This window comes from Dactylosporangium sp. NPDC049525 (assembly GCF_040676755.1).
GTDB lineage: Bacteria > Actinomycetota > Actinomycetes > Mycobacteriales > Micromonosporaceae > Dactylosporangium.
On sequence record NZ_JBFAPO010000005.1, the window covers coordinates 114188 to 171858 of the forward strand.

The 57671-nt window shown below is 72.6% G+C and carries 45 protein-coding genes and 1 pseudogene (1 of these 46 cut by a window edge); 27 read left to right on the plus strand and 19 right to left on the minus strand.

The window, feature by feature from the left end; translation table 11 throughout:
* Nucleotides 1–4035, plus strand: the 3' portion of a protein-coding gene (locus tag AB0K00_RS10925; RefSeq protein ID WP_363518536.1) for a hypothetical protein. It extends 1239 nt beyond the left edge of the window; the window shows 4035 of its 5274 coding nt (coding positions 1240–5274); its start codon lies beyond the left edge, outside the window; the stop codon is at nucleotides 4033–4035.
* Between the two features lie 35 nt (nucleotides 4036–4070).
* Entirely contained in the window at nucleotides 4071–4454 is a 384-nt protein-coding gene (locus tag AB0K00_RS10930) for a hypothetical protein (protein WP_363518538.1), read from the plus strand.
* A gap of 6 nt (nucleotides 4455–4460) precedes the next feature.
* Here the strand turns inward: AB0K00_RS10930 and AB0K00_RS10935 are convergent, their stop codons facing one another.
* Nucleotides 4461–6152, minus strand: a complete 1692-nt coding sequence (locus tag AB0K00_RS10935; protein WP_363518540.1) for a GDSL-type esterase/lipase family protein — start codon at nucleotides 6150–6152, stop codon at nucleotides 4461–4463.
* Between the two features lie 126 nt (nucleotides 6153–6278).
* Between AB0K00_RS10935 and AB0K00_RS10940 the strand changes: the two genes are divergently transcribed.
* The 6 genes from AB0K00_RS10940 to AB0K00_RS10965 all read left to right on the plus strand — a co-directional run bounded on the left by AB0K00_RS10940 (nucleotide 6279) and on the right by AB0K00_RS10965 (nucleotide 12315).
* Nucleotides 6279–7709, plus strand: coding sequence for a glycoside hydrolase family 76 protein (locus tag AB0K00_RS10940; protein WP_363518542.1), 1431 nt, complete (start codon nucleotides 6279–6281; stop codon nucleotides 7707–7709).
* A 54-nt stretch (nucleotides 7710–7763) separates the two neighbouring features.
* A complete protein-coding gene (locus tag AB0K00_RS10945) occupies nucleotides 7764–8303 on the plus strand; it encodes an RNA polymerase sigma factor (protein WP_363518983.1) in 540 nt (179 codons plus the stop codon).
* Nucleotides 8300–9130, plus strand: coding sequence for a hypothetical protein (locus AB0K00_RS10950; RefSeq protein WP_363518544.1), 831 nt, complete (start codon nucleotides 8300–8302; stop codon nucleotides 9128–9130). The genes AB0K00_RS10945 and AB0K00_RS10950 overlap by 4 nt, the downstream gene beginning before the upstream one ends.
* The gene (locus tag AB0K00_RS10955; RefSeq protein ID WP_363518546.1) at nucleotides 9127–10005 is read left to right on the plus strand and encodes an ABC transporter ATP-binding protein; all 879 of its coding nucleotides are present in this window, start codon (nucleotides 9127–9129) and stop codon (nucleotides 10003–10005) included. The genes AB0K00_RS10950 and AB0K00_RS10955 overlap by 4 nt, the downstream gene beginning before the upstream one ends.
* Nucleotides 10002–11591, plus strand: a complete 1590-nt coding sequence (locus AB0K00_RS10960) for a hypothetical protein (protein ID WP_363518548.1) — start codon at nucleotides 10002–10004, stop codon at nucleotides 11589–11591. The genes AB0K00_RS10955 and AB0K00_RS10960 overlap by 4 nt, the downstream gene beginning before the upstream one ends.
* Before the next feature lie 76 nt (nucleotides 11592–11667).
* A complete protein-coding gene (locus AB0K00_RS10965; protein ID WP_363518550.1) occupies nucleotides 11668–12315 on the plus strand; it encodes a hypothetical protein in 648 nt (215 codons plus the stop codon).
* A gap of 1 nt (nucleotide 12316) precedes the next feature.
* Here AB0K00_RS10965 and AB0K00_RS10970 read toward each other — a convergent pair whose 3' ends face one another.
* A complete protein-coding gene (locus AB0K00_RS10970; RefSeq protein ID WP_363518552.1) occupies nucleotides 12317–13993 on the minus strand; it encodes an ABC-F family ATP-binding cassette domain-containing protein in 1677 nt (558 codons plus the stop codon).
* Nucleotides 13994–14251: 258 nt separating this feature from the next.
* Entirely contained in the window at nucleotides 14252–17641 is a 3390-nt protein-coding gene (locus tag AB0K00_RS10975; protein ID WP_363518554.1) for a hypothetical protein, read from the minus strand.
* Nucleotides 17642–17665: 24 nt separating this feature from the next.
* Here AB0K00_RS10975 and AB0K00_RS10980 point away from each other — a divergent pair, with 24 nt between their 5' ends.
* From AB0K00_RS10980 to AB0K00_RS10995, 4 genes are all read left to right on the plus strand, one after another.
* Entirely contained in the window at nucleotides 17666–18166 is a 501-nt protein-coding gene (locus AB0K00_RS10980) for an acyl-CoA thioesterase (RefSeq protein WP_363518556.1), read from the plus strand.
* Between the two features lie 36 nt (nucleotides 18167–18202).
* On the plus strand, nucleotides 18203–18730 hold the full coding sequence (locus AB0K00_RS10985) for an RNA polymerase sigma factor (protein ID WP_363518558.1): 528 nt from the start codon (nucleotides 18203–18205) through the stop codon (nucleotides 18728–18730).
* Complete coding sequence (locus tag AB0K00_RS10990; protein ID WP_363518560.1) at nucleotides 18727–19827, plus strand: hypothetical protein; 1101 nt, start codon at nucleotides 18727–18729, stop codon at nucleotides 19825–19827. Before AB0K00_RS10985 ends, AB0K00_RS10990 begins: the two co-directional genes overlap by 4 nt.
* A gap of 119 nt (nucleotides 19828–19946) precedes the next feature.
* Nucleotides 19947–21881, plus strand: a complete 1935-nt coding sequence (locus AB0K00_RS10995) for an acetoacetate--CoA ligase (protein WP_363518562.1) — start codon at nucleotides 19947–19949, stop codon at nucleotides 21879–21881.
* Here AB0K00_RS10995 and AB0K00_RS11000 read toward each other — a convergent pair.
* Nucleotides 21871–22611 (minus strand): TIGR03089 family protein, encoded by a 741-nt coding sequence (locus tag AB0K00_RS11000; RefSeq protein WP_363518564.1) that lies wholly within the window; start codon nucleotides 22609–22611, stop codon nucleotides 21871–21873. The genes AB0K00_RS10995 and AB0K00_RS11000 overlap by 11 nt on opposite strands.
* Before the next feature lie 71 nt (nucleotides 22612–22682).
* Between AB0K00_RS11000 and AB0K00_RS11005 the strand changes: the two genes are divergently transcribed.
* From AB0K00_RS11005 to AB0K00_RS11015, 3 genes are all read left to right on the plus strand, one after another.
* Nucleotides 22683–24686 (plus strand): N-acetylmuramoyl-L-alanine amidase, encoded by a 2004-nt coding sequence (locus AB0K00_RS11005; protein WP_363518566.1) that lies wholly within the window; start codon nucleotides 22683–22685, stop codon nucleotides 24684–24686.
* A 128-nt stretch (nucleotides 24687–24814) separates the two neighbouring features.
* Nucleotides 24815–25960 carry a glycosyltransferase family 1 protein gene (locus AB0K00_RS11010; RefSeq protein ID WP_363518568.1) on the plus strand — a complete coding sequence of 382 codons (1146 nt, stop codon included), beginning with the start codon at nucleotides 24815–24817 and terminating at the stop codon, nucleotides 25958–25960.
* Nucleotides 25961–26061: 101 nt separating this feature from the next.
* Nucleotides 26062–27159: a sugar phosphate nucleotidyltransferase gene (locus AB0K00_RS11015; protein WP_363518570.1), complete on the plus strand. Its 1098-nt coding sequence runs from the start codon at nucleotides 26062–26064 to the stop codon at nucleotides 27157–27159.
* A gap of 301 nt (nucleotides 27160–27460) precedes the next feature.
* Here the strand turns inward: AB0K00_RS11015 and AB0K00_RS11020 are convergent, their stop codons facing one another.
* Genes AB0K00_RS11020 through cofD form a run of 3 tightly spaced genes read right to left on the minus strand, consistent with a single transcriptional unit; the run spans nucleotide 27461 to nucleotide 30230 of the window.
* Nucleotides 27461–28009 carry an NUDIX domain-containing protein gene (locus tag AB0K00_RS11020; RefSeq protein ID WP_363518572.1) on the minus strand — a complete coding sequence of 183 codons (549 nt, stop codon included), beginning with the start codon at nucleotides 28007–28009 and terminating at the stop codon, nucleotides 27461–27463.
* Nucleotides 28006–29277 (minus strand): coenzyme F420-0:L-glutamate ligase, encoded by a 1272-nt coding sequence (locus AB0K00_RS11025; protein ID WP_363518574.1) that lies wholly within the window; start codon nucleotides 29275–29277, stop codon nucleotides 28006–28008. Before AB0K00_RS11025 ends, AB0K00_RS11020 begins: the two co-directional genes overlap by 4 nt.
* Entirely contained in the window at nucleotides 29274–30230 is a 957-nt protein-coding gene (gene cofD, locus AB0K00_RS11030; protein ID WP_363518576.1) for a 2-phospho-L-lactate transferase, read from the minus strand. Before cofD ends, AB0K00_RS11025 begins: the two co-directional genes overlap by 4 nt.
* Nucleotides 30231–30375: 145 nt before the next feature.
* On the opposite strand from cofD, the gene AB0K00_RS11035 reads away from it, so the two are divergent.
* Entirely contained in the window at nucleotides 30376–32202 is a 1827-nt protein-coding gene (locus tag AB0K00_RS11035; RefSeq protein ID WP_363518578.1) for a hypothetical protein, read from the plus strand.
* Between the two features lie 265 nt (nucleotides 32203–32467).
* Entirely contained in the window at nucleotides 32468–34948 is a 2481-nt protein-coding gene (locus tag AB0K00_RS11040; protein WP_363518986.1) for a bifunctional FO biosynthesis protein CofGH, read from the plus strand.
* Nucleotides 34949–35128: 180 nt separating this feature from the next.
* Here AB0K00_RS11040 and AB0K00_RS11045 read toward each other — a convergent pair.
* Nucleotides 35129–35491 (minus strand): annotated as a pseudogene (locus tag AB0K00_RS11045) (signal peptidase I); the annotation flags it as partial.
* A 399-nt stretch (nucleotides 35492–35890) separates the two neighbouring features.
* Between AB0K00_RS11045 and AB0K00_RS11050 the strand changes: the two are divergent.
* Nucleotides 35891–36148: a WhiB family transcriptional regulator gene (locus AB0K00_RS11050; protein ID WP_033364663.1), complete on the plus strand. Its 258-nt coding sequence runs from the start codon at nucleotides 35891–35893 to the stop codon at nucleotides 36146–36148.
* A 47-nt stretch (nucleotides 36149–36195) separates the two neighbouring features.
* Here the strand turns inward: AB0K00_RS11050 and AB0K00_RS11055 are convergent, their stop codons facing one another.
* A complete protein-coding gene (locus tag AB0K00_RS11055; RefSeq protein WP_327008338.1) occupies nucleotides 36196–36552 on the minus strand; it encodes a DUF3499 domain-containing protein in 357 nt (118 codons plus the stop codon).
* Nucleotides 36553–36725: 173 nt separating this feature from the next.
* On the opposite strand from AB0K00_RS11055, the gene AB0K00_RS11060 reads away from it, so the two are divergent.
* A complete protein-coding gene (locus tag AB0K00_RS11060) occupies nucleotides 36726–37175 on the plus strand; it encodes a metallopeptidase family protein (RefSeq protein WP_033364641.1) in 450 nt (149 codons plus the stop codon).
* Between the two features lie 13 nt (nucleotides 37176–37188).
* Here AB0K00_RS11060 and AB0K00_RS11065 read toward each other — a convergent pair whose 3' ends face one another.
* The 4 genes from AB0K00_RS11065 to AB0K00_RS11080 are packed head-to-tail and all read right to left on the minus strand — an operon-like array spanning nucleotide 37189 to nucleotide 41001.
* Nucleotides 37189–38523: an FAD-dependent oxidoreductase gene (locus AB0K00_RS11065; protein WP_363518989.1), complete on the minus strand. Its 1335-nt coding sequence runs from the start codon at nucleotides 38521–38523 to the stop codon at nucleotides 37189–37191.
* A gap of 8 nt (nucleotides 38524–38531) precedes the next feature.
* Nucleotides 38532–39140: a pyridoxamine 5'-phosphate oxidase family protein gene (locus AB0K00_RS11070; RefSeq protein WP_363518580.1), complete on the minus strand. Its 609-nt coding sequence runs from the start codon at nucleotides 39138–39140 to the stop codon at nucleotides 38532–38534.
* Nucleotides 39125–40504 (minus strand): aspartate aminotransferase family protein, encoded by a 1380-nt coding sequence (locus tag AB0K00_RS11075; RefSeq protein WP_363518582.1) that lies wholly within the window; start codon nucleotides 40502–40504, stop codon nucleotides 39125–39127. Before AB0K00_RS11075 ends, AB0K00_RS11070 begins: the two co-directional genes overlap by 16 nt.
* Nucleotides 40501–41001, minus strand: a complete 501-nt coding sequence (locus AB0K00_RS11080) for an Lrp/AsnC family transcriptional regulator (RefSeq protein WP_203845385.1) — start codon at nucleotides 40999–41001, stop codon at nucleotides 40501–40503. The genes AB0K00_RS11075 and AB0K00_RS11080 overlap by 4 nt, the downstream gene beginning before the upstream one ends.
* A 230-nt stretch (nucleotides 41002–41231) precedes the next feature.
* Between AB0K00_RS11080 and AB0K00_RS11085 the strand changes: the two genes are divergently transcribed.
* The 6 genes from AB0K00_RS11085 to speB all read left to right on the plus strand — a co-directional run bounded on the left by AB0K00_RS11085 (nucleotide 41232) and on the right by speB (nucleotide 47689).
* The gene (locus AB0K00_RS11085) at nucleotides 41232–42467 is read left to right on the plus strand and encodes a spermidine/putrescine ABC transporter substrate-binding protein (protein WP_363518584.1); all 1236 of its coding nucleotides are present in this window, start codon (nucleotides 41232–41234) and stop codon (nucleotides 42465–42467) included.
* A 3-nt stretch (nucleotides 42468–42470) separates the two neighbouring features.
* Nucleotides 42471–43619, plus strand: a complete 1149-nt coding sequence (locus AB0K00_RS11090) for an ABC transporter ATP-binding protein (RefSeq protein ID WP_363518586.1) — start codon at nucleotides 42471–42473, stop codon at nucleotides 43617–43619.
* A 175-nt stretch (nucleotides 43620–43794) separates the two neighbouring features.
* Complete coding sequence (locus AB0K00_RS11095) at nucleotides 43795–44697, plus strand: ABC transporter permease (protein WP_363518588.1); 903 nt, start codon at nucleotides 43795–43797, stop codon at nucleotides 44695–44697.
* Nucleotides 44697–45500, plus strand: a complete 804-nt coding sequence (locus tag AB0K00_RS11100; RefSeq protein ID WP_363518590.1) for an ABC transporter permease — start codon at nucleotides 44697–44699, stop codon at nucleotides 45498–45500. Before AB0K00_RS11095 ends, AB0K00_RS11100 begins: the two co-directional genes overlap by 1 nt.
* Before the next feature lie 3 nt (nucleotides 45501–45503).
* Nucleotides 45504–46700, plus strand: coding sequence for a saccharopine dehydrogenase C-terminal domain-containing protein (locus AB0K00_RS11105; RefSeq protein WP_363518592.1), 1197 nt, complete (start codon nucleotides 45504–45506; stop codon nucleotides 46698–46700).
* On the plus strand, nucleotides 46697–47689 hold the full coding sequence (gene speB, locus AB0K00_RS11110; protein ID WP_363518594.1) for an agmatinase: 993 nt from the start codon (nucleotides 46697–46699) through the stop codon (nucleotides 47687–47689). The genes AB0K00_RS11105 and speB overlap by 4 nt, the downstream gene beginning before the upstream one ends.
* On the opposite strand, the gene AB0K00_RS11115 is transcribed toward speB, so the two are convergent.
* The 5 genes from AB0K00_RS11115 to AB0K00_RS11135 all read right to left on the minus strand — a co-directional run bounded on the left by AB0K00_RS11115 (nucleotide 47672) and on the right by AB0K00_RS11135 (nucleotide 53658).
* Nucleotides 47672–48052, minus strand: coding sequence for a DUF779 domain-containing protein (locus AB0K00_RS11115; protein WP_363518596.1), 381 nt, complete (start codon nucleotides 48050–48052; stop codon nucleotides 47672–47674). The genes speB and AB0K00_RS11115 overlap by 18 nt on opposite strands.
* A 2-nt stretch (nucleotides 48053–48054) precedes the next feature.
* Nucleotides 48055–49578 carry an aldehyde dehydrogenase gene (gene adh, locus AB0K00_RS11120; RefSeq protein WP_363518597.1) on the minus strand — a complete coding sequence of 508 codons (1524 nt, stop codon included), beginning with the start codon at nucleotides 49576–49578 and terminating at the stop codon, nucleotides 48055–48057.
* Between the two features lie 9 nt (nucleotides 49579–49587).
* Nucleotides 49588–50859: a GAF domain-containing protein gene (locus tag AB0K00_RS11125; protein ID WP_363518599.1), complete on the minus strand. Its 1272-nt coding sequence runs from the start codon at nucleotides 50857–50859 to the stop codon at nucleotides 49588–49590.
* A 67-nt stretch (nucleotides 50860–50926) separates the two neighbouring features.
* A complete protein-coding gene (gene gabT / locus AB0K00_RS11130; RefSeq protein ID WP_363518601.1) occupies nucleotides 50927–52228 on the minus strand; it encodes a 4-aminobutyrate--2-oxoglutarate transaminase in 1302 nt (433 codons plus the stop codon).
* The gene (locus tag AB0K00_RS11135) at nucleotides 52228–53658 is read right to left on the minus strand and encodes a gamma-aminobutyraldehyde dehydrogenase (protein WP_363518603.1); all 1431 of its coding nucleotides are present in this window, start codon (nucleotides 53656–53658) and stop codon (nucleotides 52228–52230) included. Before AB0K00_RS11135 ends, gabT begins: the two co-directional genes overlap by 1 nt.
* 116 nt (nucleotides 53659–53774) lie before the next feature.
* On the opposite strand from AB0K00_RS11135, the gene AB0K00_RS11140 reads away from it, so the two are divergent.
* Nucleotides 53775–55199, plus strand: coding sequence for an aldehyde dehydrogenase family protein (locus AB0K00_RS11140; RefSeq protein ID WP_363518605.1), 1425 nt, complete (start codon nucleotides 53775–53777; stop codon nucleotides 55197–55199).
* On the opposite strand, the gene AB0K00_RS11145 is transcribed toward AB0K00_RS11140, so the two are convergent.
* A complete protein-coding gene (locus AB0K00_RS11145; protein WP_363518607.1) occupies nucleotides 55171–56157 on the minus strand; it encodes a cation diffusion facilitator family transporter in 987 nt (328 codons plus the stop codon). The two genes, AB0K00_RS11140 and AB0K00_RS11145, sit on opposite strands and share 29 nt — an antisense overlap.
* A 115-nt stretch (nucleotides 56158–56272) precedes the next feature.
* On the opposite strand from AB0K00_RS11145, the gene AB0K00_RS11150 reads away from it, so the two are divergent.
* Nucleotides 56273–57643: a phosphomannomutase/phosphoglucomutase gene (locus AB0K00_RS11150; RefSeq protein WP_363518609.1), complete on the plus strand. Its 1371-nt coding sequence runs from the start codon at nucleotides 56273–56275 to the stop codon at nucleotides 57641–57643.
* Nucleotides 57644–57671 lie beyond the last annotated feature (28 nt).

A 57671-nucleotide genomic window follows, 5' to 3' on the forward strand; every position in this document is an offset into this window, starting at 1 on the left:
GCCCTCGGCGAGACCGTCCGCGCCGCCGCGGTCACCCTCGTCGCCGCCGCGATCGGCGTGGCCGGCTCGCTGTCCTGGCGGCGCGGCGCGGTGCCCGACATCGCCGCCGGCATCGCCACCGTCGCCGTCATCGCCGCGTTCGCCAGGGTCGGCGCCGTCGCGTTCCCCGGCTTCACGCTGCTGTTCCTCGCCCTCGCCGTGGCACTCGCCGCGGCGGGGGTACCGTTCCTGCCCGCCGACGCCCGCCGCGGCCCCCGCTACGCCGTCTCGGTCGCAACCGCCGCCACCACCCTGCTGCTGGTCGTCACCGTGCTGCCCGCGCTGGTCGCGCCGCTGCGGGCGGCGTGGCCGGTGTGGAACGCGGACCTCACCGCGTACCGCACGCGCGTCGACGCCGCCGTCGGGACCGACGGCTGGCAGGCCGTCCTCGCGGTGCTGCTGCTGACCGCGGCCGGTGTCCTCATGCTCAGCGGGCGCACCGAGCCGGTCGACGTGCCGCTCGGCTCCGGCTCGTGGCCGGGCGCGCGCCTCGGCGGCATGTTCGGCCGGCGGTCCGCCGCCGAGGACCGCCCGCAGCCGACCCCGCCACCCGGCCTGTGGCCCGGCCCGCTGGGTGGCGCGCAGAGCGGGCCGCACACCGGCGTCTGGGACGACCCGCGCCCCGAATCCCCGCCCGAATCCCCGTCCGGTGCCCGCCCCGGCGGAACGGACCCCCGGGCCGCCCGCCGGGACGTGTGGAGCGGTGGCGCGGTCGTCACCGTCCCGCCGCCGGAGCGCTTCCGCGCCGACGTCGCGGTCATCGGCGCCGCCCTGACGCTGCTCATCGCGCCGGCCGCGTTCGGCCTGAGCTGGCTGATGATCCCGGCCATCGCGGTCGCCGGTGCGGTCATCGCCGGCGCCCTGGCCATGCGGGTCCGCGAGTCGCACACCGCCTGGGTCTGCCTCGGCGCCGCCCTGGTCCTCGGCCTGTACGCGGCCGCCGCCAGCCTCGCCCGGCCGTCCGCGACCGCCCTGACCCTCGTCGCCATCGCCATCGCCGGCGCGGCCGTCGCGCTGCTGCCGCGGCCGCACCGCGCCGACGCGAACGGCGACTTCGTCACCCGCAGGGTGTCCGACGCCGCCGCCGGCGGGGCCCTGTTCGCGCTGCCCGGTGCCGCCGCGGCCGGTGCCGCGATCGTCTTTGGCGACCTGCCCGGCGGCGCGACCGTCGTGCTCGTGATGAGCTTCCTCGCGCTCGCCGTGACCCTCGGGTACGCCGCGATCACCCAGGTCGCCCGGGGCGCGCAGAGCCCGCCGCTGCTCATCGGCGCGACCGCCGGCGCCGTCGCGGTCGCGATCGCGGTGCTGCGCGCCGACGGCGCCACCACCATCGACCTGATGATCGGCCTGCTGATGCTGATCGCCGCGGTGATGCTGTGGGCGGCGCCGCGGATGGACGACCGGCAGACGTTCGGCGCCGACATCACCGGCGCCGACGCCGCGGCCGCCGCCGTGACGATCGCCGGGATCGGCGCCGTGGCCAGGGCCGTGTCCCTCGCCTCCGACGGCATCGAGGTCGTCACCCTCGCGCTGCTGGTGTTCGCGGTCGCGGTCGCCGCCCGCAGCCTGCCCGACGACTGGCGCCGCGGCCCGGTCGCCGGCGCCGCCACCGTCGGCGTCTGCACCGGCGTATACGCGGGCACCATGTCCGTCATCGGCGCCGTCGGGGTGATCCGCGCCGCCGACCCGCCGTGGCGGGCGGCCCTCGATGCGCACTGGCTCGCCAACGCGCAGCAGCTCGCCACCTACGGCTGGCAGGTCCCGATCGCGCTGCTGCTGCTCGCCGGGGCGGCCGCGATCGCGCTGCCGCAGCCCTACGGCGACGACACCGCCTCCGCGGCGGCCGCCCTGGCCGCCATCGGCGCGCCCGTCGGCCTCGGCCTCGGCTGGCAGTCCCCGATGGTCGTCGGCTGGATCGCCGCGACCGGGATCGGCGCCTGGGCCGCCACCGGGAAGAGCTGGCGCGCCGCCTACATGCGGCTCGGCGCGGCCCTCGTCGCCGGCATGTTCGCCGCCGGCGCGAGCCTCGTGCGGCCCGGCGCGACCGCCGGCACCCTGGTGGCGCTCGCGATCAGCGGCGTGTTCGTCGCCGGGTTCGCCAGAGCCACCGCGATCCGCCGGGGCAACCCCTTCGACGGCCCGCTCACGTTCGTCGGCGGATCGGGTGTCGCCGCCGCCCTGTTCGCCTTCGCCGGTGCCGCCGCGGCGGCCGCCGGCGGCCTGCACCCCGGCCACGTCAGCACCGTGCTCATCGCCGCGCTCGCGACCAGCGCCGTCGGCCTCGCCGCCGCCGCGACCGGCGCCCAGCAGGCATCCGGGTACCTGCCGTACGTGACCGTCGGGGTCGCCGGCGGCGCGACCACCACGGCCGTCGTCGCGCTGGTCGTCCAGCGGGACGGCGCGGTCGTCTACGCCGCCATCGCGGCCCTGCTCGGGGTTCTCGCCGAGCTGCTGCGGGTCACCTGGCAGCGCAGCGTCGAATGGGTGCCGTCGTCCGGGTTCCGCCCCGACAGCTCCGGCGCGACCGCCGGCCGCTGGCGGCAGGTCCGGGCGCCCCGCGGGTACACCCTGGGTGTCGCCGCCGCGGCCGGGCTGCCCGCGCTCATCGTCGTCGTGTTCGTGGCGCCGGCCGTCTACGCGGCGCTCGCCGGGCCGTACAAGTGGATCCAGAAACCGTGGACAGGCACCGCGCAGACCGCGTCCGACCTCGGTGACCTCGGCCGCTACGCGGGCAACGGCACCCACGTGCTCGCCGCCGCGCTGCTCACCATCGCCGGCGCGCTGATGGCGGTCGGTCTCGGCGGTTCCGGGCAGGCCGTGGCCGGCCGCGCCGTCGCGATCGTCGTGCCCAGCGGGGCGCTGACCCTGCTCATCGCCCCGGCCGCGCTGCACGCGTCGTGGCCGTGGCAGCCGACGGCGGCGCTGCTGGTCGCCACGATCGCCGGTCTCGGCCTGGCACTGACCGTGCCGCCGGAGGCCGACAGCTCCGACGGCCGGATGCTCATCAACGCCCGCCGGCTCGTCTTCGTCATCGCCGTCCTGGCCGCCGGCGCGGGCGGTGCCGGCAGCCTCGCCACGAAGCAGCAGACCCTCACCTGGCTCGCCGGGTCGGTCGTCGTCGGCGCGGTCGCCGGGATCTGGGGCCGCACACCCAACGGCCGCATGCTCGGCTGGCACGTCGCCGCGTCGACGGCGCAAGGGTTCGCCCTCGCCGCCGGGCTCGCCGCCGGCCTGGAGCTGCGGCAGTGCGCGTTCCCGCTGCTGATCGTCGCGACGATGCTGCTGGTGCTCGGCGCCGCGCTGCCCCGCCTGCGGCCCAGCAACAGCATCAACCGGGAGGCCATGACGGTCGAGGCGGCCGGCTACGCCGGCGCGGTCATCGCCGTCCTGCTCACCATCGGCTCCGCCGCGCACACCGCGGCCGCCCTCACCGCCCTCGGCGCGGTCCTCGGCCTGTCCGCCGCCCGCAAGGGCCGCAGCGGCCAGCAACGCGTCGTGCTCATCATCGCCGCGTCGGTCGCCGAGCTGATCGCGATCTGGCTGCTGCTCATCACGGTCAAGGTGGCCGTGATCGAGGCGTACACGCTGCCGTTCGCGGTCCTCGCGCTCATCACCGGGCTGCTGGAGATCCGCCGCCGTCCCGAACTGGGCAGCTGGCTCGCCTACGGCCCGGCGCTGGTCGCCGGCTTCGCACCGAGCCTCGCCCTCGCGGTCGCCGACGAGAACTCCCCGGAGCTGCGCCGCGTCCTGCTGATCCTCGCCGGGGTCATCACCGTCGCGATCGGCGCCGTCCGCCAGCAGAAGGCGCCGGTCGCGGTCGGCTCCGCGGTGACGATCATCGCCACCGCCAACGAGCTGCTGCGCATCGGCTTGCCCGTCTGGATGCTCCTGCTGCTGTTCGGCGGCACCGGCCTGCTGCTCATCGCCCTCGGCGCCACCTACGAGCAGCGCCAGCGTCTCGACCGGCTGCGCGGCGTCTACCGCGGCATGCGCTGACCCCGGGTGCCCGACCGCGCGTAATATTGACAGACGTGGTTGCAACACTGGTGCACGACGAGCACGGTTTCACCTACACGGTCCACGTGGCAGGCTGCGGCGAGCTGCGCCGCGGCGGCCACCTGCGGGCCTGGCGCGAGGACGACGGCGGGCTGCTGGTCCTGCTGACGGTGGGCGGCTCCGACCTGGACGACGAGGCGGGCGTCGTCGCCGACCAGGTCCGGCTCCGGTTCGTCGGCGAGCGGGTCGACGTCGTGGTGTACGAGCCCAGCTGGTGGGGCGACGGTTGCACCTACCTGCGTTCCGTCGGCGGCACTGGCTGGGAGCCGCTGGATCCGAAGGTGCTGTGCGACCGGATCGGCCCGTCGTTCGTCATCGACGACGAGGCCGACACCAGTCCCGGCTACGGCGGCCCCTGACCCCGCTCAGGCGCCTTCCACCTCGACCTCGTAGATCCTGGTGGCGGCGTCGGCGGTCTGGGTCGGGGTGGTGACGACCAGGCGCACGTAGCGGGCGGTCACCGCGGTGACCCGGTGGGATGTCACGCCGTCGGTGTTCGCGGTGACGGTCACCGCGGTCGTCCACGTCGCGGCGTCGGCGCTGACCTGGATGGTGAAGGCGCGGGTGTTCAACGCCTGGGCCTCGCCGCCGGCGGATGCGTGCCGGACCACGAACCGGCGCAGCGTGCGGGCGGCGCCGAGGTCGATCTGCAGGGAGGCGCCGGCGGCGCCGCTGCACCACTTGCTGTTGCCGGTGGTCCCGCCGTCGATCGCCTTCGCCGGGGTCTCGGTGGCGGCGCACGCGGCGCTGCCGGTGACCGTGGCGCCGCGGGTGAGGTTGGCGCCCGGGTACGCGCCGCCCTCGTCGGTGACGGCGATGTCGTCGACGTAGCCGCGGAACGGGCCGGTGCCGGTGGGGCGGTCGAAGCCGACGTCGACGCGGGTGACGGTGCGCCCGGCGAGCGCGCCGAGGTTGACCCGCACCAGGTTCCACTGGTTGACCACGAGCCTGCCGCCCTCGCCCTGCAGCTTCGGGTGGGCGCGGACCCCGAACTGGTCCACCGCGCCGGAGTCGCGCAGCGCCGAGCCGTCGCTGAACTGCAGGTCGACCGCGACGAACGTGCCGGTCGCCTGCTGCGGGTAGATCCAGTACGACAGCACGCTGGACGGGCCGATCGGCAGGTCCGCGGCGAAGATCCGCTGGTAGGAGTACGACTGGGTGGCGGAGTTGTCGCTGCCGGAGTACATCAGCGCGGCGGTGCCGCTGCGGGACACGCCCTCGGTCCGGGGTGAGGACTCCATCGCGGTCAGGGCGCAGCAGTAGCCGCCGACGCCGACGGTCGCGCCGGCGCTGTCGAGCCAGGTCGGCGCGGGGTCGCTCGCCTCGAACGGCGCCCGCAGCAGGGGCCAGTCGCGGCCGTCGCCGAGGACCGGTTCCAGCGCGGTGTACCAGCGCACCGCCATCCGCGCGTAGCCGGCGTCGTTGGGGTGCAGCGTGTCGTTGAGGTCGGACGCGGCGAGGGTCGAAAGGTCGACGAGCCTGGCCCTGGCGCCACGGGCGGCCACGACCCCCGGGACGGCCGCGTTGAACGCGTTGATCCGGGCCTGGATGGTGGCGTCGAGCGCGGGCACGATCTTCGCGACGACGACGGTGGCGGTGGGGCGCGCCGCGAGGATCTGGTCGATGAGCCCGCCGAGCCGCTGCGGTGCCGTGCCCACCTGGTAGTTCTGGTTCATGTCGTTGGTGCCGATGTGCAGCAGGACCACGTCGGGCTGGTAGGTCGCGAGCCAGCCGTCGACGCTCGCCGCGATCTGGTCGATCCGCCAGCCGGAGTGGCCCTCGTTGTCGGTGTCCGGCAGCGACCCGGACCGCTGCGAGCCGACGAAGTCCACGGCGTAGCCGGCCCCGCCGACGAGCCTGCTGAACAGCGGGGCCCGGTAGCTGGAGGTGGTCGGGCTGCCTTCGCCCCAGGTGATCGAGTCGCCGAGCGGCATGATCTTGATCGGCCTGGTCGTCACGGCCGCCCCGGCGGGCGCGGCCGCGGCGGTGACCGCGATCAGGCAGCCCACGAGGGCGATGGCGAGCTTGCGCAACGTGGACTCCTCCGTGCCGGACATTCACGAATGTGGCGAGTGTGTCGGCGTGCTCCGGTTGTGTCAAGAGTTGACAGAACCGAGACGCGTGGAGGATCGTCGATGAAAACCGGATGGCGGTCCGGGCCACGCTTCCCCTGGGAGGGAACTGTGTCCCTGCGCCTGCTCGCCGCCCCCGTGCTGGCCCTGGCCGCCGTCGTGCTCATCCCGTCGCCCGCCGCGGCCGCCACGACGATCTGCAACCGCTACTGCGACGGCCGCGACGCCGCGCTCGCCCCGTCCGACCGGCAGCCGGTCAGCAGCACCCTGTACGGGCGGCGCATCACCTTGCACGTCAACGACACCGACGCCATGGCGTGGGGGAGCCTCGACAACGGCAAGGCCGGCGACGAGGTGTGGCTGGACCGGTCCTTCGACGGCGGCCGCACCTGGGTCGACAGCCGCCTCGGCGCCGGGGTCGTGGCCGCCGGCGCCACCAGCCGGCGCACCGCGCAGTTCAACGTCGACAACTGGGCCGCGAACGGCGTCGGCGCGCTGCGCGCCTGCGGCAAGGCCGGCGACCGGCCCGAACTGACCTGCACCGGGTGGGCCCGCAGCACCTGGAACGCGTGGGACCGGCGCACCGCCGCCGCCACCGCCCTGATGATGCAGTACAACCTCGGCACCGGCCTGTTCGGCAACAACGACTGGTGGACCAGCGCCAATGCGCTCACCGCCGTCATCGACAACAGCCGACGGTCGGGGATGGGCAGCTACCGGTACGCCATCGCCACCACCTACGACAAGCAGGTGAACGCGAAGCTCGGCCAGTTCCGCAACGAGTACCTCGACGACACCGGCTGGTGGGCCCTGGCGTGGGTGGCCGCCTACGACGCGACCGGCGACAGCCGCTACCTGAACACGGCCCGGGCCGGCGCCGATCACATGTTCGCCTACTGGGACACCACCCGCTGTGGCGGCGGGGTCTGGTGGAAGACCGACCGGACCGTCAAGAACGCGATCGAGAACAGCCTCTACATCCAGCTCAACGCGGCCCTGTCGGCGCGGATCCCGGGCGACACCGTGTACCGCGGGCGAGCCGTCGCCGGCTGGACCTGGTTCCAGGGCACCGGCATGCTCAACGGCTCGAACCTCGTCAACGACGGGATCAGCCTCAGCACCTGCCGCAACAACGGCGCCGTCACCTGGACCTACAACCAGGGCGTCCTGATGAACGCGCTGGTCCAGCTCAACCGGCTCACCGGCGACGCGGCCGCCCTGGCCACCGCCCGGCGCATCGGTGACGCACTGGTCGCCAGCGGCTACCTGTCGCCGGGCGGCATCCTGCGCGAACCCAACGAGAGCAGCACCTGCTCCGGCGACGGGGTGTCGTTCAAGGGCGCCGCGATCCGCGGGCTCGGCGTGCTCAACGGCGCCACCGGCGGGGCGTACAACACCTATCTGCAGCGCAACGCCGACAGTGCGTATGCGAATGACCGCGACACGATCGACGCCTACGGCAGCCACTGGGCCGGACCGCGGACCGCCACCAACCACAGCTGCCAGCACAGCGCCGTGGACCTGCTCAACGCCGCTCCGTAGTTTTCTGCCGCGCCCGTGAACCGATCGGGCCGTCCGATCCGATGATGGGGTGTGATTCCCCCACCGCAGGACGCTGATCTGCTCGCGCTGGCCGCCGCCGGCGACCGGGCGGCGTTCGAGGCGTTCTATCGGCGGCACGCCGTGTGGTTGACGTTGCGGCTGCGGTACAGGTGTGCCGACGACGCTCTGATCGACGACGTCGTCCAGGAGACGTTCCTGGAGTTGTGGCACGGTGGCGCGGCGCGGTATCGGGCCGAGGGCGATGTGGCCGGCTGGCTGTGGCGGATCGGCTCGCGCCGCCTCATCGACGCGCTGCGCCGGCGCAGCTCCGGTCACCGGCTCGGCCGCCTCCTCGCCCGCCTGCGCGGCCGGGACGAGCCGTCCGCCGAGGAGCAGGTGCTGCACGGCGTCGAGCACGGCGACCTCGCCGGTGCCCTGGCCCGGCTCTCCCCGGAGCTGCGGGCCGTCATCCAGGCCACCGTCCTGGACGGGCTCACCACCGCGGAGGCGGCGGTGCTGCTCGGCATCCCGCCCGGCACGGTCAAGACGCGGGCGATGCGGGCCCGCCGGCAACTACGGCAGGAGCTGGCATGAAACGTTCTGCCGTCTGGCACCTCCAGGACTCCGACCTGCACGCGTATGCCGGTGGTGGGCTCGCCGGGCCGCTGCTGTGGTCCGTGGAGGCGCATCTCGGCGCCTGCGACGGCTGCCGCGCCCGGCTCACCGCCGCCGCCGACCCACGGCTGGTCGACGACGGCTGGGCCCGCGTCGACGCCGCCCTCGACGCACCCGTCCCCGGCCCGGTCGAGCGGCTCCTGATGGCGCTCGGCGTGCCCGACCACACGGCCAGGTTGCTCGCCGCGACCCCGGCGCTGCACCTGTCGTGGCTCGTCGCGGTCGCCCTGACCCTCGCCACGACCGCCACGATCGCCCGGCTCGCCGACCCGGTCGTGTTCCTCGCCGCGGCGCCCCTGCTGCCGCTCGCCGGGGTCGCGGCGTCGTTCGGGCCCGGCATCGACCCCACCTATGAGATGGCCCTCGTCGCGCCGATGCAGTCCTTCCGGCTGCTCCTGCTGCGCTGCGTCGCGGTCGTCTCCGCCAACACGGTGCTGTGCGCGCTGGCCAGCCTGGCCCTGCCCGGCGCCGGGCTCGGTGCGGCCGGCTGGTTCCTGCCGTCCCTCGCGCTGACCGTGCTCACCCTGCTGCTCGCCCCCAGGTTCGGCACCGTCGCCGCGGCCTGCGCCGTCGGCGCCGGCTGGGCCTGCCTCGTCCTCGCCGCCACCGGCGCGCTCTTCACCGTCGCGGGCCAGTCCGGCACCGCGATCGCCGTCCTACTCGCCACCGCCGTGCTCGCCCGGCGGGCCTCGGCGTTCGACACGTCCCGGCTGTTCCCCCGGGCCACCCCCAGGAGGTTCCGATGAGCATCGACGCGGCCGCACCAGGGATCGACGTCGCCGTGCGCGCCGACGGCCTGGTCCTGCGCTACGGGCGGAAGGCCGCCCTCGACGGTGTCACGCTCACCCTCGGCACCGGCGTCACCGGCCTGCTCGGCCCCAACGGCGCCGGCAAGACCACGCTCCTGCGGATCCTCGCCACCGCCCTCAACCCCGACGCCGGCTCGCTGCGCGTCCTCGGCCACGACCCGCTCACCGCACCCGGGCGGCTCGCCGTCCGCCGCCGCCTCGGGTACCTGCCCCAGGACCCCGGCTTCCACCCCGGCTTCACCGCGTTCGAGTTCGTCGACTACGTCGCGATCCTCAAGGAGCTCACCCACCGCGGCGACCGCCACGCCGAGGTCCGCCGCGTCCTGTCCGCCGTCGGCCTCGACGACCAGCGCCGCACCCGCATCCGGGCGCTGTCCGGCGGCATGCGCCAGCGGGTCGCCCTCGCCGCCGCCCTCGTCGGCGACCCCGACCTGCTCATCCTCGACGAGCCGACCGTCGGCCTCGACCCGCAGCAGCGGATGCGCTTCCGCGAGCTGTTCGCCGACCTCGGCGAGGACCGCGCCGTGCTGCTGTCCACCCACCAGACCGAGGATGTCATGTCGCTGTGCCGCCAGGTCGTCGTCATCGACCGGGGCACCGTCCGCTTCACCGGCACCCCGGCCGACCTCGCCGCGCTCGCCGCCGGCCGGGTCTGGACCAGCGCCGCCCGCGAGCCCGGCGCCCTCGCCTCCTGGCGCACCGGCACCGGCCTGCACCGTCACGTCGGCGACCCGCCGCCCGGCGCGGAACTGCTCCCGCCGACCATCGAGGACGGCTACCTCATGCTCGTCGACCTCGGCGGTGCCGCATGACGACCGCCGTCGCCGCGCGAGCAACCGCACCCGCGGCCCGGGTGCCCCGCCGCCGGGCGATGCTGGCGCTGGCCGGGGTCGAGTCCGTGCGGTTCCTGCGGCACCCGTTGACGATCGCGGCGCTGCTGCTGTTCGTCTCCCCGTGGGTGTACGACGTTGTCACCGGCACCACCGACCGCTATCCAGTGCTCCACGACCAGGCCGTCGACCTGCAGATCCCCGGCATCTTCCTGCTCGGCGGCGGCGCCCTCGTCGTCGCCAACCTCAACGCGCTGCGGGCCCACCGCCACCACACCGACGCGCTGTACTCGGTCCTGGTCCTGCCCGACCCGTGGCGCACCGCCGCGTTCCTGCTCGCCCCGCTGCCCTACGCGGCCGCCGTCGGCGCCCTCGTCACGGCCCGCGTCGGCGTCCTCGCCCTGCTCCCCGGCGCCGCCGGCCGCCCCGACCCGGCCGAGCTCGCCGCGACCCCGGCCTTCGTGCTGCTCCTCGCCGCCATCGGCGTCCTGCTCGCCAAGCTGCTGCGATCCGCGCTCGTCGCCCCCCTCGCCATGTTCGCGTTCGCCGTCGCCGCGTTCGTCGCCCTGGTCGCCGCGGCCAGGGGCAACACCGCCCTGCGGCTGCTCCTGCCGGTGATGTTCACCGAGCTGCCCTTCTCCCTGCCCGCCGACCTGGTCGACCGCCCGTCGCTGCGGCACCTCGCCTACCTCGCCGGCCTCGCCGCCCTCGTCGCCGTCGCCGCCGTCGCCCGGTCCGGTGCCCGCGGCCGTCCCGTCGTGGCCGCCCTGGTCCTCGCCACGGTTGTGACCGCGACGGCCGGCGCCGCGCAGTTCCGCACCGACGACGCCCTGCGCCGGGCCGCCGTCACCGCCACCGAGAACCCGGCCGCCACGCAGACCTGCCACCGCCGCGGCGACGTCACCTACTGCCCCTTCGACGACTTCACCGCCTGGATCACCGGCTGGGAGGCGGTCGTCCAGGGCGTCCGCCGCGCCGTCCCGCCCGCCGCCGGCACCGACCCGCCCCTTGCCGTCCGCCAGCGCGTGTGGGCCCACGGCTACCCGACCGGCTCCGTTGTCGCCGCCGACGAGACCGGCGCCAACGCCGCCTGGGAGCGCGCCGCGGCCGCCGCCGGCACCCCGGCCGTGATCCCGGTCGGCACGCGGTGGGGCGACGACACCTCCGAGGCCACCTTCGCCGCTAGCGTTGCGCACCGCCTGATGACCGGCAGCGCGTTCACCCCCAACGGCACCGTCTGCGGCGCCCGCGGCGCCCTCCTCGTCTGGCTCGTCGGCCAGGCCACCCCCGCGACCGCCAAGGGCCTGCGCGACCTGGACGCCGCAAGCTGGGGCGGCCTGGTCTTCGTGGACTTCACCACCTTCATGAACCTGTCGGTCCCCGACCGCGACGCCGGCCCGGGCCTCGCCGCCCTGGGCCGCCCACCCGCGGAGGTCGGCGCCCTGGTCGCCGCCCACTGGACGGAGCTGACCGACCCGGCCACCCCGGCGGACCGCTTCGCCACCCTCGCCGGTGTGCCCATCGCCCCCGAACCGCCCGTCGGGGAGCGCACTGTATGCGCCACCTGACCTCTTCACCTTCCCCGGTGCGCCGCCTGGGCGGACCGCGGGTGGGTCACGGCGCGAGCGGACGGGTGGACCTGCCGTGAAGCGGCTGGCGCTGGTGCGGCCGACGCTCCGGGCGATCCGCTGGACCCCGCTGCTCGGTGCGATGGCGGCCGGCCTCGCGATCGTCACCGTTCCCGCGGTGATGACGGTGACGCTCAGCGCCGACAACCTCGCCGTCCTGCTCCGGCTCGGCCTGGCGTGCGCCGCGGTCGGCCTGGCGTTCCTGTTCGACGACCCCGCGAAGCCGACCACCGCGACCGCGCCCTTGCCCGCGTGGCACGGCGTCGCGGTCCGGACCGTCGCGGCCGCCGCCGCCATGACCGGGTGGTGGGCCGCGGCCGTCGCCATCACCGTCGCCGGCGCGGAGGAGGGCACCGCCGACCCGCTGCCGCTACCGGGCCTGGGGCTGGAGGCTGCGGCGGTTGGTGCGGTCGCCGTCGCTGCGGCCGTCGTCGCCTGGCGGCTCACCCGGCGCGGCATCGCCAGCCCGGCCGCGGCGCCCACCGTGCTGGTCGTCGTCGCCGTGCTCGCGATCGCCCCGCGCTGGGCAGCGGTGTTCGTCCTCGTGGCCAGCCCCGACTGGACCGCCGCCCATCAACGCCTCGCGGTCGTGCTCGCCGTCTGCCTGGCCACCGCGGCCGCCGCCGCCCTGCCGCGCCCACCCCGCCGCCGCCCTGCTCCGTGAGTCAGGCCGCCGCGACGTGGCCGGCGCCGACCTCCCAGCGCTGGTCGAAGCCGACGTTCCGGGCGAAGTACGCATCGTGCGTGATCATCACCATGGTGCCGTGGTACGCGCGGAGGGCCTCCTCGACGACGTCGATCGCCTCGAAGTCGAGGTAGTTGGTGGGCTCGTCGAGGAAGAGGATCTGAGCGCCGCTGTTGACGATGACGGCGAGGAGCAGCCGGCGCAGCTCGCCGGCGCTGAGGTCACGCACCCGGCGGTCCCACTCGTCGGGGCCGAACAGGTGCGCCGCGAGCAGGGATTCGGCTTCCTCGACGTACACCGGAACCCTGGACCGGAAGTACCCGAGCACCGTGCGGTCGTCACCGCGCAGGTGGTCGTGGGTCTGCGGGAGCACGGCGACCTCGGCGGCGGCCGTGACGGTCCCCGCGTCCAGGGGCAGGGCGCCGGACAGGGCGCGCAGCAGCGTCGTCTTGCCCGCGCCGTTCGGGCCGGTGACCAGGATGCGGCCGCGGACGTCCAGGTCGACGTCGTCGAGGATGCGCCGCGCGCCGAGTTTCACGGTCAGGCCACGGGCCGTCATGACCGACGTGTCGGCCGGGCCGCTCACCGGGCCGCCCACTGAGCCGCCCACCGAGGCGTCGATCGAGCCATCCGTCGCGGCGTCCTCGGGGTCCGGTGACGGGAATGCGAGGACGAGCGGGGGACGGGTGGCCGGCTCGGCGATCCAGCGGGCCGACGTCAGCTGCCGGGTCAGCCGTCGCTCGCGGGCCTTCGCCTTCTTCGCGACCTTCTTCGCGTACCGGCGGAGCTTGTCGGAGCCGAGCCCCGAACGCGCCGTCTGCTCGACGCCCCGGGCCTGGTCCTTCGTGGTCGCGATGTCGGCCTCCAGGCGCCGCCGGAACTTCTCCTGCGCCTCATGGTCGAGCAGGAGCCGCTGCCAGCGGCGGGTCTTCTCGGCTCGGTAGTCGGTGTAGCCGCCCTCGTACCACTGCGGCCGGGTGTGGATGCCGTCGAGCTCGACGATCCGGGTCACGGTCCGGTCGAGGAACGCCCGGTCGTGCGTGACGACCATGACCGCGCCGCGGAACGCCGCGAGGAACTCCCCGAGCCACGCCGTGCCGGCCGCGTCGAGGTGGTTCGTCGGCTCGTCGAGGATCAGCACGTCGGGGGTCGACAGCAGCACCCGGGCGAGCATCAGCCGGGCCTGCTCGCCGCCGCTGACGTCGCCGAGCGGCAGGTCGTCGGGCAGGTGGGCGATGTCGAGCCGCTCCCGCACCTCGGCCCGCCGCTGCGGCGCGGCCCAGCCCTCGAGGGCCAGCCAGCGGTCCTGGACCTGCCCGTACTCGTCGAGCAGCGTCAGGTCGTCCGCCAGGCGGCCCTCGAGCGCGTGCATCCGCTGCGCGAGCCGGTCGACCTCGCCGTCCCGCAGGAATTCAAGAACGGAAAGACCCGGATCCGGCACCTGCTGCGCGAAATACCCGATCCGCCGCCGCGGCGCGAGGCTGACGTGCCCGCTCGTCGGCTTCTCGGCGCCGGTCAGGATCCGCAGCAGCGTGGTCTTGCCGGCGCCGTTGGGCCCGACGAGCCCCAGCCGGTCACCGGCGTTCAGGGTGAGGTCGACGCCTTCGAACAGCAGCTCGGCGTCATAGTGTTTGGACAGGGAGACAGCGCGTAGCAAGAGAGCCTCGCAGCGGGTGTGAGAGCGGACGGGAACAGGGCCCGGCCGGTTCCCCGGTCAGGCGTTCGACACGTCCCTCGAATCACACCCCCGCATCATCTCCTGTTCCACCACAGCGCTGCCACTCATTTTGCCGCCGGTACGCCGAGGGCCGCCCCCTCGCAGGTAGCGGCCCTCATGGTGCGCGATGCGGCGCCGCGGTTCTGGCGCCGCGGTTCTGGCGCTGCGGCTCTGGTGCGGTGGTTCAGGTGCGGTGGTTCAGGTGCGGTCGCGCGGCGGTGCGGACCACGGCGACGTCGGCGGTTCGTCGTCGCCACCGGCACCGGCACCACCCCGCTCGGCGGCGAGCCGGTCAAGCTCGGCCTGCGCGCTGGCCCGCCGTTCCGCCTCACCTCGCGCGAACGCCGCCCGGCGCTCCGCCTGCTCCGCGGCACTGGGCGCGCCGAGCCGGGTGGTCACGTCCGGGTCAACGGGGCCGAGCCGGGTCGTTGCCTGCTGGTCCTCGTCGGGTTCCTGGACGGGGTCGGTGGCCCGCATCGGCGTGAACCGGCCCGGCGTGCCCTCGCCGTCGCCCGTGCCGCTGTGGCCGGTGCCGACGGTCGGGTGCTCACCGGTCTCGCTCTGCGCCGCGTGCCGCGGTCGCGACGACACCGGAGACTGCCGCCCCGGGTGGAACGCCTCGGTCTCCTCTTCCCGCACGCCCCGCCGCCCTGCGCTGAACCCGTCGAACGACGGCCCCGCCAGAATCGACGTCTCCTGCGCCACCTCGGAGCGCGCCGCCCGCGACGGCAACGCCCCGCCGCCTCCGGCGACCGGCGCCGTGGGTGCCACAGGTGCCGCCGGCGGCACCTGCTGGGCGGCGCCGAACGGCTCGGTCGCGGCCTCACTCGCACTGGGCCGCCCATACCTGGTCTGCGGAATCCCGGGCGGGGGAGCGACCGACTCGGATGCGGGCCGCAGCGACCCACTGCCACCGTACGGCGCAGGCGGCGACGTCGGCGACGTCAACGGCCGCGTCGGCAGCTCACCGCCGTCCGTGGCGTCCTGCCCCGCGGTCTCGCCGGCCAACCCACCGGGCGCCCCGGACCACGGCGTACCCGCCGCGGCCCCGGTCGTGGCGGCACCACCAGCGGCCCGCAACGGCGGAACATCCTGCCCGCCGCCCGCCTGGCTCCCGAACCCCGGCGCAGCGGCCGCCCCGGACTGCGACGCCGGCGGCCCGGACTGCGGCGCGGGCGGTGCCGAATGTGGCGCCGGCGGCCCGGATTGCGGTGCGGGCGGTGCGGAATGCGGCGCCGGCCCGGACTGCGGTGCGAGGAGCCCGGACTGCGATGCGGGCGGCCCGGACTGTGGTGCGGGCGGTGCCGAATGTGGCGCCGGCGGCCCGGACTGTGGTGCGGGCGGTGCGGAATGTGGCGCCGGCCCGGACTGCGGTGCGAGGAGCCCGGACTGCGATGCGGGCGGCCCGGAATGTGGCGCTGGCGGCCCGGACTGCGGCCGGTTACCCACCGGCGGGGCGAACGGCGGAGCCGCCTGCCCCGACCCGGTCGATGCGAACTGCTGCGTCGGCGGCGCGGACGCGGCACCGGTCGCAGGCGCGGCGAACTGCGATGCCGGCGGCGCGGACGCGGGCGACGCGAACTGCTGCGCCGGCGGCGCAGACGTGGGACCGGTCGCGGGCGCGGCGAACTGCGATGCCGGCGGCGCTGACGCGGGACCGGTCGCGGGCGGCGCGAACTGAGGCGCCGGCGGCCCAGACGCCGGGCCCGTGAACTGCGGCGCGGACGCGGGCGACGCGAACGGCGGTGCCGGCGGCGCGGACGCCGGGCCGGACGCGGGCGCCGTGAACTGCGGTGCGGGCGGCGCGGACGCCAGCTGTCCGGACTGCGGCGCAGGCGGTGCGGACGCAGGCCCAGACGCGGGTGCGGCGAAGTGCGGTGCGGGCGGCGCAGGCGGTGCGGACGCCGGACCGGACGCGGGTGCGGCGAAGTGCGGTGCGGACTGTGCGGGCGGCGCGGACGCCGGCCCGGACGCCGGTGCCGCGAAGTGCGGCGCGGCTGGCTGGCCGGCCGGTGGTGCGGACGCGGGACGGGCCGGCCCGGGCGGCGCGAACGGCGGTGCCTGCGCGGGCCCCGTCCCAGCGGCCGGCCTGAACTGCGTGGCGCCCCCCGGACCTGGCGCCCCACCGGGCGGGAACGGCCCAGGCGGCGTCGTGGAAACAGGCGGCGTGCCGGGAGCGTGCGGCGCGGCGGGAGCGTGCGGCTGCGTGGAAGCGGGCGGTGGCCCGCCCCGGCCACCGAGCGACGGCGGGAACGGCCCAGGCGGCGTCGCCGGCACGGCCGGACCACCCGCGGACCCGGACGCCGCAGGCGACGCCGGTCGGCCGGCCTGCGGCTGCGCGGCGGTCGAGTCCGGCGTCAGCCACGACGGCGCGGCGCTGCTGCCGGGTGCCGACACTGGTGCCGGCCCACCCTGCTCACCGGGTCGTCCAGCCGCGGGCGGCTGCGCGCCGAACCCGGATCCGGCGCCAGGACCGGACACCTGCCCGGCCTGCGGCTGCCCGGGACGCCCGCCCCCGGCACCCCCTGCCGGCGGGAACGACCCTGCCGGCGGCGCGGACGTGACGGGCGGCGCGTACGAACCCGGCGGTGCGGACGTGACCGGCGGCGCGTAGGAACCCGACGCCGGCGGCGCCGAGGTCACCGGCTTGGCAAACAAAGCCGCCGGTCCGGACGAAGCCGGAGGAGCGGACGAAGCCGGGGGAGCGGACGAGGCCGGCGGCGCGGACGACACCGGAGACGCGAAGGACGACGCAGGAGGCGCCGAAGACACCGGCGGCGCGGACGACACCGGCGGGTAACCGGCTGACGGCCGTGCGTGCGGCGACATCGAGACCGGCTGCGTAGCGTCGCTGCCCAGCCCCTGACCGAACCCGGCACCACCCGGGCCTGCGGCCGAGCCACCCGGGCCCGCGGCCGCGCCGTACGACGGCAGGATCGACGTCGCTCCGGGACCGGACCCGCCGCCCGCACCGGCGCCGACGGGGCCGCCCGTTGCGCCGTACGGCGGGAGGACGGACGTGGCGCCCGCCGGCGGGAACTCGGCGGTCTGCGGCGAGTACGGGGTCCTGGTGGCGAACTGCGGTGGCGCCTTCGGGCCCTGCCCGAGCGGATACTCGTGCGGGTCGAGCGGCTCGCCGCCGGCGACGACGACCGGGGCCGCCGCGGGCCACGCGCGCCACCGCTTGACGCTCGCCGCGGCGACCAGCAGGGCCAGGCCGAGGACGGCGGTGGTGCCGTTCACGATGGGCAGCTGCAGGTTGATCGTGAGGCCGGCCAGCTTGTAGTCCGCGGGCAGGCCGTCGAGGGCGCCGAGCGGGTCGATGAAGAGGCTCACGTAGGTGCCGAGCAGCGCAACGCCGGCCACGATCGGGCCGACCGGGGATATGCGCAGGGTGGCGATGAGGCCCAGGATGAGGCCGGCGCCCAGGAGATAGGCGGCGGGTGCGATGAGGTCGACGCTGTCGAAGGCGCCGCGCTCCACCCACTTCGCCACCGTTTCGGTGGATTTCTGCTGGCCGAGGGCGATCAGCAGCCACGCGATCGGGGCGATCAACATCCCCGCGATCAGGCTTCCCACGTGTCGCATGGTTCGCACCGTACCGTCTGTGTCATGCAGGAGCACACCGGCCGACCGACCGCGTATTCGAGGGTCACGCTGAGCCGGATCATGACCGCCGTCGACGTGAATCTCTACGGCACGGTCCACGGTGGCGTGATCATGAAGTTCATCGATGACGTGGCGGGTGCGGCGGCGGCCCGGCACACCGGTGGCCCGGCGGTGACGGCGTCGATCGACGAGATCCTGTTCCTGGAGCCGCTGCGGGTCGGCCATCTCGTCCACGCGTACGCGCAGGTCAACTGGACCGGTTCGACGTCCATGGAGGTCGGGGTCCGTCTCGTCGCGGAGCGGTGGGACGAGGTGGCGGAGCCGGTGGTCGTCGCGACCGCATACCTGGTGTTCGTCGCCGTCGACGCCGACGGCAAGCCGCGGCCGGTGCGCCCGGTCGTGCCGGACTCGCCGGAGAACGAGGGCCGCTGGCGGGAGGCGGAGATCCGCCGCGAGCACCGCCTGGCCCGCCGGGAGGCGATTCAGCAGCACCGCCAGAAATAGGGGGAACACGGCGGGAGGCTCCGGACAAGAAGAGGTGTGGACCCGGAAGGCAACCTCTTGATCGCGGACGGCTTCACGGCCCTCTACGACCGGCACGCACGGACGTTGTACCGCTACTGTGCGCGTCGCGTCGGGCCGGATCTGGCCGAGGATGTCGTCGCGCAGACGTTCCTCGTCGCGTACGAGCGCCGCCACGCCTATGCACAGGACCAGCCGCCGCTGCCGTGGCTGTTCGGCATCGCCACGAACGTGCTCAACCGGCACCGCCGCGACGAGGTGCGCGGCTACCGCGCCCTCGCGAGAACGGGCGTGGATCCGGTGCAGGAGAGTCACGCGACCCGCGCCGAGGAGCGCACCGACGCGCAGCGACGGTCCCGGAAGGTGGCGCGGGTCCTGGCGAAACTGCCCCGGCGGCAGCGGGACGTGCTGCTGCTGTTCGCGGTCGCCGAACTGTCCTACGCGGAGATCGCCGAGGCCCTGGACCTGCCGGTCGGCACGGTCCAGTCGGCGCTGCACCGGGCCCGGACCAAGATGCGCAAGGCGTTGGAGGACGAGGACCGATGAGTAACGATGATCTTGCCGCGGTACGGGAGTTCCGCGCAGCCCTGGACGAACCGCGCGACGGAGCCCTCGCCAAGCGCCGCTGGCAGGTCGCCCGCGCCGAGAGCCCCGAGCGGCCGCGCCGCCGGCCATGGGTGCTGGCGACCGCCGGTGCCGCCGTTGCTGTGGCGGTCGTGGTCGGGGGCGGGGCGGCGGCCGTACACACGGCCACCCCGCGACACGAGAACGCCGTCGTGCCGGGACAGAGCGTGGCAGGCAGCCCGTCGCCGTCGGGCGCCGACCTGCCGGTCACGCGCGGCACCAAGGCTCCGATGAACCCGGCCGTCACCGGCAAGGCGGGCGCCAGCCACCCGCAGGCCGTCGAGGCGCTGACCAGGCTGGCCGCCAAGCAGACCGGCGGCCCCCTGGCGATCGGCGCCGACCAGACCCTGTACGTGAAGACCTACTCACTCGCCGACGGTGAGGGCCGGTACATCCATGAGGCGTGGACGGACGTGACGACCGGCGTGGCGCTGCGGATCCGCCGTACCGACGAGTCGCCGAGAGGGATCGACCGCAGCCTGTCACAGAAGGAGATCGACGAGGCCACGGCGCTCTCCCGCGACACCCCACCCGGCCTGCACAACTTCAACGGCGCCTATGTCGCGGCGTTCCCGGCCGGTGCCGATCAGGCGCACCAGCTGGCGGCGACCTGGAAGGACTGGGCGCAGAAGGAGTACCCGGGCCGCGGCGCCGACGGACTGATCTTCACGCAGGTGCGCGAGATCTTCCACTACGTCGACCCACTGCTGACCGCGGCCCAGCGCGGCGCGCTCTACCTGGCGATCATCGACCTGCCGTCGGTGAAGGCGACCACGGCGACGATCGACGGCAGGCAGTACGACGCGATCTGCGTCTCCGGCCAGGCGGACGGCCCACAGTGCCTGCTGTTCGACCAGGCGACCGGCCGGTACGCGGGCGAGGCCAGGACCGGCACGGACATGGTCGTGCAGGCCGGCAGGTTCACCTTCGTCGACGTCGGCGTGCAGCCGCGGCCGGCGGTCGGACCCGACCGGACCATCCCGGGGAAGAAGGGGTCGGCACCCACCCCCACGAGTTGAGGACGGGCGGGGCGGCGCTCCGACCGGAGCGCCGCCCCACGGCGGCCACACGGAAATCCGGCAGCACATGTCGTCGGCCCACACTGAGCGATCGTTCGGGCGTGCAGGAAGATGGTCGGATGGCGAAGGAGCTGTGGCGACCCCCGGCAGACGTCCGCGACCGCACCCGCATCGGTGCGTTCCTGCGGTGGCTGTCCAGCGAGCGGGGCCTGGAGTTCGAGGACTACCAGCATCTGTGGCAGTGGTCGGTGGACCATCCGGCGGTGTTCTGGCAGGCGATCTGGGATCACTTCGAGGTCGTCGCGCACCAGCCGCCGGCCGGGGCGCTGCCCGACGCGCGGATGCCCGGCGCCGACTGGTTCCCCGGCGCCCGCCTCAACTACGCCGAGCACGTGCTGCGGATGCCCGGCGTCGCCGACGACGAGCCGATCGTCCTGGCGTATTCGCAGACCCGCGCGCCGGTCACGCTCAGCGCCGCCGAGCTGCGCGAGCAGGTCCGCCGGGCGCAGGCGACGCTGCGCCGGCTCGGGGTCGGGGAAGGCGACCGGGTCGCGGCGTACGCGCCCAACATCCCCGAGACGTTCGTCCTCATGCTCGCCACCGCCGGCCTCGGCGCGATCTTCTCCAGCTGCGCGCCGGAGTTCGGCACCCGCTCGGTCGTCGACCGGTGGCAGCAGATCGAGCCGAAGGTCCTGGTCGCCGTCGACGGCTACCGCTACGGCGACAAGGCCGTCGACCGGCGGCCGGAGGTCGCGGCGATCCGGGCGGCGCTGCCGTCCCTGGAGGCGTTCGTCGAGATTCCGTACCTGCATGGCGACGGCGAGGTCTGGGACGTCTCGGACGAGCCGCTGACCTTCGCGCCGGTGCCGTTCGGCCACCCGCTCTGCGTGCTGTACTCCTCCGGCACCACGGGGCTGCCGAAGCCGATCGTGCACGGCCACGGCGGGATCCTGCTCGAGCACCTCAAGATGCTCGCCCTGCACCACGACCTCGGGCCCGGCGACCGGTTCTTCTGGTTCACCACCACGGGCTGGATGATGTGGAACTACCTGGTGTCCGGCCCGGCCGTGGGCGCCGCGATCGTCCTCGTCGACGGCAATCCCGCCCATCCCGACCTCGGCTGGCTCTGGCGGGTCGCGGCGGAGTCCGGCACCACCTACTTCGGCACTTCGGCGCCGTTCCTGCTCTCCTGCCGAAAAGCAGGTGTGGTACCGCGGGAGCTCGCCGACCTGTCGGCGCTGCGCGGTGTGGGCTCCACCGGTGCGCCGCTGCCGCCGGAGGGCTTCGAGTGGGTGTACGAGGCCGTCTCCTCCGACGTGCTGCTCGCCTCCGCGTCCGGGGGCACCGACGTCTGCACGGCGTTCGTGGGCGGCGTGCCGCTGCTGCCCGTCCACGCCGGCGAGATCGCCTGCCGGGCGCTCGGCGCCCGGGTCGAGGCGTACGCGGCCGACGGCACCCCCGTCATCGGCGAGCTCGGCGAGCTGGTCATCACCGCGCCGATGCCGAGCATGCCGGTCGGGTTCTGGGGCGACGCCGACGGGTCCCGGTACGCCGAGGCGTACTTCGGCGTCTACCCGGGCGTGTGGCGGCACGGCGACTGGATCACCATCGACGACACCGGCGCCTGCGTGATCACCGGCCGGTCCGACGCCACCCTCAACCGCGGCGGCGTCCGGCTCGGGACCAGCGAGTTCTACTCCGTGGTGGAGAGCCTCGAAGAGGTCGTCGACTCGGTGGTCGTACACCTCGAAGACCCGGAAGGCGGGGCGGGCGAGCTGCTCCTGTTCGTGGTGCTGCGCCCCGGACGCACGCTCGACGACGCGCTGCGTGCCGCCATCGGACGGGAGCTGCGCACGGCGCTGTCCCCGCGGCACGTGCCCGACCAGGTGTTCCAGGTCGACGCGGTGCCGCGGACGCTGTCGGGCAAGAAGCTCGAGGTGCCGGTGAAGCGGATCCTCACCGGCACACCGGTCGACCAGGCCGCCGCGAAGGGCGCCCTGGCCAACCCGGAGTCGCTGCGCTACTTCGAGGCGGTCCGGGCGGCTAGAGCGTAGGACCGACCGTGAGATCGACCTGTTCGGAGCCACCCCGGGCGGGCAGCTTCGACAGGTCGGTGTTCACGCTGAGCACCACGCTCGCCCCGGCCACCAGCGGCGCGAGCAGCCAGTCGAGGGGACACGGGTAGGCGTCCGCGTCGATGAGCACCCGGCCCCCCGTGATGCCGAGGTCGGCGGCGCGGGCCCGGGCGCGCTCCAGCAGCGTGGCGTGGCCGTCGAGCGAGCCGTCGGTCTCGACCAGCGCGCCCGTGTCTGCGATGACGGGCGCGCCGGGGAAGTAGTCGCCGTGCTGGCGGGCCGAGATCACGTAGTCGGCCCAGCCGGCCGGCACCTCCCGCAGCGGCATGCCCATCGGGGCCAGCCCGAGGACGAACCGGTCCGCCGGGCCGATCGGCACGCCCGCCTCGATCGCCCGCAGGGACGCGAACTCGACGTCGATGCCGGCCGCGGTCGGCTCCCCGTACGCCACGGAAACCCCGGCCGACCAGGCGCCGAGCAGCACGGCCGCGGTCTGCCAGTGCGGCGGGAGCCACACGCCGGCGGTGTCGCCGGGCCCCAGGCCGCAACCGTCGACGAGGAGGTTCGCCGTCTTGGAGATCCAGTTGCCGAGGGTCGCGCCGGACAGTTCGACCCGTTCGCCGGTGGCGTCGTCGTAGAACGTCAGCAGCGGAAGTGACGGGTCCTTCCCGACAATTGCCGCAAAGAGTGAAGGAATTGTATTTCCCATATGTCCGGAAAATCCTCCCATAGCATCTCCAATCGGGTCTAGCTAGGTGGTGTGCGATGGGGGTATGGGCAATGCGACGATACCGGCGGCTCAAACTGGTCGCCGTCGGCGGCGTGGCCGTCGCTCTGCTCAGCACCGGGGGCGCCACCGCCGACCCCCGCATCCCGTTCCTGCCGCCCGCCCCGGATCTCGCCGAGCCGATCCAGTGGGCCAACCCCGCCGCGAAGGCGGCCGGCAGCACGGGCGTCACCCCGCAGGTCACGCGTATCCCGCTGGGCAGCTTCGAGCGCCCCGCCGACGGTGTCGCTGCCCAGGCGGGCGTGCCGTCCGGCGTGCCTGAGGGGTACCGGCGCGGCGCGAAGACCCGCACGCTCACCGTCGCCCGCCAGTCCACGTCGCCGTTCAGCGCCGTCGGCGTCACATGGCGGGAGACCGGCCGGATCGGTGCCGTCTCCGTCGCCGTGCGTCACCATGTCCTCGGCGGTGCCTGGAGTCCCTGGCGCACCGTCGACGCCGGCGAGGCGGACCGCGATGTCGCCCCCGGCCGCGCCGCCCAGCGCGGCGGCGCCGAGCTGGTCTGGACCGGCAAGGCCGACGGCGTGGAGCTGGCCGTCACCACCACCGGCGGGCCCGCGCCGCACGACATCGCCGCCGACCTCATCGACCCCACCGACGCGCCCGGCGACACCGCGCCGACCCCCGCGCCCGTGGTGGAAAGCCAGCCCGTCGGGCTGCGGCCCTTCATGCCCACCATCCTGCGCCGGGCCGCCTGGGGCGCCAACGAGCAGCAGATGGACTGGCGGCCGCAGTACGCCCCGTACGTGAAGGCCGTCGCCCTGCACCACACCGCCACGGGCAACGAGTACAGCCCGGAGGAGGTGCCGAAGATCCTCCGGTCGATCTACCAGTACCAGACGGTCAGCCGCGGCTGGGGCGACATCGGCTACAACGTGCTCGTGGACCGCTTCGGCCGGCTCTGGGAGGGCCGCTCCGGCGGGCTGTCCCGCCCCGTCGTCGGCGCCCAGGCGGGCGGGTTCAACACCGGCACCGCGGGCGTGGCGATGATCGGCGACTTCCGCTACGCCAACGTGCCACAGGTCGTGCAGGAGGCCACCGCGCAGTACACCGCGTGGAAACTTTCACTGCAGCAGGCCATCGACCCGCGTGGCAGCGTCAGCCTCACCGGGGGCGGTTCGACGTCGCGGTACCCCGCCGGCACCACCGTCACGGTGCCCCGCGTCTTCCCGCACCAGCAGACCAACCCGACCGAGTGCCCCGGCGCCAAGGGTGTCGCCGCGCTGCCCTGGATCCGTGACCGCGCCGGCACGCTGCTCGGTGACCTGGTCAAGCCGGAGGTCGTGCGGACGCTGCTCGCCGTGTACCGGCCCAGCGACGGCACCGTGCGGCTGCAGGGCGTGCCCGAACCGGTCTTCACCAGCGGCCCGAACGAGATCCCGGTCGCCGCCGACTACAACGGCGACGGCAAGGCCGACGTCGCGACCTGGTCGCCGACCACCGGCAACTGGAGCATGCTGCTGACCGGCGAGGGCCGCAAGACCGTCCAGTGGGGCCTGCCCGGCGACGTGCCCGCCCCGGCCGACTTCGACGGCGACGGCACGGCCGAGCTGGCAGTTTTCCGCCCCACGACCGGTGTCTGGTACATCAAGGGCATCGGCGAGGTGCAGCTCGGCCTGCCCGGCGACGTGCCCGTCCCGGCCGACTACACCGGCGACGGGCGCGCCGAGGCCGCCATCTGGCGCCCGTCGACCGGTCTGTGGGCGATCTACGCGCTGCGCGAGTTCAAGGTCGGCGCACCCGGCCAGCTCGCCGCACCCGCCGACTATGACGGCAACGGCACGATCGACGCGGCGACCTGGTCCGCGGCCACCCAGCAGTTCACCGTCGACGGCCAGCCCGCGATCCGTTTCGGCGCCGCCGGGGTGCCGGTTTCCGCCCAGTACGACGGCGACGGCCGGGCCGACCCCGCGGTGTTTCGTGACGGTCGGTACGACATCCGCGGTGCAGGCAGTTACGACGTCGGCGCTCCGGGCGACATCCCGATGCCGCTGAGCTGAATCCTCGGTTTCCTCGATCGCGAGTCGCGTCGTGGACATCGATCACCCGGGGATCGGGCGTAGGCTTTGCCTGACGTATCGCGTGACGCTCGTTGCGCGCGGCAAGCCGTGTTCGAAGGAGACGCCCAGTGACCCCCGGCCGTCCGCCCCGTGTGCTCGTTGACGCCACGAGTGTCCCAGCCGACCGAGGCGGTGTCGGACGCTACGTTGACGGCCTGCTTGGCGCCTTGGCCGCGCTCGACGCGGACCTCGCCGTGGTCTGCCAGCGCACCGACGCCGAGCGTTACGGACGGTTACTGTCCGGTGCCCGGATCATGGCCGCACCGGCCGCCGCGGCGCACCGCCCGGCCCGCCTCGCCTGGGAGCAGACCGGCCTGCCGATGCTCGCCCAGCAGGTCGGCGCCCAGGTGCTGCACTCGCCCTTTTACACGTGCCCGCTGCGCGCCGGCTGCCCGGTCACCGTCACCGTCCACGACGCCACCTTCTTCACCGAGCCGGAGCACTACGACAAGTCCCGCCGCACGTTCTTCCGCTCCGCGATCAAGACGTCACTGCGCCGTGCCAGCCGGGTCATCGTCCCCAGCAAGGCCACCCGCGACGAGCTGATCCGTCTCCTGGACGCCGACCCGACCCGCATTGACGTCGCCTACCACGGCGTCGACCCGGACGCGTTCCACGCGCCGACCGAGGACGAGAAGGCCCGCGTCCGGGCCCGCCTCGGCCTGGGCACGACCGAGTACATTGCGTTCCTCGGCGCCAAGGAGCCCCGCAAGAACGTGCCAAGCCTCATCCGCGGCTGGATCTCCGCCGCCCGCGACCGGCCCGACCCGCCCGCCCTCGTCATCGCCGGCGGCCAGGGTCACGACGACGAGATCGACGGCGCCCTCGTCGAGGTCCCCAGCCACCTGCGCCTCCTGCGCCCCGGCTACCTGCGCTACGCGGATCTGCCCGGCTTCCTCGGCGGCGCCGTCGTCGCCGCGTACCCCTCCTTCGGCGAGGGCTTCGGCCTGCCGATCCTGGAGGCCATGGCCTGCGGCGCGCCCGTGCTCACCACGCCACGCCTGTCGCTGCCCGAGGTCGGCGGCGACGCCGTGGCCTACACCGGCCCCGGCACCGACGAGATCGCCCGCGACCTCACCGCGCTGCTGGACGACGACGAACGCCGCAACGCCCTGGCCAAAGCCGGCGCCGCCCGCGCCAAGGAATTCACCTGGGAGTCGAGCGCCGAGGTGCACCTCGCCGCCTGGTCGAGAGCCGCCAGTCCGCGCCTTTAATCATTTCGCGTCACCTTCTGAAACCAGATCAGGCGATATTCGTAGTGGACATGACACCGTCGAGTTGCTGGAATGCGCCCACGCCTGGGCATGATGAGGCTGTGTTCTACGCGGTTATCCCAGCAGGAGGCAGTGGCACACGGCTCTGGCCGTTGTCGCGAGCCGGTCATCCCAAGTTCCTCCACGCGCTCACCGGCACCCCGTTGTCGCTGCTCCAGGCGACCTACGGGCGGCTGAGTGATCTCGCCACACCGGAAACCACGTTCGTGGTCACCGGGGTGGCGCACGCGGCGGCCGTGGCCCGGCAACTTCCCGGCCTCCCCGAGGGCAACATCCTCGTCGAGCCCACCCCGCGCGACTCGTGCGCCGCCATCGGCCTCGCCGCGGCGGTCATCGCCCGCCGCGACCCGCACGCCGTCATGGGCGCCTTCGCCGCCGACCAGCTGGTCCGCGACGTCCCCGCGTTCACCTCTGTGCTGCGGGCGGCGATCCGCGGTGCCGAGGACGGGCTGCTGATGACCATCGGCATCACCCCGACCCACCCCGAGACCGGCTACGGCTACCTCCACGTCGGCGAGCCCACCGGCACCGGCGACGTGTGCAAGGTCGCCTCCTTCGAGGAGAAGCCCGCCCTCCCGCTCGCCCAGTCCTACGTCGACTCCGGCGAATACCTGTGGAACGCCGGCATGTTCGTCTGGCGCGTCGACGTCTTCCTCGACGAGCTCGCCCGCCAGCAGCCCTCCCTCTACGACGGCCTGATCCGCATCGCCGAGGCGTGGGACACCCCCGACCGCGAAGAGATCCTCGCCGAGATCTGGCCCGACCTCACCAAGATCTCCGTCGACTTCGGCGTCATGGAGGGCGCCGGCGTCGCCGGCCTCGTCGGGACCGTCCCCGGCCAGTTCGGCTGGAACGACGTCGGCGACTTCCACACCCTCGGCGAACTCCTCGAGACCGACACCGCCGGCAACGTGGTCGTCAACCTCGACCCAGCGGCTCCCTCCGGCGTCCTCATGCAGGACGCGGAGCGCGTTGTGGTCGTCCCTCAGTCGGGCCGCCTGGTCGCCGTCGTCGGCGTCAGCGACCTGATCATCGTCGACACCCCGGACGCGCTGCTGGTGTGCCCCCGCTCCCGTGCCCAGGACGTCAAGAAGCTCGTCGACAGCCTGAAGGAACGCGGCTCCGTCGAACTCCTCTGACCCGCGCCCCCGCGCCCCACACTCTCGCGCCGCGGCGTGCCTGTCCCGGCGCGCCTGTGGCGCGGCGTGCCGGTTGTTGCGCGGTCTGTGGTCGCAGGGCGCCGATGGAGAACGCGACGACCCGAAGCATCGGCGAGGTCGGGGAGGGCGTTGCGGCATGGAGCAACACCACAACCCGGTGGATCCCTGTTCGCCGGCGACCAGTAATCCACCGGGTTGTCGGCTATTGCTTCACCTGGCGTGGTTCGGCGAGGTGACGCGCGGTGTGAACGCCTGAAAGCGGTCGGCGCTCAGGTCTGGGTCAGGTGCGCCTGGCCCAGGCAAGGGCAGGTGCGACGAGCGGCTCGGTGGCGCCGGCGAGCGGGGTCGGCAGGTCGTCGGGGGCGAACCAGCCCAGCGCCGCGGACTCGGTGCTCACCGTTTCGACCGCGCCGGCCGGAGCGATGGCGGCATACCGGATGTCGTAGTGCAACGACGGGACGCCGGCGCATTGGACGTGGTGGACGTCGAGGTCGATCGGGGCCTCGCTGATCCGCAGGCCGGCGATGCCCGACTCCTCGGTCGCCTCACGAAGAGCGGCGGCCGCAACGCTCGCGTCGCCGGGCTCGCAGTGGCCGCCGAGCTGAACCCAGCGCTTGATCCGGCCGTGCAGGCACAGCAGCACCCGCTCGGCGGTCGAGTCGACGACCAGGGCGCTCGCCGTGACATGGGCGCCAGGATGCTCCCTCCACACGGTCGACGGGTCCCGGAGGACGAACTCGATGAACCGCCGCCGGGTCTCCTCAGCCTCGTCGGTGGGAGCCGTCCACTGGGTCAGCACCGCGAGTGCGTCATCGTGCAACGTCGTCATAGTGACGGCAGGCTACCGCGACCGATGGCGAGCACGCCGAGGGGCACGCCACCTTCCGGGACCTCGACTCCGGAGAGGTCGACCTGGTCCACCTCCAGCCAACTGGACGCGACCCCGTCGGCGGCGAGCCCGGCCCTGATCCGCTGCACCTCCATGCCGGCCTCCAACGCCCGCCGCAGGTCTCCCTCCGGCGCCCAGACCAGCAGCAACCGCCCCGCCCCCGAAGCAACAGCAGCCGCCGAAGCCGAAGCCGCCGGCGCTGGGGATGCGAGGGGAAGGACGTGGGTCGGGAGCTGAGGGAAGGGGATCGCCGGGGCGTCGCGGATGTCGGCCGCGGCGCGCAGTCCCTTGGCGACGGCCTCGGCGGTGCCAAGGGAGAACAGGTCGGCGTCGGCGCCGCGGATCAGGGCGGCCGCGCCGCCGCCGTGGCCATCGGGGCGGACGGGCAGGCCACGCACGACCGCGACCGGGACCTGGCCGGTCTTGCCCTTGACCAGGTCGGCGGCGCCAGCGAGCTCGTCGATCACGGCCATCTGGGTCAGCTGCAGCTCGTTGCCATACGGGTCGAGCACGCCGCGGTAGTCGGTCATGGCGTCGATGCCGGCGGCGCCGATCGCGACGTCGGTCAGGCCCATCCGCCACGGGCGGCCCATGGTGTCGGTGACGACGACGGCGACCCGCAGGCCGAAGCGCTCCAGCAGCTCGTCGCGCAGCCAGCGGGCCGAGGCGTCGGGATCCTTGGGCAGCAGCACGAGCCGGGTCGGCTCCACATTGGACGCGTCGATGCCGGCGGACGCGAGCACGAACCCGTGGTGCGTCTGCACGATCTGCGTCGCGCCGCGGCGGGCGACGACCCGGGACGTCTCGGCGCGCAGGACCGCCTCGCGGGCGGCCTCGCGGGCCGGCTCGTCGAGTGGCACGTCGACCAGCTGCCCCTCGGCCTTGCTGACGACCTTGCTGGTGACGACGAGGATGTCGCCGTCGACCAGCCACGGCGCGGCGGTCGCGATCAGCGCGGCCAGGTCGTCGCCGGGCCGGACCTCGCCGATGCCCGTGACCGCCCGCACCTCGAACCCGACGGGCAGCGCCGCGCTCACCCCACCACCTCCGCCGGCCCCCGGGTCGCTCACCCCTCGCCTTCCGCCGTTCGTCGCGCCGTTCACCCCGCCACCTCCGCCGGCCTCCGGACCGCCGCTCATGCCGGCCACGCCGCCGCTCACGCCGCCGCTCACGCCGCTGGCCGCTCCGCCGTGCTGGGGGGCGGTCATGCCACGCCTGCCAGGGACAGCGCCTCCCGGACGATCGCCGAGGTCGCGGGCACGTCGGTCATCCACAGCGGGCGGGCGCGCACGGTCAGGCCCGGCACCTCGACGCCGGCGTCGGTCTCGTCGACCAGCCAGCCGTCCAGGACACCGCCGGTCGAGCGGGCGCCGAACAGGCCACCGACCCCGGCGGGGCTGCACTCGACGTCCATCACCGCGAGGCACTTGTCGGCCATGCCGCGCACCGGGGCGGTGCCGATGATCGGGGACACCCCGACGACCGGGGCCTTGCCGGTGGCGACCGCCTCGCGGATCGCGGGGACGGCCAGGATCGGCGCGACGGAGACGATCGGGTTGCTCGGGGCGACCAGCACGACGTCTGCGGCGGCGAGGGCCTCCAGCACCCCTGCGGCGGGCTTCGCCGTCTCGGCGCCCACGAACACGAACCGGGAGGTCGGGATCTCTGCCCGGTGACGGATCCACCACTCCTGGAAGTGGATCGCGCGGCTGGCGCCGTCGACCTCGACGACCGCGTGCGTCTCGACGCGCTCGTCGCTGGCCGGGAGCATCCGGATGCCGGGCTTCCAGCGGTCGCAGAGCGCCTCGGTGACGGCGGACAGCGGATAGCCCGCGTCGAGCATCCGGGTGCGGACCAGGTGGGTCGCGATGTCCTTGTCGCCGAGCCCGAACCAGGTCGGCTCCGCGCCATAGGCGGCGAGCTCCTCCTTGACGGTCCACGTCTCACCGACGCGGCCCCAGCCACGCTCCGGGTCGGCGCCGCCGCCGAGCGTATACATGACGCTGTCGAGGTCGGGGCAGATCCGCAACCCGTGCAGGGTCACGTCGTCGCCGACGTTGACCACCGCGGTGACCTCCGCGCCCAACTCCTGCCCCACCGCGCGCACCCCGAGAAGGAAGCGCGCGCCGCCGATCCCACCGGCCAGAACCACGATCCGCATGTCACCCATCCTGCCCCACGGGTATGACAGTTCCGCTGCCGACCGGGGGCCGCGGGGGCGGCGCCGTCCACGCACGCGGATTTTCCGTTCGAGGGCTAGGCTGCGCGTGACCTGTCGCGTGACCGCTAGATCTTGGGGAGAGCCAGTGAGCACCCAGCCACCCGATCCGACCTCCTCGGCGGCGCCGCACCCGGCCTACGCCAGCGGACCGGCCACCTCGTCCTACCAGCCCCAGCCCCAGCCGCAGGGTGCTCCCGCCCCGGCTCCGGTGGCGGCGCCGGTCGACGTGAAGAAGGCCCGTGCGCTCACCATGCCGTATCGCGAGGTGGCGGCGTTCGTGCTGCTCGGTGTCGCGGCGGCGTTCCTGCTCGCCGGGTTCATCGCGCTGCTGACCACGCTCACCGGTGAGTTCCTGAGCAACGCCGGCGGCGCGTTCAGCGCGTTCGTCTCGATCGAGACGGCGGCGCTGCCGATCCTTGCGGTGCTGCTCGCGACCCACCTCGACCCGGTCGTGCCGAAGGCGAAGGTCATCGTCCTCATCGCGCTGATCGAGTACGCGGTGGCCTCCCTCTTCGGTCTCGTCATGCTGCTTGCCAGCCTGATCGGCGACCTGCGCGTCGAGCAGGCGCCGATGGGCCCCGTGTTCGCGGTGTTCCTGACCCGTCTCGCCGCTCTCGCGCTCCTCGGCCTCGGCCTGTTCCTGGTCATCCGGATCTACCTCGGCGCCTACGCGCCCCCGAAGCCGGCACCGGGTGTCTACGGCCAGCCCGCGTATCCGTATGGGCAGCAGGGCTACCCGTATCCGCAGCAGCAGCAGTACGCGCAGCACCCCGGCTATCAGCAGCAGACCGGCCAGACCCCGCAGCAGGGGTACCAGCAGCAGCCGGCCGCCTACCAGCAGCCGGTGACCGGTGGCTGGAGCAACCCGGCGACGACCGGCACGGGACAGGTCGTCCCCGCCGCGGGGCAGCAGGCCTACGCCACGCAGCCGATCAACTACCCCGCCGCCCAGCCCTCGGGGGCGCCCGCCTCCGGTGCCCCCGCGGCCGGCTACAACCAGCAGGCTGCGGCCGCACCGGGATACAACCCGCAGGCGGCCGCGCCCGCCTACAACCCGGCGGCGTCCGGCGCGCCCGCGTACACGGCACCGGCGTCGGGTGCTCCCGCGTTCCCGGCGCCCGCGTCGGGTGCTCCCGCGTACACCCAGCAGCCCGCCACGGCCGAGCCGGCCGAGCCGGTGTCCGCGGCGCCCGCGTCGACGCCGCCGCTGAGCTCGCCGTTCGCGACCTACACCGCGCCCGCGGCCACCCAGCCGGTTTCGGCGCCCCCGGCCATCCCGCCGGTCTCGGCGCCCCCGGCCGAAGCCTCCACCGAAGCCGTCACCGGATCCGGTTCCACCGCCGACGGCGGGGTGACGCCTCCGGGTGGTTTTGCGTCGGCGGGCTGGCCGGGCGGGTCCTCGACCCACCCGACCTCAGGCGCCGCGACGGGCGCACCGGCGGCACAGCAGCCGGCCGAGGACACCGGCGACGGCGCCGCCTCACCGTTCGGCAAGACCGGCGCGTTCCCGGCGGAGACGGCCGCACCGGCCGGGACCCCGGCGGACGTCGACGCGGAGTCGGAGACCCAGGCGGCCCCGGTCAGCATCGCGAAGGCCGACGCCGACCCGGATGCCACCGCCGCGTACACCCCGGTGACCGCGACGCAGGCGACCGAGGCACAGACCACGGACCAGGCCGCTCCGGCTGACGCGGACGCCACCGAGGCACACCCGGCGGCGGCCGACCCGGATGCCACCACGGTGTTCACCCCGGTCACCCAGACCGCCCCCGCCAGCCAGGACGACCCCGACGCGACCACGGCGTTCACGGCGCCGGCCACTGAGCACGGCACTGAGCACGCCACCCAGCACGGCACCGACGACGACGGCGACGACACCCAGCGCACCCAGGTGATCCCGCCGAAGTCCTGACCAGCACCGAGGCAAGCCAGCGCTGAGACGGCACGACAGCGCTGAGACGAGGCAGGACAGCGCTGAGACAAGGGCAGGACCAGCGCCAAGGCAAGGCGGCGCTGCGGCACGACCGGAACGGCAAAACCGTGGGCACCCGTGGAACGTCACGGGTGCCCACGGTCGTAAGGAGAACCGTCACATCGGGTGTGCGGGCGGATCGGCCCGGCGGCGGCCTAGGCTGCAATGCGTGACGTCTGTAGTCAGAGGTACCGAGAGCAACGCCATGCGCCGGGCGCTGCGCCGCGCGGCGGACGGCCGTGCCCTCGACGTGACCGAGGCCGCCGTGCTGCTCACCGCCCGGGATCAGGCCCTCGACGACCTGCTCGCCATCGCGGGTGCGGTCCGCGACGCGGGTCTCGCCGACGCCGGAAGGCCGGGCGTCGTCACGTATTCCAGGAAGGTTTTCATCCCGCTGACCCGGCTGTGCCGGGACCGGTGTCATTACTGCACGTTCGCGACGGTGCCGCACCGGCTGCCCAGCGAATACCTGGAGATCGACGAGGTCCTCGCCATCGCCCGGGAGGGTGCGGCGCAGGGCTGCAAGGAGGCGCTGTTCACCCTCGGCGACCGGCCGGAGGACCGCTGGGAGCAGGCGAAGCGCTGGCTCGACGAGCGCGGCTACGACTCGACCCTGGACTACCTGCGGGCCTGCGCGATCGCGGTGCTGGAGCAGACCGGCCTGCTGCCGCACCTGAACCCCGGGGTGCTGTCGTGGGCGGAGCTGCAGCGGTTGAAGCCGGTCGCGCCGAGCATGGGCATGATGCTGGAGACGACCGCCACCCGCCTGTGGTCGGAGCCGGGCGGCGCGCACTACGGCTCGCCGGACAAGGAGCCCGCGGTGCGGCTGCGGGTCCTGGAGGACGCCGGCCGGGTCGGGGTGCCGTTCACCACCGGCATCCTGATCGGCATCGGCGAGACGATCGAGGAGCGCGCCGAGTCGCTGTTCGCGATCCGCAAAGCCATGCGCGAGTTCGGCCACATCCAGGAGGTCATCGTCCAGAACTTCCGCGCGAAGCCGGACACGGCGATGCGCGGCATGCCGGACGCGGAGCTGCACGAGCTGGCCGCGACGGTGGCGGTGGCGCGGCTCGTGCTCGGCCCGAAGGCCAGGATCCAGGCCCCGCCGAACCTCATCGACGACGAGCACGGCCTGCTGCTGCGCGCCGGCATCGACGACTGGGGCGGCGTCTCACCCGTCACCCCGGACCACGTCAACCCCGAACGCCCTTGGCCGGCAATTGCCGATTTGTCCGAAAAATCGGAGCAAAACGGATTCACCCTCAAAGAGCGCCTCACCATCTACCCGGAGTACGCGAAGAAGGGCGTCCCCTGGCTCGACGCCCGGCTCGTCGCCCACGTCGAGGCGCTCATGGACCCGGAAACCGGCCTGGCAAAGGAAGGCGCCATCCCGGCCGGCCTGCCCTGGCAGGAGCCCGACGGCGGCATTGAGAGCAGCGGCCGCACCGACCTGCACGAGACCATCGACACCGACGGGCGCACGGACGACCGCCGCGGCGACTTCGACGCGGTCTACGGCGACTGGCAGGAGGTCGCCACCAGGGTCACCAGCGTGCCGGTCAAGCGCCTCGACAGCGACGTCCACAGTGGACTCAAGCGGGCCGAGTCCGACCCCGGGAGCCTGCTGCTGCCGGAGCACGAGGCCGAGGCCCTGGCACTGTTCAATGTGGACGGCGCCGGCCTGGAGGTGCTCGCCCGGATCGCCGACGACCTGCGCCGCGAGGCGGTCGGCGACGACATCACCTACGTGATCAACCGCAACATCAACTTCTCCAACGTCTGCTACGTCGGCTGCCGGTTCTGCGCGTTCGCCCAGCGGGAACGCGACGCGGACGCCTACCGCCTGTCCTACGAGGAGGTCGCTGACCGCGCCGAGGAGGCCTGGCAGGCCGGCGCCGGCGAGGTCTGCATGCAGGGCGGCATCGACCCGAAGCTGCCCGTCGGCGCCTACGCCGAGCTGGTCCGCGCGATCAAGGCCAGGGTCCCGGGCATGCACGTCCACGCGTTCAGCCCGATGGAGATCGTGACGGCCGCGTCGAAGGCCGGCGTGTCGATCCGCGACTGGCTGAGCCAGCTGAAGGACGCGGGCCTGGACACGATCCCGGGCACCGCCGCGGAGATCCTCGACGACGAGGTCCGCTGGGTGCTGACCAAGGGCAAGCTGCCGACATCGGCGTGGGTCGAGGTGGTGACCACGGCGCACGAGCTGGGCATCCGGTCGAGCTCCACCATGATGTACGGCCACGTCGACCACCCCGGCCACTGGCTCGGCCACTTCCGGGTCCTCGCCGGCATCCAGGACCGCACCGGCGGATTCACGGAGTTCGTGGCGCTGCCGTTCGTCCATCACAGCGCGCCGATCTACCTCGCCGGCATCGCCCGCCCGGGCCCGACGTGGCGCGACAACCGGGCCGTGCACGCGATGGCCCGGATCCTGCTCCACAAGAGGATCGACAACATCCAGTGCTCATGGGTGAAGCTCGGCGACGAGGGCACGGTGGCGATGCTCAATGGCGGCGCCAACGACATCGGCGGCACCCTGATGGAGGAGACCATCTCCCGGATGGCTGGCTCGGAGCACGGCTCCGCGCGCACCCGGGAGGAGCTGGAGGCGATCGGGAAGGCCGCCGGCCGTCCTGTGCGCCAGCGCACCACCACCTATGGTGAGGTCGCCGCCAGGACGTAGGAGGCCCGGGGTGAGCGCCGGCGGGTGAAATTCAGCCGCCGCAGTGGGCAGCGCGCCGGTCGTGGGCACCATCGCCACGACCGCGACGAGGCCGCCGAGCACGGCGATCCGCAGCAGCCGCCGGCGTGGCCAGACGACCGCGAGGATCAGCGCGCCACCGGCGACCTTGAACGGGTGGGTGCGGACCTGGACGACGGGCCAGCCGACGTGCGGCAGGACGAGACGGACCGGCCCGACCACCTGTCTTCGCTCGATCGGGCGCGCGTCGGGTCGCAGGTTGGCGTCGCCCTTGACGGTGAACGTGCCGTCGTCGGACTGGCCGACGACCCGGTGCGTGACCAGCCCGCGCGGGTCGGTGTAGGTGACAATCTCGTACACAGCAAGGGATGTCGCCTTCGGATCGACGAGGATCAGGTCCCCGGCGTGCAGTGTCGGCGACATCGACTCCGACGTGACCACGTAGGGCTTCCAGCCCAGGCCGACGATCCCGACCATGAACAGCACGACGCTCACCGCGGCGCCGAGCAGCAGCCGCCTGATCACGACGGTACCGCGAGTCGAGCCACCGTCGTGCCGAACTCCAGGTTTCCCCGCACATCGGCGTATTTCGGCCGGGACCCGGACCGCTTGAGCAAACTCGCCGAGAGTCTTCCGGCGCGTCCGGCGTGTCGCCCGTTACCTCCGGCGGGGCTTGCTCGGTATGGGTACGGCACGGGGTGCAAGCGATCGCCCGAGCGGGCCTATTTATCAGGTTCGGCTTGACGACGCACGCATTACACGCGTGTAATTTCACGGGGGATGTTCGAGGGGGTGACCGAAAGTTGGCCATCTTTCGGACATAAAGAACACCGCGCCGAGGAACAGCAACCTTGTAGGACATGCGCCTTCCGCGTGGGGGGTTGCGCCGGCTTCGCCGCCGGTGCGCAAGAAGGAGGCACGCTGATGGACGGCCGACCAGTCGTGGCCGACCTGCTGGGTAACGCTCCGGAGTGGCAAGAACGCGCTTTGTGCTCGCAGACCGACCCGGAGGCATTCTTTCCGGAGAAGGGTGGGTCCACCCGCGAGGCCAAGCGCATCTGCTCGCGATGCGAGGTCCGGGCGGACTGCCTGGAGTACGCGCTGGGGCACGACGAGCGCTTCGGGATTTGGGGTGGGCTCTCGGAACGGGAGCGTCGCAAGCTCAAACGTCGCGCTGCCTAGCAGGTCGCAGGTTTTGTGAGGGGTTCCGGCCGCACAGCCGGGACCCCTCATGCGTCTGGTGGGATGACCCGCAGGTGACCGCGGCGGCCCTGCTGGTGCGGGTAGTTGCCCGGGTCCTCCTTGTGCGGCGCGGGCCGGGCCGCCTCGCGGACCGCCTCGGCGAGCGCGACCAGGTCGTCGTTGGACGGCGGCGGCGGACCGTATTCACCCTCGTGCCGGACCAGGTCCCAGCCTCGGGGTGCGGTCAGGCCGCGCGCGTGGGATTCGCACAGGTCATAGGAGTGCGGCTCGGCGAATGCGGCCAGTGGACCGACAACTGCGGTCGATTCGGCATAAATGTACGTCAACGTCGCAACGGGCTGTCGGGGGCATCCGTTGCGCGAGCATCGACGTGGGGTCCTCACGGCCGAACCGTATCGCCCCGTGGGCCTGAGCCCAACCCCGAAGCCTTTCGACACGCCGTGGTGACCACGCCGACACGCCCGTCCGGTTGACGAACGGCCCCCCGAAGTGGCATGGACGATCGCGAGGTGGCGCCGAAACGCTGCCGTGATGGTTGTGGCGCTACGCTGACAGCGTGGCGAGCCCCGATCGACGACGCAGCGGACCGGGACGGCGTGGCCGCGACCGGCACGGTCGGGGGCTGCGCGGCCGGCTGGTGCCCGCCTCCCTGCCGATGTCCCGCACCCGCGCCGAGATGTTCGACGACCTGGTCCTGGACTCCGTCGAGCAGCTGGAGCAGCGCTTCGCCAACGAGTTGGCCGGCGTCGAGTTCGCGGTCGAGGACGTCCCACCCGACCTGAATGTCTACGACTCCGACGTCCTGGAGGACGGCGAGGTGCCCCTGGCGAGGCTGCTGCCGGGCCGCCCCGGGCGCCATGGCGTGCCGCCGCGGATCGTGCTGTATCGCCGGCCGCTGGAGTTCCGGGCCGCCGACCACGACGACCTCGCCGACCTCGTCCACGACGTGATCCTGGAGCAGGTCGCCAACCTCCTCGGCGTGGCGCCCGAGGACCTGGAGCCGTAAGAGCCACCGCACGTCAGCCTCCCAGCACCCGGGCCATCAGCGCGGCCCGGCGCGACGGCCGGCCCGTCCGCGACTCCGAGGCGTCGGCACCGGTCATCACCCGCAGGCTGGTGTTCACGCCCAGCCACCGCAACGGCTCCGGCTCCCACCTCGGCGAGCGGTGCCCCACCCACGGCAGACTGACCAGCGCGGAGTCCTGTTTGCGGATCAGGTCGGCGAGGGTACGCCCAGCGAGGTTGGACGTACCGACGCCATCGCCGACATAACCGCCGGCCCAGGCGAGCCCCGTGGCGGGGTCGAGGCCGACGGACGCCATCCAGTCCCGGGCGATGCCGAGCGGCCCGCCCCACGTGTGACCGATCTCCACGGAGCCGAGTGCCGGGAAAAGCTCGACCAGGACCCGGCGCAGCTCCGCGAACACCCGCGGCGACGCGTCGAACGACGGCGCGACCGCGGACCCGAAGTGGTACGGGGCGCCCCGCCCCCCGAACGCGAGCCGGTCGTCGGCGGTGCGCTGGCCGTAGATGATGAGGTGCCGGTGGTCGGAGAACGTCTCGCGGTGCGCCAGCCCGGCTTGCTCCCAGAACGACGCCGGCAGCGGCTCCGTCGCGATCATCAGCGAGTAGACCGGCGCGATCGCCCGGCGCAGCCCCGGCAGCCGGGGCGTGAACCCCTCGGTGGCCCGCACCACGATCGCCGCCCGGACCGTCCCGTGTGGAGTGTCGGCGCGCCCGGACGTGATGGACGTGACCGGGGTCCGCTCGTAGACGCGCACCCCGAGCCGTTCGACGGCGGCAGCCAGTCCCCGCACCAGCTTCGCCGGTTGGATCGCCGCGCAGTGCGGCGTGTACGTGCCGCCGAGCACGTCACTGGCGCCGACCCGCTCGGACGCCTCGGCCGAGGACAACAGCCGAAGGTCGATCCCGAGCTCCTGCGCCTCGGCGGCCTCGTGCCTCGCGCGATCCAGCTGTACCGCCGACCGCGCCAGGACCACGGTGCCGCCCTTGGCGTAGTCGCAGTCGATGCCTTCGAGCGCCGCGACCCGCCCGACCTCGTCCACAGTGGACTCCATCGCGGCGTTCAAGGCCAGGGCGGCGGGCAGCCCGTGGGTGCGGGCGAGCGCGGGGACGGACTTGGGGAACAGTGCCGAGCACCAGCCCCCGTTGCGGCCGCTCGCCCCGAACCCCGCGGTCTCGGCCTCGAGGACCACGATCCGCAGCGAGGGGTCGGCCTTGGCGAGGTAGTACGCCGTCCACAGCCCCGTGTACCCGGCGCCGACGATGACGACATCGGCATCGGCGTCGCCGGGTAACGAGGCGCGCGGCGGAACCGGAGGGAGCGCGGACATCCAGAAACTCACGACAGCTCCTCCTCGCACTCGATCGGTTCGCCGCGTTCAACGCGGAAGGGCACTACCCCGGTCCACACGTCGAACCCCGCGTCCTCGGGGGAAGTGCTCGGCGGCCCGTCGCTCACCTTCACCGACACTTCGGTCAGGGGGAGTGCGAGGACCAGGGTGGCGGCCAGCTCCTTGCGTGACGGCGGCCGGACGACCGCCCATCGCCCGGGAGTGATGTGCTCGCTGATGATGTGCAGCGCCGGCAGCTTGTCCTCGACCACCGTGCACGCGCCGAGGGCCATCACGGAGCGGTAGTGCATGGAGGTCTCGAACGCGCTGCGGGCCAGGACCAGCCCGTCGAGCAGGGTCACCGAGAAGCAGCACGGCGATCCGGCGGCCAGGGTACGGAACAGCCTGCTGCCGGTGGAGCCGTGGAAGAGGACCGACGAGCCGGACCGGCCGTACGCGACCGGGATCGCATACGGCTGTCCATCATGGACGATCGCGACCTGGGCGACCGTCCCCGCGTCGAGGATGCCGTGCAGCACGGCCGGATCGTCCACCTGCAGCTCGGGCAGGCGGCGGACCCGGGTGCGGCCCGGCTCAGGAGCTAGAGGCGCGCCCATGCCTCGGTCAGCACCGAACGCAGGATCTGCTCGATCTCGATGAAGTGGCTCTCGCCGCAGTTCAGCGGCGGCGCCAGCTGGATCACCGGGTCGCCGCGGTCGTCGGCGCGGCAGTAGAGCCCGGCGTCGAAGAGGGCCTTGGACAGAAAGCCGCGCAGCAGCGCCTCGGACTCCTCGTCGTTGAAGGTCTCCTTGGTCGCCTTGTCCTTCACCAGCTCGATGCCGAAGAAGTAGCCGTCGCCGCGCACGTCGCCGACGATCGGCAGGTCGTACAGGCGCTCCAGGTAGGACCGGAACAGCGGCGAGTTGGCCCGCACGTGCCCGTTGAGGTCCTCGCGCTCGAAGATGTCGAGGTTGGCCATGGCGACCGCGGCGCCGACGGGGTGACCGCCGTAGGTGATGCCGTGGGCGAACCAGTTGGCGCCCTCCAGGAACGGCTCGGCCAGCCGGTCGGAGGCGAGCATCGCGCCGAGCGGCACGTAGCCGGAGGTGAGGCCCTTCGCGACGGTGATGATGTCCGGCTGGTAGCCGAACCGCTTGGCGCCGAAGTATTCACCGAGCCGGCCGAACGCGCAGATGACCTCGTCGGAGACGAGCAGGACGTCATAGCGGTCGCAGATCTCGCGGACCCGCTGGAAGTAGCCGGGCGGGGGCGGGAAGCAGCCGCCGGCGTTCTGCACGGGCTCCAGGTAGACGGCGGCGACGGTCTCCGGACCTTCGAACTCGATCGCCTCGGCGATGCGGTCCGCGGCCCAGATGCCGAACTGCTCCTCGGTCATCGACTGGTCGGGCCGGCGGTAGAAGTTCGTGTTCGGCACCCGGAACGCGCCCGGGACCAGGGGCTCGAACTCCTGCTTGAGCACCGGGATGCCGGTGATCGACAGGGCGCCCATCGACGTGCCGTGGTAGGCGATCGAGCGGGACAGCACCTTGGTCTTCATCGGCTTGCCGGTGCGCTTGAAGTAGGAGCGGGCCAGCTTCCACGCGCTCTCCACGGCCTCGGAGCCGCCGGTGGTGAAGAAGACCCGGTTCAGGTCGCCGGGGGTGAGGTCGGCGAGCCGGTCGGCGAGCTCGATCGCCTTCGGGTGCCCATAGGACCACAGCGGGAAATACGCCAGCTCGGAGGCCTGCTTGGCGGCGGCGTCGGCGAGCTCGTGCCGGCCGTGGCCGGTCTGCACCACGAACAGCCCGGACAGGCCGTCGAGGTAGCGCTTGCCGTTGCTGTCGTAGATGTAGGGGCCGTCACCGCGGACGATCACCGGGATGGGCGCCTCGGCGTACGCCGACAGGCGGGTGAAGTGCATCCAGAGGTGATCGCGCGCGGCCTGGTCGAGGCGCGCGGCGTCGGGCTGCTGATCGGTCATCGGGTCCCCCACGCATAGGTCTGCTTGGCGAGCTTGAGATAGACGAAGGTCTCCGTGGCGGTGACGCCAGGGATGCTCCGGATCGTGTCGTTGAGAAGGTTGAGCAGGTGCTCGTCGTCGGTGCAGACGAGCTCGACGAGCAGGTCGTAGCCGCCGGCGCAGATCACCACGTAGTCGATCTCCGGCACCGCGGCGAGGGCCTTGGCGACCGGGCGGAGGTCCCCTTCGACCTTCAGCCCAATCATCACCTGGCGGGCGAATCCCAAGGTCAGCGGGTCGGTCACCGCCACGATCTGCATGACGCCGGTGTCCAGCAGACGCTGCACCCGCTGCCGGACCGCCGCCTCTGACAGGCCGACGACCTTGGCCAGGGCGGCATAGGACATGCGACCATCGCGCTGCAGCTGCTCGATGATTCGCTTGTTGACGTCGTCGAGGACGGGCTCGGTCACGTGTGGATTCTTGCCCAAGACCCCGCTGTTGGCAACTAATTCCATAGCCTGGTAACGAGAGATCTGCGGATTCGTGATCCCGTCGGAAGCGGTCGTCGTTCGGACCCGTATTTCGCGGGGGTGACGACCGTAACCTCAGTTTGACCATATGGCGCTTTTCGTTGTGCGGCTCGATCGTGACAACGGAATCCCTTGTCTGTGATGGCACCTCGTGTCAGGATCGGTCGTCGGTTACCGCCCCCCAAGGTTCCGGCCCGAGATCCGTAGGAGCCCTCGTGCGAAACCCCTCTCGCCCGCCGCTCTCTCCTGAAGCGGCCGCCGTCCTCAATGCCACCGGCCTGTCGCGCCGGACCCTGATGCGCGGACTGTTCGCCGGTGGTGCCTTCGTCGCGACGGGCGGTGCCCTCGCCGCGTGTGGCACCAAGCCGGCGAAGAAGACCGAGGCGGAGAAGGCGGCGTGCACCGCCACCGACGTCTCCGCGACCGAGAAGAAGCTCAACTTCTCCAACTGGCCCCTGTATGTCGACGTCGACGAGAAGGACGAGACGAAGCGGCCGACCCTCGACGCGTTCACCGCGAAGACCGGCATCGCCGTCACGTACAACGAGGACGTCAACGACAACAACGAGTTCTTCGGCAAGGTGCGCAACCAGCTGCAGGCGTGCCAGTCGATCGACCGCGACATCATGGTGCTCACCGACTGGATGGCCTCCCGCGTCGTCGGGCTCGGCTGGGTCCAGCAGTTCGACAACACCAAGACGCCGAACTTCACCAAGAACGCCCTCGCGACCCTGCGCAACCGGCCGTGGGACAAGGACATGAACCACGCCGCGCCGTGGCAGTCCGGCCTGACCGGCCTCGCCTACAACGCGAAGGTGACCAAGGAGGTCCGCACCATCGACGAGCTGCTCACCCGCGCCGACCTCAAGGGCAAGGTCGCGGTGCTCTCCGAGATGCGCGACACCGTCGGGCTGATCCTCATGTCGCAGGGCAAGGACCCGGGCACCGTGACGGACGCCGAGTTCGACGCCGCGCTGGACAAGCTGAAGAAGGCCGTCGACTCCGGCCAGATCCGCAAGTTCACCGGCAACGACTACAAGGAAGACCTGAACAAGGGCGACCTCGCCGCCTGCATCGCGTGGTCCGGCGACGTCATCCAGCTCAGCGCCGAGAACGAGGACGTCAAGTTCGTCACGCCCGAGTCGGGCCTGATGCTGTGGTCGGACAACATCCTGATCCCGTCGACGGCGACCCACAAGGGCAACGTCGAGCAGCTCATCGACTACTACTACGACCCGAAGGTCGCGGCGGAGCTGGCGGCATACGTCAACTACATCTGCCCCGTCCAGGGCGCGCAGGACGAGATGCAGAAGCTCGACCCGGACCTGGCCAGCAACCCGCTGATCTTCCCGGACGCCGCCACCCTCGCCAAGACCAAGAGCTTCAAGGCGCTGACCGAGGAAGAGGACAAGAAGTTCTCGGCGAAGTTCGAAGCGATCTCGGGAGCCTGATCCATGTCCGAGCAGACATACGGTGAGAGCGGTGCCGACCTCAACCTGGTCGGCGTGACGAAGTCGTTCGGCGCCTTCACGGCCGTCGACGATCTCAGCCTGACGGTGCCCCAGGGGTCGTTCTTCGCCCTCCTCGGCGCCTCCGGCTGCGGCAAGACCACGACCCTGCGGATGATCGCCGGGCTCGAGGAGCCGACGACCGGCCGTATCCTGCTCGGCGATCAGGACGTGACCCGGCTTCGGCCCTACAAGCGTCCCGTCAACACGGTGTTCCAGAGCTACGCGCTCTTCCCGCACCTGAACATCTCCGACAACGTCGCGTTCGGCCTGCGCCGGCGCGGCGTCAAGGGTGTCGCCGACCAGGTGGAGCGGATGCTCCACCTGGTCGACCTGCAGGGCTTCGGCAAGCGCAAGCCGGCCCAGCTGTCCGGCGGCCAGCAGCAGCGGGTCGCCCTGGCCCGGGCGCTGATCAACCACCCGCAGGTGCTGCTGCTCGACGAGCCGCTCGGCGCGCTGGACCTCAAGCTGCGCCGGCAGATGCAGGTCGAGCTCAAGCGGATCCAGACCGAGGTCGGCATCACCTTCGTGCACGTGACCCACGACCAGGAGGAGGCCATGACCATGGCCGACACGGTCGCGGTCATGAACGCCGGGAAGATCGAGCAGCTCGGCAGCCCGGTGGAGATGTACGACTACCCCGGCACCGCCTTCGTCGCCAACTTCCTCGGCCAGTCCAACCTCTTCGCGGCGACGGTCACCGGCCGGTCCGGCGACGACGTCCTCGTCGAGGCGCACGGCGCCCGCTTCTCGCTGCCCGCGGCCCGCACCCGTGCGGACACCGGCTCGGTGTGGCTCGGGGTGCGGCCGGAGAAGATGCACCTGGCGGCCGGACTGGACAAGGTGCCGGCAGGGCACCAGTCCGTCACCGGCATCGTCACCGACTCCTCGTATGTCGGCGTCAGCACGCAATACCTGGTGCGCCCCGCCTGGGCCGACGAGCTCACGGTGTTCGTGCCCAACTCCGGCGTCGCCGCCCCGCAGGCGGTGGCCAGCGAAGTGACCGTGCACTGGCGGCCCGAGCACGCGTTCCTGCTCCCGCGTCCCGAAGGGCAGACGGTGGCACCGGTGGTCGACGCCGAGGCATTGGCATGAGCGGCCCGGAGCGCAGCGTAGGAGCTGCGGATCAGGGGTGCAGGTTTGGCCCATGCCGACGCCGGAGCGAAGCGGAGGTGGCGGGCATGAGCGGCCCGGAGCGCAGCGTAGGAGCTGCGAATCAGGGGTGCAGGTTTGGCTCATGCCGACGCCGGAGCGAAGCGGAGGTGGCGGCATGAGCGCTCTGGGTCATGTCGGAGGATCCACCGGTACACCCGCGAAACTGGAGAAGCCGAGGAAGCGCTGGCTGCCCTATCTGCTGCTGCTCCCCGGCGGCCTGTGGCTGATCCTGTTCTTCGCGGTGCCGGCGATCCAGCTCTTCGCCACCAGCCTCTACGATCCGAGCGGGTCCCTCGAAGAGGGCTACGCGATGACGTGGCAGTTCAGCAACTACGCCGACGCCGCGAGCGAATACTTCCCGCACTTCATGCGTTCGCTCGGCTACGCGGCCGTCACCACCGCCATCTGCCTGCTGCTGGGCTACCCCCTCGCGTACGCGATCGCGCTCAAGGGCGGGCGGTGGAAGAACCTGCTGCTGATCTGCGTGATCGCCCCGTTCTTCACCAGCTTCCTGATCCGCACCCTGGCCTGGAAGGTCATCCTGTCGGACAACGGCTGGGTCGTGACGACGCTCAACGCGCTGCACGTGCCGCTGCCCGACGGCCGGCTCCTCGCCACCACCCCGGCCGTCATCGCCGGCCTGGTCTACAACTTCCTGCCGTTCATGGTGCTGCCCCTGTACGCCAGCCTGGAGAAGCTCGACCCGCGGCTGCTCGAGGCCGCCGGTGACCTCTACGCCCGGCCGGTCGCCCGCTTCACCAAGGTCGCGCTGCCGCTGTCGATGCCCGGGGTCGTCGCCGGCACGCTGCTCACGTTCATCCCCGCGGCCGGCGACTACATCAACGCGCAGCTGCTGGGCACCAACCGCCAGTACATGATCGGCAACGTCATCCAGTCGAAGTTCCTGAGGGTCGGCGACTACCCGAGCGCCGCCGCGCTGTCGTTCACGCTCATGGCGGCGATCCTGGTCCTGGTCTTCGTCTACGTGCGGCGCGCCGGAACGGATGAGGTGCTCTGATGCTGCATCGCCTACGCCGCTACGTCGCCGACCGCTGGGTCATGGCGATCGGCCTGATCGTGCTGCTGTACCTGTTCGTCCCGATCGGCGTCGTCGCCGCGATGTCGTTCCGCGACGCCGGCCGCAACGCGCCCTACTCGCTGGAGAACTACAAGTTCACCTGGGCGCACTGGGCCGACCCGTTCGGCACCGCCGGCATCGGGCACGCGTTCTGGCTCAGCATCGCCATCGCCGCGCTCGCCACGCTCGGCGCCGTCATCCTCGGCACGCTGATGTCGTTCGCTCTGGCCCGCCACACGTTCCGCGGCCGGGCCGCGACCAACACGCTGATCTTCCTGCCGATGGCGACCCCCGAGATCGTCATGGGCTCCTCGCTGCTGGCGCTGTTCGTCGCCACGGGCGTGCAGCTCGGCTTCTGGACGATCGTCATCGCCCACGTCATGTTCTGCCTGTCGTTCGTGGTCGTCACCGTCAAGGCCCGGCTCGCCGGCCTCGACCCGCGGCTGCAGGAGGCCGCGATGGACCTCTACGCGAACGAGACGCAGACCTTCATGCGGGTCACGCTGCCGCTGGTCATGCCCGGCATCGTGGCGGCGGCACTGCTGTCGTTCTCGCTGTCCTTCGACGACTTCATCGTCACCAACTTCAACTCCGGCAGCGTCGTCACGTTCCCCATGTTCGTCTGGGGCGCCTCGCAGCGGGGCATCCCGCCGCAGATCAACGTGATCGGCACCGCCATGTTCGTGATCTCCTTCCTGGTCGTGCTCATCGGCCAGATCCCCAACATGCGCCGGAAGGCCTGACGTATGCGCCTGCTCATCGTCGGCGCCGGCGGCGTCGGCTCCGCCGCCGTGCGTATCCTTGCCCGCCGCGACTTCTTCGAGGCCTGCGTCGTCGCCGACTACTCGCTTCCGCGGGCCCAGGCGGCTGTGACGGACCCGCGGTTCACCGCGGTCCAGGTCGACGCCTCCTCCGCGGCCGCCGTCGAAGGATTGTGCCGGGAACACCGCATCACGTACGTGCTCAACGCCGTCGACCCGCGGTTCGTCATGCCGATCTTCGACGGGGCCTTCGCGGCCGGCGCGCACTACCTCGACATGGCCATGTCGCTGTCGAAGCCGCACGCCGAACGGCCCTATGAGGAGACCGGCGTGAAGCTCGGCGACGAGCAGTTCGCCGCCGCCGGGCAGTGGGAGGTCTCCGACCGGCTCGCCCTCGTCGGGATCGGCGTCGAGCCGGGCCTGTCCGACGTCTTCGCCCGGTACGCCGCCGACGAGCTCTTTTCCGAGGTGCACGAGATCGGCGTCCGCGACGGCGCGAACCTCGTCGTCGAGGGCTACGACTTCGCGCCGTCCTTCTCCATCTGGACGACGATCGAGGAGTGCCTGAACCCGCCGGTCATCTGGGAGCGGGAGCGCGGCTGGTACACCACGGCGCCGTTCTCCGAGCCGGAGGTGTTCGACTTTCCGGAGGGCATCGGCCCGGTCGAGTGCGTCAACGTCGAGCACGAAGAGGTCCTGCTCATCCCGCGCTGGGTCGCCAGCAACCGGGTCACGTTCAAGTACGGCCTCGGCGACGAGTTCATCGACGTGCTCAAGACGCTGCACAAGCTCGGCCTCGACTCGACCCGGAAGGTGAAGGTCGGCGGCGTCGAGGTCGCGCCGCGGGACGTGGTCGCCGCCTGCCTGCCCGACCCGGCCGGCCTCGGCGACCGGATGCACGGCAAGACCTGCGCGGGCACCTTGGTCACCGGGATCGGCAAGGACGGCGCTGCGCGCAGCACCTACCTGTACCACGTCGTGGACAACGCCTGGTCGATGGCCGAGTACGGCTCCCAGGCCGTCGTCTGGCAGACCGCGATCAACCCGGTGGTGGCCCTGGAGCTCCTGGCGAGCGGGGCCTGGCAGGGCCGCGGTGTGCTCGGCCCGGAGGCGCTGCCGCCGAAGCCGTTCCTGGAGTTGCTCACCGCATACGGCTCGCCGTGGGGTATCCAGGAAAAATGACCAGATACGGGCCCATGTACGGCCCCGACATCACGTTCCTGGGCGTGCCGCCCTGCGACCTCGCGGAGCTCCCGGAAGCGGACGTGGTCATCATCGGCGCGCCGTTCGACGGCGGCACCTCGCACCGCCCCGGCACCCGCTTCGGCCCCGGCGCCATCCGGCAGGCCTGCTACCTGGCTCACGACGGCTCCCGGCCGTCGCTCGCCCTGCGCGTCGACCCGCTGCAGGACCTGCGGGTCTTCGACGCCGGCGACGTCGAGATGTTCTCCGGCGACGCCGCCGGCGCGATCGCTTCCCTTGAGGACGCGGTGTACGCCGTGGCGTCCACCGGCGCGATCCCGGTGATCCTCGGCGGCGACCACACCATCGCCTGGCCCGACGCCACCGGCGTGGCCCGCCAGCTCGGCTACGGCCGGGTCTCCCTGGTCCATTTCGACGCCCACGCCGACACCGGCGACACCGAGTTCGGCTCCCTGGTCGGCCACGGCCAGCCGATGCGCCGCCTCATCGAGTCCGGTGCCGTGCGCGGCGACCGCTTCCTGCAGCTGGGCCTGCGTGGGTACTGGCCGGGCCCGGCCACGCTCGACTGGATGGCGCAGCAGCGGATGCGGTCGTACGAGATGACGGAGATCGTCGCCCGTGGGCTCGACGAGTGCCTGACGGAGGCGTTCACGATCGCGGTCGACGACTGCGACGGTGTCTTCCTGTCCGTGGACGTCGACGTCGTCGATCCCGGCATGGCCCCGGGCACCGGCACCCCCGAGCCCGGCGGCCTCACCTCGCGGCAGCTGCTCGACGCGGTCCGGCGCTGCTGCTACGAGCTGCCGGTCGTCGGTGTCGACGTGGTCGAGGTGTCACCACCGTACGACCACGCCGAGATCACCGCGTACCTCGCCAACCGGGTCGTGCTCGAGGCCCTGTCCGCCATCGCCCGCCGTCGCCGCGGCGACGCGTGGGACCCCCGTCAGCCCCTACTCGAGGGCCGCTAGCTCGTCCTCGGTCAGCAGCCGCGAGCGGATCAGGAAACGGACGCCCTCCGGTGCCTCCAGGGAGAAGCCGGAGCCGCGGCCGGGCACGACGTCGACGGTCAGGTGCGTGTGGCGCCACAGCGCGAACTGTGACCGCGACATCCAGAACGTGACGGGCTCGTCGACGCCGTCGATGCGCAGCGACTCCAGCAGTACGTCGGACGCGCCGGTGCGGAACTCGCCCTCCAGGTAGCACATGGGGGAGCTGCCGTCGCAGCAGCCGCCGGACTGGTGGAACATCAGCGGCCCGTGGGCGCCCCGCAGCGACCGGATGACGGCGGCCGCCGCGGGGGTGACCTCGACACGGGACTGGCCTGGGGTCATGGCTAGAAGAACCCGAGCTTGTTCGGCGAGTAGCTGACCAGGAGGTTCTTGGTCTGCTGGTAGTGCTCCAGCATCATCTTGTGGTTCTCCCGGCCGATGCCGGACTGCTTGTACCCGCCGAACGCGGCGTGCGCCGGGTACGCGTGGTAGCAGTTGGTCCACACCCGGCCGGCCTGGATGGCGCGGCCCGCCCGGTAGGCGGTGTTCGTGTCGCGGGTCCAGACGCCGGCGCCCAGCCCGTACAACGTGTCATTGGCGATCTTGATGGCGTCGGCGAAGTCGGCGAACGAGGTCACCGACACCACGGGCCCGAAGATCTCCTCCTGGAAGATCCGCATCGCGTTGTCGCCCTCGAAGACGGTCGGCTGCACGTAGTAGCCGCCGGCGAGCTCCCCGCCGAGGTCGGCCCGCTCGCCGCCGGTGAGGACCTTGGCGCCCTCCTGCCGGCCGATGTCGAGGTACGACAGGATCTTCTCCAGCTGGTCGTTGGACGCCTGCGCGCCGATCATCGTGCCGGTGTCCAGGGGGTGGCCCTGCGTGATGGCGTTGACCCGGTCGACGGCGGCGGCCATGAAGTCCGCGTAGTGCCCCTGCTGCACGAGAGCCCGCGACGGGCAGGTGCAGACTTCGCCCTGGTTGAGCGCGAACATGGCGAAGCCTTCGAGGGCCTTGTCGAGGAACGCGTCCTGCGCCGAGCTGACGTCGTCGAAGAAGATGTTCGGCGACTTGCCGCCGAGCTCCAGGGTCACGGGTTTGATGTTCTCGGAGGCGTATTGCATGATCAGCCGCCCGGTCGTGGTCTCGCCGGTGAAGGCGACCTTGGCGACCCGCGGGCTGCTGGCCAGGGGCTTGCCGGCCTCGACGCCGAAGCCGTTGACGATGTTGACCACGCCCGGTGGGAGCAGGTCGGCGATGAGCCCCATGAGGACGTGGATCGAGGCCGGGGTCTGCTCGGCGGGCTTGAGCACGACGGCGTTGCCGGCGGCCAGGGCGGGCGCCAGCTTCCACGTCGCCATCAGGATCGGGAAGTTCCACGGGATGATCTGCGCGACCACGCCGAGCGGCTCGTGGAAGTGGTACGCGACGGTGTCGTCGTCGAGCTCGCCGAGGCTGCCCTCCTGGGCACGGATGGCGCCGGCGAAGTAGCGGAAGTGGTCGATCGCCAGGGGGATGTCGGCGGCAAGGGTCTCCCGGATCGGCTTGCCGTTCTCCCAGGTCTCGGCGACGGCGAGGAGTTCGAGGTTCGCCTCCATCCGGTCGGCGATCCGGTTGAGGATGTTGGCGCGGTCGGCGACGGAGGTGCGCCCCCACGCGTCGGCGGCGCCGTGCGCCGCGTCGAGGGCGAGCTCGACGTCCTCCGCGGTGCCCCGGGCGATCTCGCAGAAGGTCTCGCCGGTCACGGGAGTGGGATTCTCGAAGTACTGACCGCGGACGGGTTTGACGTACTCGCCGCCGATCCAGTGGTCGTACCGGGGCTGGAAGGTGACGAGGGCCCCGTCCTGGCCGGGTGCTGCGTAACGGGTCATGCCCGGACGTTAATTACGGGGACGTTGCAACCACGTTGCGTCCGGTGGCGCGTACTCGTCGGCGAGCTGCTGGATCCGGTCCAGGGCCATCGCCGCGCGCGGAGAGCCGGGCGGCAGCGCCTGCGCCAGGGCCTCCCACATCCACAGGTCCTCGGCGCCCCAGCTGGACCTGGTCCAGTCCTCCAGCAGCGCCGGGTCGTGCGACGCGCGGACCGCCGCCCGCAGCTGGCTCTCCACGAGCCGCCGCAGCCGGACGATTCCGGGGGCGTCGGAGCCGGGGAGCAGCGGGCCGCTGTACACCCGCAGCGCCGCCGCGACCTCGCCGCGCCGCAGCAGGGCGGCGACGTCCTGGAAGTCCGCGGTCACGGGCTCCTGGAGGCGGTAGGGCCGCGACGACAGCAGCGGCCCGAGGATCCGGCGCAGCCGGGACAGCTCGGCCCGCACGGTCACCGGGTTGAGCTCGTCACCGTAGAGCTCCAGGCCGAGCTGGTCGCCGGTGAGGCCCTCGGGATGCTGCAGCAGCAGGACCAGCAGTTCGCTGTGCCGCCGGCCGAGTTTCAGGGTCTTGCTGTGCGCGGTCAGCAGCCCTTCGTGCCGCCCGAGTGTGACGAAGCGTCCCGCCCGCGGCGGCGGCAGCGTGGCCAGGTGGGCCTCGGCGGCCCGGGCGGTGGCCTGCACCAGGGCGAGGCTGTGCGGGTTGGCGAGGTGGTCGCCGCCGGTGACGTCGACCGCGCCGAGCAGCAGCCCGGTGTGCGGGTCGTGGATCGGCGCCGCGGAGCACGTCCACGGCTGCGCCCGGCGGCTGAAGTGCTCGGTCGCGAAGATCTGCACCGCGTGGTCGACGGCGACGGCGGTGCCGGGCGCGTTGGTGCCGGCGTGCGCCTCGTCCCAGTGCGCCCCGGCGACGAAGTTCATCGCCTCGGCCTTGCGCAGCACGGCGCTGTGCCCCTCGACCCACAGCAGCCGCCCGCGCGCGTCGCAGATCGCCATGAGATGGTCGCCGTCCTCGGCGATGCTGCCGAGCAGGTCCCGGAACAGCGGCAGGGTGTGCCGCAGCGGGTGGGTCGCCCGGTACTCCTCCAGGGAGTCGAGGTCCACGGGTGCGGCGGCGTCGGGGTCCAGGTGCGCCGCGGCGCTGCGCCGCCAGGAGTCGGCCACCACGCTGCGCACGTCGGTGACGGTGCCGGCGCCGGCGAGGAATGCGTCGTGGGCGGCACCCATCTGCCGGGTCCGCTCCCGCGGGTCGGCGCCGGCGCGCAGTGCCAACCAGGGATTCCTCATGCCCCATAGTGACCCCGGTCACGCTTGATCCGCCAGTGCCCCGGCCTGTGCGACCGGGGCACTGCACTCAGAGCGCGGACTCCAGCGCGTCCAGGGCGCGGCCCAGGGTGGCGTCGTCCATGACCAGCGGCGGCAGGAAGCGGATCACGTTGCCGTAGGTGCCGCAGGTGAGCAGCAGCAGGCCGGCCTCGTGCGCTGCTTTCTGGATGGCCGCGGTCCTGGCCGGGTCGGGGGTGGCTCCGGGCGGCGCGCCGCGTCCCGGCACCCGTTCCGGGGCGCCCGGCGCGACGATCTCCAGGGCCAGCATCGCGCCCCGGCCGCGGACCTCGCCGATGTGCGGGTGTGCCGCCGCGAGGGATTCCAGCCGTGGTCGCATGACCGACTCGATCCGTCGCGCGGCCGCGGCCAGGTCCAGCTCCCGCATCGTCTCGATCGAGGCGAGCGCGGCCGCGCAGGCGATCGGGTTGCCGCCGTACGTGCCGCCGAGACCACCGACGTGCACCGCGTCCATCAGCTCGGCCCGGCCGGTCACCGCGGCGAGGGGCAGGCCGCCGGCGATGCCCTTCGCGGTGGTGACCAGGTCGGGCTCCACCGCCTCGTGGGTGGAGGCGAACCACTCGCCGGTGCGGCAGAAGCCGGTCTGGATCTCGTCGGCCACGAACAGCGCACCGGATGAGCGCGCCCATGCCGCGATCGACGGCAGGAACCCGGGCGCGGGCACGATGAAGCCGCCCTCGCCCTGGATCGGCTCGATGAGCACGGCGGCGACCTGGTCGGCGCCGACCTGCTTCTCGATCATCCCGATCGCGAGGGCGGCCGCGTCGGGGCCGGACAGCCCGTCGCGGAACGGGTATGACATCGGCACCCGGTAGATCTCCCCGGCGAACGGGCCGAAGCCGTGCTTGTAGGGCATCGCCTTCGCGGTCAGCGCCATCGTGAGGTTGGTGCGGCCGTGGTAGGCGTGGTCGAACACCACGACCGCCTGCCGCCCGGTGGCGTGCCGGGCGATCTTCACCGCGTTCTCGACCGCTTCGGCACCGGAGTTGAACAGCGCCGAGCGCTTCTCGAACGCGCCCGGGGTCAATGCGTTCAGCTGCTCGCACACGGCGACGTAGCTCTCGTACGGCGCGATCATGAAGCAGGTGTGGGTGAAGCGCTCGACCTGGCGCCGCACCGCCTCCACCACCTTCGGCGAGGCGTTGCCGACGTTGGTGACGGCGATGCCGGCGGCCAGGTCGATCCACTCGCGACCGTCGACGTCGGTCAGCGTGCCGCCCGCCGCGTGGTCCACATAGGACGAGATCATGCTGCTGACGCCGCGGGCGACCGCTGCCGTGCGGCGTTTGTGGATGTCCTCGGAGGCGCCCATCACAAGTCGATGTTGTGCATGACGTGCTTGATCCGGGTGTAGTCCTCCAGCCCGTACATCGACAGGTCCTTGCCGTAGCCGGAGGACTTGAAGCCGCCGTGCGGCATCTCGGCGACGATCGGGATGTGGGCGTTGACCCACACGCAGCCGAAGTCGAGCCGGCGGGTCATCCGCATCGCCCGGCCGTGGTCCTTCGTCCAGACCGAGGAGGACAGCCCGTATTCCACCCCGTTGGCCCAGCGGACCGCCTCGTCCTCGTCGGTGAAGCGCTGCACGGTGATGACCGGGCCGAAGACCTCGTCCTGGATGATCTCGTCCTCCTGGCGCAGGCCGGAGACGACGGTGGGGGAGTAGAAGTAGCCCCGGTCGCCGACCCGTGCGCCGCCCGCGTTGAGCTTCGCGTGGTCGGGCAGCCGGTCGACGAAGCCGGCCACCCGGGCCAGCTGGTTGGCGTTGTTCAGCGGGCCGTAGAGCACGTCCTCGTCGTCGGGCGCGCCGGTCTTCGTCGCGGCGGCCTGCTCGGCGATCGCGGCCACGAAGTCGTCGTAGATGCCGGGGCCGGCCAGCACGCGGGTCGCCGCGGTGCAGTCCTGCCCGGCGTTGAAGTAGCCGGCGACCGCGATCGCCTCGGCGGCCGCCTCCAGGTCCGCGTCGTCGAAGACCACGACCGGCGCTTTGCCGCCGAGCTCCAGGTGGGTGCGCTTGAGCATGGGCGCGGCGGCGCCGGCGACCTCGCGGCCCGCGCGCACCGAGCCGGTGATCGACACGAACTGCGGGATCGGGTGCGACACCAGGGCCCGGCCGGTGTCCCGGTCGCCGGTGACCACGTTGAGCACGCCCGGCGGCAGGAACTCCGCGGCCAGCTCGGCCAGCAGCAGCGACGACACCGGGGTGGTGTCGGACGGCTTGAGCACGACGGTGTTGCCGGCGGCGAGGGCCGGCGCGATCTTCCAGATGGCCATCATCAGCGGGTAGTTCCACGGGGTCACCTGCGCGCAGACGCCGATCGGCTCGCGGCGCACGTAACTGGTGTGGCCCTTCATGTACTCCCCGGCGGACTTGCCCTCCAGGACGCGGGCGGCGCCGGCGAAGAACCGGACCTGGTCGACCGCCGGGGGCAGCTCGTCGCTGGTGGTCAGCGCGCGCGGCTTGCCCGTGTTCTGGCACTCGGCGTCGATGAGCTCGGCCGCGCGGTCCTCCATGGCGTCGGCGAGCTTCAGCAGCGCCCGCTGCCGCTCCGCGGGGGTGGCGTCCCGCCACGTCTCGAACGCCTTGCTGGCCGCCTTCACCGCGCGGTCGACGTCGGCCTCACCCGAAACCGGTGCGGAGGCGAACACCTCACCGGTCGACGGGTCGATCAGGTCCGAATAACGGCCGTCGGCGGGCTCCACGTGGGCGCCGTCGATGAAGTTCTGCAGTTGCTTGGTCATTGTCCACTCCTTTGAGTGCCGGCAGCCACATCCTTCCACCGATTCCGCAGCGCACAACCCTTTGAGCAACTGTTTCCGCGTCGTGAACGGGCCTGCGGCGGCGTAGTCTGGCGGTTGTGACCCCGTTCTACATCGCCGGCCGACCGGCGACCAGCGACGACGCCGTCGAGATCCGCCACCCGTTCGACGGCCGCGTGGTCGGCAGCACGTCCAACGCCACCCCGGCGCAGGTCGAGGAGGCCGTCGCGGCAGCCGACGCGGTGCGCCACGAGGCCGCCGCACTCCCGGCGAGCGTCCGCGCGGCGGCCCTGGACCATGTCAGCGCCCGGCTCAAGGAACGCGCCGAGGAGATCGCCCAGCTGATCACCGGGGAGAACGGCAAGCCGCTGAAGTGGTCCCGCGGTGAGGTCGGCCGGGCGGTGTCGACGTTCCGCTGGGCCGCCGAGGAGGCCCGCCGCTTCTCCGGCGCCGTGCAGCGCCTCGACACCGACCCCGCCGCGACCGGCAGGATCGCCCTGGTCAAGCGGGTGCCGAAGGGTCCGGTGCTGGGCATCGCCCCGTTCAACTTCCCGCTGAACCTGGTCGCGCACAAGGTCGCCCCGGCGATCGCCGTCGGTGCGCCGATCGTGCTGAAGCCCGCGCCGGCGACCCCGCTCAGCGCCCTGCTGCTCGGGGAGATCCTCGCCGAGACCGACCTGCCCGCCGGCATGTGGTCGGTCGTGCCGATCCCCAACGACCGCGCCCCGGCACTGGTCGCCGACCCGCGCCTGCCGGTGGTGTCCTTCACCGGCTCCGGCCCGGTCGGCTGGCAGATCCGCGAGTCGGTGCCCCGCAAGCACGTCACCCTGGAGCTCGGCGGCAACGCCGCGGTCCTGGTCTGCGAGGACTGGGACGACCTGGACTGGGCCGCGACCCGCATCGCCACGTTCTCCAACTACCAGGCCGGGCAGAGCTGCATCGCGGTGCAGCGGGTGTATGTGCACGACCGGCACTTCGACGTCCTCAGCGACAAGCTGGTCGCGGCGGTCGAGGCGCAGGTGACCGGCTCGCCGTGGGAGGACGCCACCGACGTCGGCCCGCTGATCAGCCAGGGCGCCGCGGAGCGGGTCGAGTCCTGGGTCACCGAGGCCGTCTCGGCCGGCGCGAAGCTGCTGACCGGCGGCACCCGCGACGGCTCCGCCTACGCGCCGACCGTGCTGACCGGCGTGCCCGCCGGCGCGAAGGTCGTCGCCGAGGAGGTCTTCGGCCCGGTCCTGGTCCTGGAGCGGGTCCAGTCCGACGCGGCCGGCCTCGCCGCGGTCAACGACTCGCAGTTCGGGCTGCAGGCGGGCGTCTTCACCCGCCGCCTCGACCGGGCCTTCGAGGCGCACCGCGTCCTGGACGTGGGCGGCATCATCGTCGGCGACGTCCCCAGCTACCGCGCCGACCAGATGCCCTACGGCGGCGCCAAGGCCAGCGGCGTCGGCCGCGAGGGCCTCGCCAGCGCCATGGCCGACTACACCGACGAGCGGGTCATGGTCCTGACGGGTCTGCAGCTTTAGCGGCGGAGCCCGGCGGCCGGTCCTGCGTCTCGTGCAGCCGCTGGTCCCAGACGTCGGGCTCCAGGAAGACGAAGCATTCGTAGTCCAGCGACTCGCGGATCCTGGCCTCGGCTCCGTTGATCGCCGCGGCGACGTGCGCCACGGTCTCGTCGGCGGCGAAGGCGACCTTCGCCGCGATCAGCAGCTGGTCGGGGCCCAGGTGCATGGTCCGCAGGTGGATCATCCGCTCGGCGAGGGGCTCCGCCTCGATCGCCGCCTCGATCCGCTGCAGCGTGTCCTGGTCGGCGGACTCGCCGATCAGCAGGCTGCGCATCCGCAGCGACAGGGTGATCGAGATGACGACCAGCAGCACGCCGATGGCGACGGTCCCGATCGCGTCCCACCGCCCGTCGCCGGTGACGACGGCGAGGGTGATCCCGACGGTGGCGAAGGCCAGGCCGGTGAGCGCCCCGAAGTCCTCGGCGAGGACGACCGGCAGCTCCGGGGAGCGGGTGGTCCGGATGAACCGCAGCCACGGCAGCCCGCGCCGGGACGGCTGGGCCTCGTGCACCGCGGTGCGCAGCGAGAAGGACTCCAGCACGATCGAGACGCCGAGCACCACGAACGCCCAGATCGGCGACTCGACCGGCTCCGGGGCGTGCAGTTTCTCCCATCCCTCGAAGAGGGCGAAGACGCCGCCGACGAGGAAGATGACAAGGGTCACCAGGAAGCCGTAGAAGTAGCGGAACCGTTGGTATCCGAACGGGTGCAGCGACGAGGCCTCCCGCTCGGCCCGCCGGCCGCCGATGAGCAGCAGCAGCTGGTTGGCGGTGTCGGCGACCGAGTGCACGGCCTCGGCCAGCAGCGCCGAGGACCCCGTGAACAGGAACGCGACGAACTTGCTGACGGCGATGCCGAGATTGGCGGCGAACGCGGCGATGATCGCCCTCTTGGAGTTACCTTCCTCGGCCACGCTCATGCTGTACCACACCTGTGACGTGAACTAACACCGGCAACTCCGGACTGACACGTATGCGGAACGTCACCGCACTAGGCTTCGGCGTAGGACAGCGACCACGACAGGAGCGCGGACTGTGATCGACCTGAGCCGGATCGTCAAGGCCTACGACGTGCGGGGGACGGTGCCCGACCAGCTCAACGAGCCGGTCGCCGAGGCGCTCGGCAGGGCATTCGTGCAGACGCTGCGCAGCCGCGGCGAGTTCGTCGAGCGCGTGGTGACGGCGCACGACATGCGTGAGTCGGGTCCGGCACTTGCTTCGGCGTTTGCGGCGGGGGTACGAGCCGAGGGCGCCGACGTGATCGAATCGGGACTCGGGTCCACGGACCTGCTGTACTTCGCCTCCGGCACGCTCGACCTGCCCGGCGCCATGTTCACGGCGAGTCACAACCCGGCCCAGTACAACGGCATCAAGCTGTGCAAGCAGGGCGCGAAGCCGGTCGGGCAGGACTCCGGCCTGACCGAGATCCGCGAGCGCGCCCAGGCGATCCTCGAGGGCCGGGGCGAGCCGCCGGCCGGCGGGCGGCAGGGCGGCATCGAGCAGCGCGGCATGCTGGACGCCTACGCGGCCTACCTGCGCAACCTGGTCGACCTCACCGGCATCCGGCCGCTGACCGTCGTCGTGGACGCCGGCAACGGCATGGGCGGCTACACCGTGCCGGCGGTGCTCGGCCAGGGCCTGCCGCTGACGATCATCCCGCTGTACTTCGAGCTGGACGGCTCGTTCCCCAACCACGAGGCCAACCCCCTGGAGCCGGCGAACCTGGTGGACCTGCAGGCGAAGGTTCGCGAGACCGGCGCCGACCTGGGCCTCGCCTTCGACGGCGACGCCGACCGGTGCTTCGTCATCGACGAGCGCGGCGAGGCCGTGTCCCCCTCGACGATCACCGCGATGGTGGCGGTGCGGGAGCTGGCGAAGGCGCCCGGCGCCACGATCATCCACAACCTCATCACCTCCCGGGCCGTGCCGGAGATCGTGCGCGAGCACGGCGGCGTGCCGGTCCGCACCCGCGTCGGGCACTCGTTCATCAAGGCGGAGATGGCCACGACCGGCGCCGTCTTCGGCGGCGAGCACTCCGCGCACTACTACTTCAGCGACTTCTGGGGCGCCGACACCGGCATGCTCGCCGCCATGCACACCCTGGCGATGCTCGGCGGTCAGGCGGCCCCGCTGTCGGCGCTGACCAAGGACTACGTGCGCTACGCGGACTCCGGGGAGATCAATTCCACGGTCACCGACCCGGTCGCGAAGATGGCCGAGATCGAGGCCGCCTACCCGGTGCCGGTCGACCGCCTCGACGGGATCACGCTGGACTTTCCCGACGGCAGCTGGGTCAGTGTGCGGCCATCCAACACGGAGCCGCTCCTGCGGCTTAACGTTGAGGCGCCGACCGCGGAGCGGATGGCAGCCCTGCGCGATGAAATGCTTGACGTCATCCGCCGCTGACGATCGCCGCTAGAAGGAGTTGGAACAG

What these genes read in the sequence shown, in the direction of transcription:
- AB0K00_RS11100 (WP_363518590.1), top strand. Translation starts at nt 44,697, where the DNA reads ATGCTGCATCGCCTACGCCGCTACGTCGCCGACCGCTGGGTCATGGCG.
- AB0K00_RS11050 (WP_033364663.1), top strand. Translation starts at nt 35,891, where the DNA reads ATGGACGGCCGACCAGTCGTGGCCGACCTGCTGGGTAACGCTCCGGAG.
- adh (WP_363518597.1), bottom strand. Translation starts at nt 49,578, where the DNA reads ATGACCCGTTACGCAGCACCCGGCCAGGACGGGGCCCTCGTCACCTTC.
- AB0K00_RS11135 (WP_363518603.1), bottom strand. Translation starts at nt 53,658, where the DNA reads ATGACCAAGCAACTGCAGAACTTCATCGACGGCGCCCACGTGGAGCCC.
- AB0K00_RS10980 (WP_363518556.1), top strand. Translation starts at nt 17,666, where the DNA reads ATGCAGGAGCACACCGGCCGACCGACCGCGTATTCGAGGGTCACGCTG.
- AB0K00_RS10990 (WP_363518560.1), top strand. Translation starts at nt 18,727, where the DNA reads ATGAGTAACGATGATCTTGCCGCGGTACGGGAGTTCCGCGCAGCCCTG.
- speB (WP_363518594.1), top strand. Translation starts at nt 46,697, where the DNA reads ATGACCAGATACGGGCCCATGTACGGCCCCGACATCACGTTCCTGGGC.
- AB0K00_RS10960 (WP_363518548.1), top strand. Translation starts at nt 10,002, where the DNA reads ATGACGACCGCCGTCGCCGCGCGAGCAACCGCACCCGCGGCCCGGGTG.
- AB0K00_RS11090 (WP_363518586.1), top strand. Translation starts at nt 42,471, where the DNA reads ATGTCCGAGCAGACATACGGTGAGAGCGGTGCCGACCTCAACCTGGTC.
- AB0K00_RS10935 (WP_363518540.1), bottom strand. Translation starts at nt 6,152, where the DNA reads ATGTCCGGCACGGAGGAGTCCACGTTGCGCAAGCTCGCCATCGCCCTC.
- AB0K00_RS11105 (WP_363518592.1), top strand. Translation starts at nt 45,504, where the DNA reads ATGCGCCTGCTCATCGTCGGCGCCGGCGGCGTCGGCTCCGCCGCCGTG.
- AB0K00_RS11070 (WP_363518580.1), bottom strand. Translation starts at nt 39,140, where the DNA reads ATGGGCGCGCCTCTAGCTCCTGAGCCGGGCCGCACCCGGGTCCGCCGC.
- AB0K00_RS11000 (WP_363518564.1), bottom strand. Translation starts at nt 22,611, where the DNA reads ATGGGAAATACAATTCCTTCACTCTTTGCGGCAATTGTCGGGAAGGAC.
- AB0K00_RS11065 (WP_363518989.1), bottom strand. Translation starts at nt 38,523, where the DNA reads ATGTCCGCGCTCCCTCCGGTTCCGCCGCGCGCCTCGTTACCCGGCGAC.
- AB0K00_RS11075 (WP_363518582.1), bottom strand. Translation starts at nt 40,504, where the DNA reads ATGACCGATCAGCAGCCCGACGCCGCGCGCCTCGACCAGGCCGCGCGC.
- cofD (WP_363518576.1), bottom strand. Translation starts at nt 30,230, where the DNA reads ATGCGGATCGTGGTTCTGGCCGGTGGGATCGGCGGCGCGCGCTTCCTT.
- AB0K00_RS11040 (WP_363518986.1), top strand. Translation starts at nt 32,468, where the DNA reads ATGCGCCGGGCGCTGCGCCGCGCGGCGGACGGCCGTGCCCTCGACGTG.
- AB0K00_RS11095 (WP_363518588.1), top strand. Translation starts at nt 43,795, where the DNA reads ATGAGCGCTCTGGGTCATGTCGGAGGATCCACCGGTACACCCGCGAAA.
- AB0K00_RS11115 (WP_363518596.1), bottom strand. Translation starts at nt 48,052, where the DNA reads ATGACCCCAGGCCAGTCCCGTGTCGAGGTCACCCCCGCGGCGGCCGCC.
- AB0K00_RS11125 (WP_363518599.1), bottom strand. Translation starts at nt 50,859, where the DNA reads ATGAGGAATCCCTGGTTGGCACTGCGCGCCGGCGCCGACCCGCGGGAG.
- AB0K00_RS11025 (WP_363518574.1), bottom strand. Translation starts at nt 29,277, where the DNA reads ATGACCGCCCCCCAGCACGGCGGAGCGGCCAGCGGCGTGAGCGGCGGC.
- AB0K00_RS11080 (WP_203845385.1), bottom strand. Translation starts at nt 41,001, where the DNA reads ATGGAATTAGTTGCCAACAGCGGGGTCTTGGGCAAGAATCCACACGTG.
- AB0K00_RS10950 (WP_363518544.1), top strand. Translation starts at nt 8,300, where the DNA reads ATGAAACGTTCTGCCGTCTGGCACCTCCAGGACTCCGACCTGCACGCG.
- AB0K00_RS11020 (WP_363518572.1), bottom strand. Translation starts at nt 28,009, where the DNA reads ATGACGACGTTGCACGATGACGCACTCGCGGTGCTGACCCAGTGGACG.
- AB0K00_RS11005 (WP_363518566.1), top strand. Translation starts at nt 22,683, where the DNA reads ATGCGACGATACCGGCGGCTCAAACTGGTCGCCGTCGGCGGCGTGGCC.
- AB0K00_RS10955 (WP_363518546.1), top strand. Translation starts at nt 9,127, where the DNA reads ATGAGCATCGACGCGGCCGCACCAGGGATCGACGTCGCCGTGCGCGCC.
- AB0K00_RS10995 (WP_363518562.1), top strand. Translation starts at nt 19,947, where the DNA reads ATGGCGAAGGAGCTGTGGCGACCCCCGGCAGACGTCCGCGACCGCACC.
- AB0K00_RS10975 (WP_363518554.1), bottom strand. Translation starts at nt 17,641, where the DNA reads ATGCGACACGTGGGAAGCCTGATCGCGGGGATGTTGATCGCCCCGATC.
- AB0K00_RS11145 (WP_363518607.1), bottom strand. Translation starts at nt 56,157, where the DNA reads ATGAGCGTGGCCGAGGAAGGTAACTCCAAGAGGGCGATCATCGCCGCG.
- gabT (WP_363518601.1), bottom strand. Translation starts at nt 52,228, where the DNA reads ATGGGCGCCTCCGAGGACATCCACAAACGCCGCACGGCAGCGGTCGCC.